The organism is Methylobacterium sp. A49B (genome assembly GCF_053346215.1).
The window spans coordinates 166,775-222,754 of the sequence record NZ_JBKFBO010000100.1 but is presented as its reverse complement, the minus strand read 5'-3'; the positions used below and the strand labels follow the sequence as shown (position 1 = coordinate 222,754).

The following is a 55,980-nucleotide window of genomic DNA, read 5'->3' as shown; positions in this document are numbered from 1 at the left end:
CGGACGGAGGCCGAGAGCGCCGCCGAGGCCGGCCAGTTCGACCGGCGCTTCGTGGCCGACGGATTCGGCCCCTGGGCCCTGGAGCACGAGGGCCGGTTCATCGGCTTCGCCGGCGCGATGCGGATCCTGCGCGCCCTGCCCTTTCCGGGCGGGGACCGGCCCGGGACCACGGTGGAGCTGGCCTGGCGCCTGGCGCGGAACGCCTGGGGTCGGGGCTACGCCACGCGCGCGGTGGGGCTCACCCTCGCCGACCTCGCCGACCGCTGCGGGATCCGCGCCGTCGTGGCCTTCACGGCGGCGGGCAACATCCGCTCCCGGGCCGTGATGGAACGCCTCGGCATGGCGCCCTCCGGAAGCTTTCCGCATCCGGCGGTGCCGGAGGGGCCGCTGCGCGACCACGTGCTCTACCGGCTCGACGGGGCGGACAAAGAGGAAGCGGCATGAGCGCGGAAACCGCGATCAACGTGGTGGGCGGCGGCGCCTGGGGGACGGCGCTGGCCAATGCCGCCGCCGGGGCCGGCCATCCCGTGACGCTGTGGCTGCGCGACGCGCAGGCCGCCGCCGCCCTCCAGGCGGGCCGCGAGAATCCCCGCTACCTGCCGGGCGTGCCGCTCCATCCGGGCATCCGCGCGACGGCGGACGCGGACACACTCGCCGGCGCCCGGGCGACCCTGCTGGTCGTGCCCGCCCAGACCGTGCGCGGCGTGCTGGAGGCCCTGCGCGATCCCCTGGCCACGGCCGGGCCGGTGATCCTCTGCGCCAAAGGCATCGAGCGCGGCAGCGACAGCTTCATGAGCGCCGTGGCGGCGGAGATCCTGCCGCCGAGGACGCCGGTGGCGGTCCTGTCCGGCCCGAGCTTCGCGGCCGACGTCGCCCGCGGCCTGCCCACCGCCGTGACCCTGGCGGCCGCCGATCCCGGCCTCGCCGCGTCCCTGAGCGGGCTGCTGTCGGGGCCGAGCTTCCGGCTCTACCACACCGACGACGTGCGCGGCGTCGAGATCGGCGGCGCCGGCAAGAACGTGCTGGCCATCGCCTGCGGGATTGTGGCGGGGCGCGGCCTCGGCGAGAGCGCCCGGGCGGCGCTGATCGCCCGGGCTTTCGCCGAGCTGATGCGCTTCGCCCGCGCCTTCGGGGGCCGGGCGGAGACGCTGATGGGTCTCTCGGGGCTCGGCGACCTCGTGCTCACCGCCTCCTCGCCGCAATCGCGCAACTTCGCCTTCGGCCAGCGCCTCGGGGCCGGCGCGAGCCCTGAGGCGGCCGCGGGCGGCAAGCTCGCCGAGGGCGCGTTCACGGCCGCGGCGCTGGCCGGGCTGGCAGCGGCGAAGGGCGTCGAGATGCCGGTGGCGGAAGCCGTCGCGGCGATCGTGGCGGGGACGGCCGGCGTGGACGACGTGGTCGCGGGCCTGCTGGCCCGGCCGCTGCGCGGGGAGACCGACTGAGCCCGCGCCCGGGAAGGGCCACGAACCTGCCGGGCCCCGGGGCCGAGGCGGCCGGCCCCGGCGCGATGAGCCTCACGCCACCGAGGCCACCCGCTCCTCTGCGGCACCGTGGGTGTGATCGGCGAACTGCGCGATCGGCGCGGGCCGGCCCAGCAGGTAACCCTGCGCGAGGGTGCAGTGCTCCCGCGCCAGGAACGACAGCTCGTCGGCCGTCTCCACACCCTCCGCCACCACGGCGAGCCCGAGGCCCCGCCCCAGGCCCAGGACGGAGCGCACGATGGCGGCGCCCTGCGGGTTGCTGTGGACCGCCTTGATGAACGAGCCGTCGATCTTGATCCGGTCGAACGGGAAGGAGCGCAGGTTCGACAGCGAGGAGTAGCCGGTGCCGAAATCGTCCATGGCGATCCGCACGCCGAGCGCCTTGAGCTGGCGCAGGGTGAGCAGCGCCCTGGCCGGATCCCGGATCAGGGCCGTCTCGGTGATCTCGATCTCCAGGCGCTCAGCCTTCAGGCCCGTCTCGAACAGGATGCCGTGGACGAACTGCACGAAGTGCGGGTTGTGGAGCTGAACCGCCGAGACGTTGACGGCGATCGCCAGCGGCTGCGGCCATCCGGCGGCCGTCCGGCACGCCTCCCGCAGCACCCAGGCGCCGATCTCGAGGATCGCCCCGGTCTCCTCGGCGATCGGCACGAACAGGGCCGGCGAGACGCTGCCGCGTGCCGGGTGACCCCAGCGCAGCAGCGCCTCGAAGCCCGTCACCGCGCCGGTCTCGATCTGGGACTGCGGCTGGTAGACGAGTTCCAGCTCCCCGCGGGCCACCGCGTGACGCAGGTCGTGCTCCAGCATGCGCCTGTCGCGGATCTGCGCGCCCATGCTGGCGTCGTAGCGGCGGCAGGTGCCGCGGCCCTCGGCCTTGGCCCGGTACAGGGCGGCGTCGGCGTAGCTGAGGAGCGCGCGCTGGTCCTGGGCGTCGTCGGGGTAGACCGCGACGCCGATGCTGGTGGCGATCACCGGGCCGGAGGCCGCCGGCACCGCCGCCAGGGTCGCCAGGATCCGTTCGGCCAGCCGCTCGGCCGACCCGTCCGCGCATCCCGGCCCCTGCGGCGTGAGGATGGCGAACTCGTCGCCGCCCAGCCGCGCCATCAGCTGGTTGCCGTCGAGCAGGCCGCCGACCCGGAGAGCGAGGTCGCGCAGCATCGCGTCTCCGGCCGCGTGGCCGTACAGATCGTTGACCTCCTTGAACCGGTCGAGGTCGAGGCACAGCACCGCGAGCTTCGTGCCCTGGACGTCGGCGGCGCGCGTCTCGCGTTCCAGGCGAGCGTGAAAGCTGGTGCGGTTGGCGAGTCCCGTGAGCGCGTCGTGGTGGGCGAGATAGTGGATCTCGCTCTCGGCCCGGCGCCGCGCGCGCAGGTCGCGCACCGCGACGGCGTGGTGCGGCTGGCGCCCGTACTCGGCCACCGGGCGCATGATCACCTCGACCGGGATGGTGGCGCCCCCCGCCTGGACCAGCTCGGATTCCACCGGCTGATCGGCCGTCCCTGTGCCGGCGGCGAAACCCGGCAGGAACGCGGCAAGGCTCGCCCCGGCCAGGGCATTCGCCTCGGCGCCCGCGAGGCGGGCGAAGGCCTCGTTGGCGCTGACGATCTGGCCGGCGCGGCACACGACGAGCCCTTCCACGGCCGCGTTAGCGAGGCTGAGCAGGCGCTCGCGCTCGATCTCGGCGCGCTTGCGCTCGCGCAGGTCGAGCAGCAGGGCGGCCCCGGCGGTGAGCAGGATCAGGCAGCTCGCCAGCGCCACGGCGGCCGCGAGCCACTCGGTCCGGATCGCGCTCTCCGGGATCGCGACGGCCGGGTCGGGCACGAGGGTCACCGCGCCCATGCCGGTGAAGTGGTGGCCGCAGATCGCCAGGATCAGCAGCGCCGCACCCAGGCATCGGCCCCGTGCGGTGCGCGCCGACAGGCCGACCAGCAGGGATGCGCCTCCAAGCGAGGCGCCGATCACCACCGAGGCGGCCACCAGCGCCGGGTTCCAGATGAGGTGCCCGGGGACCTGGTAAGCCGCCATGCCGGTGTAGTGCATGGCGGCGATGCCGCCGCCCGCCACCGCGCCCCCGAGCGCAGCCCGGACGTTTCCCCCGGTCGTGGCCAGGGCGAAGCCGAGGCCGGTGATCGCGACCGCGTCCGCGTAGGACAGGAGGGTCAGGCCGATTCCGTAACCCGAGGGCAGGTGCGGCTCGAAGGCGAGCATCGCCAGGAAGTGCGTCGCCCAGATGCCGGAGCCACCCGCCGCCGCCGCGACCGCGAGCCAGGTGAAGCGGCTGCGCCCGCCAGCCCGGCCAGCATGGGTCAGCAGCGCCATGGCGGTGGTGCTGGCCAGCGTGCAGACCAGCGCCGCCAGCGCTACCAGCCACAAGTTGTGTTCCCCGACGAAGCAACCGAGAACGGTCAGCATGTGGACGTCGTACTTCTACTCTGAGGTGTAGTTACAAGATTTTCGCAGATAGGATTTAATATTCATACAACGACCCGGTCTTGACCTTGCCGAATAGGGTTGTGGTCGCATCCTGATCGCTGGACGCCCGAGAAAGAGCCTGGGCGACGGGTCTGCGCGGAGCCCGGCGGCGGTGGTCTGTCCGTCGGGGATGAAGCTGCGCTATGGCGGGATGTGCCGCCGGGATCGGGCGGTTCCGGGAATCTCAGCGATGGCGTACTGGCTGTTCAAATCCGAGCCCGCGACTTGGTCGTGGGATCAGCAGGTCGCGGCCGGGGAGACCGGGACCTTCTGGAACGGCGTGCGCAACCACCTCGCCAAGCAGCAGCTGATGGCCATGCAGGTCGGCGAGCGGGGCTTCTTCTACCACTCGAACGAGGGCAAGGCGGTGGTCGGGATCGTCGAGGTGATCCGGCCCTACTATCCCGACCACACCGACGAGACCGGCCGCTTCGGCATGGTCGACGTGCGGGCGGTCCGGGCGCTTCCCCGGCCGGTGACGCTCGACGCGATCAAGGTCGATCCGGCACTGGCCGCCATGGTGCTGGTGAACAACTCCCGCCTGTCGGTGCAGCCTGTGACTGAGGCGGAGTGGGCGCGGGTCTGCGCGCTCGGAGGGGTGGGCTGAAGCGGTCTGCGCCGCGATCGCTCCGACACGCTTCGTCTCTGCTGCGCGGCGCTCGCAGAGACGTCAGATCCCCTGGCTCACGCTGCCCGATTGAGCGAGCCCACGGACGGCAGCATCTCCTCGGCGACGTCGACGGCCGGCAGCGTGTCCATCACCCGGGTCGCTGGCAGCGTCACCACCACCTCGGTGCCCTCCCGGGGCTTCGAGGTCAGCTTGAACCGTCCGCCGTGCAGCTCGATCAGTCCCTTGACGATCGGGAGGCCCAAGCCCGACCCCTGCTCGGCGGTCTTGATCGCCAGGGAGCCGCGGCCGAACGACGACAGGACGGTGCCGAGTTCGTCCTCCGGGATGCCGGGCCCGCTGTCCTTGACCGAGACGTACTGCCCGCCCGAGGCGGTCCAGCCGACCTTCAGCCAGATCTCGCCCCCCGGTGGGGTGAACTTCACGGCGTTCGACAGGAGGTTGAGCACGATCTGGCGCAAAGCCCGCTCGTCCGCCCAGAGGCGCGGGAGGGAATCGTCGACGAGGTCGTGGAAAGTCTGGTTCTTCGCCTTGGCGCGCAGCCCCATCATGTGGCGGCACTCCTCCACCACGTGGGCGAGCTGGACCGCCTCCTCGTTGAGTTCGTAGCGCCCCGCCTCGATGCGCGAGAGGTCGAGAATCTCGTTGATGAGGTTGAGGAGATGCAGCCCGCTGTCGTGGATGTCGTTCGAGTACTCGCGATAGGAGGGCGCCGCGTGGGCGCCGAACACCTCGTTCTTCATCACCTCCGAGAAGCCCAGGATGGCGTTGAGCGGCGTGCGCAGCTCGTGGCTCATGGTCGCGAGGAAGCGGGACTTGGCGAGGTTCGCCTCCTCGGCCCGGCGGCGGGCCTCGTCGGAATTCGCCTTGGCCTGCTCCAGCTCGCCGAACATCGCGTCCTTCTCGGCGCGGGAGCGTAGGGCGCCCACCGTCGAGGCGTAGAGATGGCGGGACAGGCCGAGGAAGAAGAGCTGCGCGCCGCCGGCCATCACGACGAGCATCAGCCCGTTCATCTCCCCCGAGAAGGCGGAGAGCGAGACCGTGGCGAGCGCCAGGGGGACCAGGGCGGCGACGGCCGCCAGCGGCACCGTCGCGGCCAGCATGGTGGTGACCGCGGAGGCGATGACGAGGCCGAACAGCGCGAAGGTCCAGCCCCCGGTGGCGCCGAGGCCGATCATCGCCGACCACGACAGGCTCTGCAGCACCTCGCCGATCAGAAAACGGCGGCGCCAGTGGGCCAGAGGACTCGTCGCCGGGTCGGCGCGCAGGAAACGGCGGCTCAACGTGGTGTTGAGCGAGATCATCAGGACGACACCCAGGGCCCAGGCCGCCGCCACCGCCGGGGCGATCCACACGGTCGCCGCCGCGGCGAGCACGGCCGCGAACAGCACCAGCGGGATGCCCGCCCCGGCCCGGTACTGGGCGTAGTGGCGCAGCAATTCATAGTCGAAGGCCCGTTCCAGGCCGGTCTGAGAGGTCAGCTTCTCGCGGGCCGAGCGGATCTCGCGGGCAACCCCGAGGCGGCGCGCCGCCTCCTCCGTCGAGGGGCCGCGACCGCGCTGAACCATCTCGACGGTGAGATCGGACATCGCGTCTTGAAACTCGAAACTGGTGTCGGCTCGGAATCGCTCCGTGAGGATGCGGCGGATGTGTTAAGAAGGGGCTGCCGGTATCGTTCGGATCTTACGCAACCGGCCTGTCGCGAGGCTGTCTTCAGGTTGCGCGCGGACCAGGTCGACGTGCGGTGCCGCACATCGCGCCGGCCGGGGTGAACGCTACGGTCGTGGCGACCGCGGTGCCCGATCGAGGCCGCGCATCGGGCTCCGGTGGGTCCGGACGCACGCGTCGAGGAAGGGCCGCCGACCATGCCGAAGCTCACCGTCAACGGAGTCGCGCACGAGATCGACGCCGACCCGGACATGCCCCTGCTCTGGGTGCTGCGCGACCGGCTCGACGCCACCGGCACCAAATATGGCTGCGGCATCGCCCAGTGCGGTGCCTGCACGGTCCACCTCGACGGCCAGCCGGTCCGCGCCTGCCAGACGAAGATCGGCGACGTCGGCACCGCGCAGGTGACCACCATCGAGGGCGTGTCGGGCCGGGTGGCTGAGGCGGTCCAGGCGGCGTGGCGCAAGCTCGACGTCGTTCAGTGCGGCTACTGCCAGTCCGGCCAGATCATGTCGGCGATCGGCCTGCTCTCGGGCAACGCCAAGCCGAGCGACGCCGACATCGACGGGGCCATGGACGGCAACATCTGCCGTTGCGGCACCTACCAGCGTATCCGCGCCGCGATTCACGAAGCCGCGCGCAGCCTCGCCTGATCCGTCCCGGCGCCCACCTTTCCCCGCCCGCCCCCGCGGTCCCGACCGGAGCCTCGCCGCCATGCTGAACGCCCGTCGACCGAACCCCCTCCCCGTCCGTCCCAGCCGCCGCGGCCTGCTCGCCGGCGCCGGCGCCCTCGTGGTCGCGTTCCGGTTCGATCCCAAGCCCGCCCGGGCGGCGTCGGGCCCGAACCTCGCCGACGTGAAGGCGCAGCCCAACGCCTTCGTGCGGATCGGTGCCGACGACACCGTCACGGTGGTGATCAAGCACCTCGACATGGGCCAGGGGAACACGACCGGGCTCGCCACGATCCTGGCCGACGAGCTCGGCGCCGACTGGGCTAAGGTCCGCACCGAGTTCGCGCCCGCCGACGCGGCGCTCTACAACAACACCTTGATGGGCCCGATCCAGGGCACCGGCGGCTCCACCGCGGTAGCCAATTCCTGGTTCCAGCTGCGCAAGGCGGGCGCGGCCGCCCGCGAGATGCTGATGGCCGAGGCCGCCTTCCGCTGGAAGGTGCCGGTCTCGGAGATCACCGTCGCGGATGGCGTCGTGCGCCACGCGCCCTCCGGCCGGCAGGCCCGGTTCGGGGAGCTGGCGGCCTCGGCGGCCTCCCTGCCGGTCCCGTCCGAGCCGCGGCTCAAGGACCCGAGCGAGTGGCGGCTGATTGGCCAGAAGATCCCGCGCCTCGACTCGGTCGCCAAGACCAACGGCACGGCGGTCTATTCCCTGGATATCCGCCGCCCGAACCAGGTCACTGCCGTGGTGGCCCGGGCGCCACGCTTCGGCGCCACCGTGACGTCGTTCGACGCCACCGCCGCCCGCAAGGTCGCGGGCGTCCTCGACGTGGTGCAGGTGCCGACCGGCGTGGCGGTGATCGCCCGGGACACCTGGGCGGCCATGAAGGGCCGCGAGGCGCTCACGGTCGCCTGGGACGACAGCACCGCCGAGACCCGCTCGTCCGACGCGATCCTCGCCGAGTACCGCGAGCGGGCCAAGGCTCCCGGCCTCACGGCGTCCGAGCGCGGCGACCCGCAGGCGGCGCTGAAGGGCGCCGCCAAGGTGATCGAGGCCGAGTTCACCTTCCCCTATCTCGCCCACGCGGCGATGGAGCCGCTCAACGCCACGATCGAGAAGGCGGCCGATGGCGGCTACGACGTCTACGCCGGCTTCCAGTTCCAGACCGTCGAGCAGGCCACCATGGCGGCGATCCTCGGGGTGACGCCCGACCGGGTGCGGCTGCACAGCAACTGGGCCGGCGGCTCCTTCGGCCGCCGGGCGACGCCGACCGCCGACTACCTCGCAGAGGCCGCGACCGTCCTGAAGGCGTCGGGCGAGAAGGCCCCCGTGCACCTCGTCTGGACCCGCGAGGACGACATGGCCGGCGGCTACTATCGCCCGACCGTGCTGCACAAGGTCCGCGCCGGGATCGACGGCAGGGGCGCGGTGGTCGGCTGGGACCACGTCATGGTCGGCAAGTCGATCATGATCGGCTCGCCCTTCGAGGCGATGATCGTCAAGAACGGCATCGACGCCACCACCGTGGAGGGCGCCTCCGACACGCCCTACGCGCTCCCGGCCTACCGGTTCGGCGTCCATAACGGCCGCGAGGGCGTGCCGGTCCTGTGGTGGCGCTCGGTGGGCCACACCCACACGGCCCACGTGATGGAGGTGATGATCGACGAGCTGGCCCATGCCGCCAACGTCGATCCGGTGGCCTACCGGCTGTCGCTCCTGACCCAGGCGCCGCGGCTCGCCGGCGTGCTCAAGCTCGCCGCCGAGAAGGCCGGCTGGAGCGCCAAGCCCCAGGATCAGGGGCGCGGCTTCGGGGTGGCGGTCCACGAATCCTTCGGCTCCTACGTCGCCATGGTGGCCGACGTGACCGCTCAGGAGGCGGCGGTCCGGGTGAACCGCATCGTCGCCGCGGTGGATGTCGGCGTGGCGGTCAACCCGGATGTGATCCGCGCGCAGGTCGAGGGCGCGGTGGGCTTCGCCCTGTCGGCGGTGCTCAGGAACCGCATCACCCTGAAGGACGGGCAGGTGCAGGAGCACAATTTCGACGCCTACGAGCCGACCCGGATGAGCGAGATGCCGACGGTCGAGGTGCACATCGTGCCGAGCCAGGTGGCGCCCACCGGGATCGGCGAGCCGGGCGTGCCGGTGCTGGGGCCGTCGATCGCCAACGCGGTCTTCGCCGCCACCGGCCGGCGCCTGCGCTCGCTGCCCCTCGACCTGTCGAGCGTGAAGGGCGCGTGAGGAATCGCACGTTCAAGCGTCCATCGGCGGCGTAAGACGGAGGGGCCTTCCCCCCAAGGCAAGAGACCCGACTGACGACGGCGCGGCGCGACACCGCGCCGTTTCTTTTTGGGGTCGTCCGATCCCATCTCAGGCGGATGCCCGCCTTCGACGACACCGCCGCGCGCTTGCGCGCCTGCCGCCTCTGCCGGGACACACCGCTCTACGGCCAGCCCCTTCCCCAGGAGCCCCGGCCCATCGTGCAGGGATCGGCCACGGCCCGGCTCTGCATCGCCAGCCAAGCCCCCGGCACCCGCGCGCATCGCACGGGGCAGCCCTTCACCGACCCGTCGGGGGTGCGCCTGCGATCCTGGCTCGGGCTCGACGAGGCGCGGTTCTACGACCCCAGCCGGGTCGCTATCGTGCCGATGGGCTCGTGCTTCCCGGGCCTCGACGCCAAGGGCGGCGACCGGCCGCCGCGGCGGGAATGCGCCGAGCGCTGGCGGGCGGAACTCTTCTCCGGCCTGCCGGACCTGGAACTGATCCTGGTGATCGGCCAGTACGCGCAAGGCTGGCATCTCGGACGGATGGAGGGCGGGCTCACCGGCACCGTGCGGCGCTGGCGGGAGATCCTGTCCGAGCCCCGCCGCCCCCGGGTCCTGCCCCTGCCTCACCCGTCCTGGCGCAACAACGGCTGGCTCAAGCGCGAGCCCTGGTTCGAGGCTGAGCTGCTGCCGGTGCTGCGGGACGCGGTGGCGCGGGTGATGGCGGGGTTAGACTTCCCCGGCGGGTCAGGGAGGGCGTCAACAGGATCCTCCCGCATTGACAGGCGTCGCCGGCCCGTGATCCGTGCCGCGACCCCGAAGGACCTCCGATGACCGAGATTCCCGATCCCCGCGACCGCCTGATCGTGGCCCTCGACCTGCCGAGCGTGCCGGCCGCCGAGGCGCTGATCGACCGGATCGGCGACGCCGCGACCTTCTACAAGATCGGCTACCAGCTCGGCTACGCGGGCGGCCTCGCGCTCGCCGAGCGGCTGGCGGCCCGCGGCCTCAAGGTCTTCCTCGACCTGAAGCTCCACGACATCGGCAACACCGTGGAGGCGGGCGTGCGCTCGGCGTCCGGCTCCGGCGCCACCTTCCTCACCGTCCACGCCTACCCGCAGACCATGCGGGCGGCGGTGCGCGGCCGGGGTGCGGGGCTCAAGATCCTCGCCGTGACGGTGCTCACCTCCTACGACGATGCCGACGCCGCGGAAGCCGGCTACGGCCTGCCGGTGGCGGATCTCGTCGCCAAGCGCGCCGCCCAGGCCGCCGAGATCGGCATCGACGGGCTGGTCTGTTCCGCCGCCGAGGCGGGCTCGGTCCGGCGTATCGTCGGCCCGGACCGGCTGATCGTCACCCCGGGAATCCGCCCGGCGGGCGCCGAGGCCGGCGATCAGAAGCGGGTCATGACGCCCGGCGACGCCCGCAGGGCCGGGATCGACCACGTGGTGGTCGGGCGCCCGATCACCGGCGCGGCGGACCCCCGCGCGGTGGCGCAGGCGATCGTGACGGACCTCGCCTGACATCTCGTCCAACGCCCGGCGGGATTGCCTTCGCGCGGATCGGATCCACTTCGCTCCGCAAGGCAGGAGGCGCAGCATGACCAAGGGCTACTGGATCGCGCGGGTCGATGTCCGCGACGCGGAGGCCTACAAGGATTACGTGGCGGCCAACGGCGCGGCCTTCGCGAAGTTCGGCGGGCGCTTCCTCGTGCGCGGGGGCGCCCACGAGGCGGTGATGGGCCCGGCCCGGTCCCGCAACGTGGTCATCGAGTTCCCGAGCTACGCCGACGCCCTCGCCTGCTGGAACTCCGACCTCTACCAGGCCGCCAAGGCCAAGCAGCGCGGCGGCGTCGAGGCCGAGATCCTGGTGATCGAGGGCTATGACGGCCCGCAGCCCGCCGCCTCCCAGCCGGCGCCGGAGGCCGGGCCGGCCTCCGAATAGGCGGCTCCGCCGCGCCCGGAGCAGCCTAGGGGCGTCCGGGGGCCTCAGGCGCGAGGCTGCGCAGCAGGAACGCCGTCATCACCTCCACGGGCGGCACCGGCTGGAGGGTGGAACTGCCCACCAGCAGCGGGTGGGTGTAGCGGGCGATGGCGGTGTGGATGCAGGCTGCCGCCTCGGCCGGATCGGCGGCCTCGAACGCGCCCCGCGCCACGCCCTCACGGATGATCCGCTCGAACCCGGCGGTGATCCGGGCGACGTGGTGGCGGCAGACCTCCCAGCTCTCCACCATCGCCGCCTCGATCATCTCGTGCAGGCGGGGAAACGTCTCGCAGCGGCGGGTGCAGTCGCGATGGAGGGTCTCGATCGCCGCAACGAGACGCTCGGTGGCGTCGAGGCCCGGCCGGTCGGCGATCTCGGAGATGACCGCCTCGCTCTCGCCGATCAGGCGCTCCAGCACCGCTTCGTTGATCGCCTTCTTCGAGTCGAAGAAGCGGTAGACGTTGGCCGGGCTCATCTTCAGGGTCCGGGCGATGTCGGCCACGGTGGTCTTCTGATAGCCGATCTCGCGGAAATACGTGTCCGCCGTCGCGAGGATGCGGCTCCGCGTGTCGGGCGCGCACTCCTCCGCGATCAGGTGGGTCGTATCATCCAGGGACATGCGTCCTCACTAGGCCATGCGGGCGCGGAGCGTCAAAGACGCGAGCCCGGATCCGGTTCCCCCTGCGGCCGCTGCGCGCGCCCGGAACCCGCCCCGGCGGCACTCATTGCCCGCTCGACGGTGCCCGTCCGCGGCGCGCCCTGATGAGCCTTGATGGGATCGACGATGAGCTTCACCGACACCCGTGCCCTCGTCACCGGGGCCGATTCCGGCATCGGACGGGCGACTGCGGAGCTGCTGGCCCGCGAAGGTGCAGACGTGGCGATCACCTACCACACCGACGAGGCGGGCATCCGTGAGACGGCCGCGCGGGTTGAGGCCGCCGGCCGCCGGGCCCTTGTCCTGCAGCTCGATGTCGGCGACCCGGCCGCAGTCGCGGCCGCCTTCGACCGGATCGGCAGCGAGTTCGGCACCCTCGACATCCTCGTGGCCAATGCCGGGCAGGCCATGAGCGGCATGCCGGTCGTCGAGATGGACGACACCGTGCTGGAACGGATCCTGCGGGTGAACCTGATGGGGCCGCTGTTCTGCGCCCGCCCCTTCATCAAGATGCGCCGGGCCCAGGGTGGGAACGGCAAGATCGTGTTCGTCTCCTCCGTGGCCCAGCACCTGCCGACTCCGGAGAGCGCGCCCTACGGCATGTCGAAGGCGGGCCTCGGCTCCCTCTGTCGTTCCCTCTCGCGGGAACTCGCCGAGGACCGGATCAACGTCAACAGCGTCGCCCCGGGCCTGATCGAGACGCCGATGACCTCCGACCGCTTCGAGAAGCCGGAGGTGCTCGAGCAGTCGCTGGAGCGGATCCCGTGGCACCGGGCCGGCCAGCCGGAGGAGATCGCCCGGGCGATCCTCTACCTCGCCTCGGACGCGGCCGATTACGTCACCGGTCACACACTCGTGGTCGATGGCGGGCTGACGATGCAGTGGGGCGGGGCCTGAAACGACGAACGGCGCCGGACTCGCGTCCGGCGCCGCGCGGCGGCTTGGGTCAGGGACGGCGTTACGAGCCGAACTGCGAGCCCAGCCGTTCCAGGTACTCGGCGAGGTCGACGCCGCCGACCCGCTTGCCGTAATCGAAGCGCATGCCCTGGCGGATGTCGACGCTGGCATCGCGGGTCGTCAGGGTGAAGGGCCGGACGCACACCCAGGCCCCGTCACGGCGGTGCTCGAAGTACCCGAGGATCTCGTGCTTGGCCATGATCTGTCCTCCGAAACCGTGTTTGGGGATATAACGGCCGCGCTGGCCCGCGGTTCGCGTGGCGCGACTGTTTTTCGCGACGGGTCCGGGGACGATGGGAGTGTTCGTGGTCCTGAGGGACCGGACAGGTGCGGCCAGGTCTCGCTGCGGGCCGGATCGGATCCGCCTGGACTTGCCTTAAGCTTGGCCGCTGCCGCGTGAATGCTCGGTGCAGCGCACAAACCGGTCAGTGCCAGCGGTCGAGGATCTCGGCGGTCGTCATCGTCTCGACCTGATGGCCGTAGCGCATCCGGTACATCAGGAGCAGCGCGTCGTGCGCCTCGTCGCAGGAGCTGCAGAGCCCGTCCGAGGCCAGCACGATCCGGTAGCCAAGGTCGACGCCGCCGAGCACCGCGGCCAGCACGCAGACATCCGTCTCCGCCCCGGTGACGATCAGGGTGTCGATGCCCCGGGCCTGGAGGCGCGCGTCCAGATCCGTGTCGAGCCACGGCGAGTAGACCAGCTTGTCGAGGATCTCCGCGGGCGGCGCCAGCCGCGCGAGGTCCGGCACGAGGTCGATCAGGCCGGGGTCGAGGCGTTCCCGGGTCATGTCCGCCCACCGCTCCGAGTAGGTCGCCCAGGTGCCGCGCCCCTCCCCGGGCCGGGCAGCCGGGATGAAGCGGGTGAAGATGGTCCGCTCCGGACGTGCCGAGGCAAGCCGGCACACATAAAGAAGAACCCGCATCATCCAAGGTGTCTGCCAGTCGGTGGGCTCCGCGAACATGCGCTGCATGTCCACGCAGAGGTGGACGCAGCCGTCCCCCAGAGGCTTGCTGGACGAGGCGCCCTCCTGGCCCCTGTGGTCCGTCGATCGAGCGCTGCCTGTGTCCATCTCCGCGCAATCAGGCAGGGTGGGTGTTGTTCCTGCGGCAGAATGGGGCGCCGCGCGTCGCCGGAGGGCGCCTTCCGGCGCACCCACGACCCGACGCGAACGGCACCCCGTCCGCCGGGGCTGGCCGGCGCCGCGCCCGGGGGCGGCGCCGAACCCGTGCTCCGATGCTGTTCCTCCCGCCGAGCCGGCTTCCACCTCGGCGGGGCGCCCTACCGGTCCGCCTTCTCGCCGGCCGTGGTGAGCTGGAGGTAGCGCTCCGTGGTCGGGCGGATCAGGTTACGCACCGCCTCCGCCATGGTCTGCTCCTCCTTCAGCGACTGCTGGAAGGCCGTCCGGTGACCCTGCTGGCCGGCCGCGTCGCCGATGGTGAGAAGCGACTCGTAGGCCGCGATCTCGAAGTTCTCGAAGGCGTGGTTGGCGTAGGTGTTCTTCAGGATCTCGTCCTGGGCCGGCGTGTGTCCCAGAGCCATCATGTTGCCGACGAAGCCCAGGAACCCCTCCTTCAGGGCCGAGGGGCTGTCGCCGAGGCTCTGGAGCGCCTCCTCCAGGCGCTGGCGCTGGCCGTGCGTCTCCTCGATATGGCGGCGGAGGGCTTGCTCCATCTCCGGGTAGCGCTCGAGGCGCTCGACCTGCCGCTCCATGATCTGCAGCGCCTGCATCTCCAGGGCGTGGGTGTTCTTCAGGGCCGTGACGTAGATCTCGCGCGCGTCCATTGCCATGGTCGTCACCTCTGCTCCGTTGCGGGCTCGGGCGGCCCAGTCACCCGGGGAACCCAAACGCTGGACGGCCAAGTTCCTGGCGGACCACCGCGGGCTTCGGCGCGGCTCCGCGCCCGATGCGCGGGGCGGGGCGAGACAGGCCGGGTGCCGCCCGGGGGCGGGATGGGATCGCCGGACCCCCTTCCTGCGGCGATCTGCGCCGGCACCGGCTCGCGGTCGTGAGCACCGCGCAGCGGGGCCCGGGCGTGACCGGCGGCTCAAGCCGCATCGACCTGCCTGAGGGCTCAAGCGTACCCGTCATGCGCCTGTCGGCACGGTGCCCGGATCTCCGCCACCCCTGCCGGGTTGACTGAACGGGACGCGACTATAAGCCTGGAGCCCCGCAAGCGCGGCGACGCCGACGGATCAGGACTGCGCGATCTCGAAGGAGTCGTCGAAGGAGCCGCCGATCTCGGACGGCCCGCGCTGACGCCCGCGCGACGAGACCATCGCGCAGACGGCACGCGGCTTGCCGAACGACACGGGCCGTCCGGTCGAGATCGAGAAACACGAGCCCAGCGGGATCGGGAAGAGGATCCGCAAACTTTGAGCCGGCCGAAGCCTGCCGATCCCATTCGGACACGGCGTTGGGGGAGCGGCCGCTGCGTCCAGCGCGCACGGGCCGGCGCTCTGACCTTCGCGCCCGCCTTCGCGCCCGCGGCCGGTCGCGACTGGGCTGAGCCCTACCGGTGCGCCATGCAGGCCTTCATGAATTCCTCGCGCTGCGGCGCGTTCATCTGGTTGAACCGCCCCGGATTCCGGCCGGCCGTCGTGTAAAGGCCCTTCGCCTCCGCTTCCTTCAGGCACGCCTCCCGCTTCGGGTTGGCCTGCGCGCAGGCTTGCGTGAGCGGAAGGAGGACAAGGATTGAGGCGACGAAGACAGTTCTCATGAGGTCCGATCTCCCGCAACTGAGCGCTAACGAGATCGCGAAAACTGTCTTCGAACAAGACATCAATGGGTGGCTCCAGTTATTGTGATCGGGCCGCTGGTCGGTCGTTCGCAATCCGCCTGCCGGAGCGTTCCCCAATGGGAGGCGTCGGGGCTCAGCGGCGGTCCGTACACGCGGCGCATGGAGCGGCGCGGTCCGTCGTCGTGCCGTTCCCGATTCGCCGCGAGCAGGAAGGACGCGATCAGCATCGCGCACGGAGGCCAAGGATCACGATCGATGGAGCGAACATCGGCAAATGAACGACTTTTGATCGTGATCGCTACGTCGCTCGTCATGGCAAACGAGGCGTCAACGGCCGACCGGATCGTGCCGGCCGCCGCGCGCCGGCACCCCCGCCCGGGGGCGACCACCGACATCGTGGCCGTCATCGTTACGGTGGCGCGCAGGTTCGGAGATAGACGGGACCGAAGATATCTCCGGCACTATGCATCGGAATCCGAAGATTACAGAGTATTATAACTATCTGTGTCGGCGGATTTACCAACCATTACCGAATCGCGCGCAAGGTCACGCCCGGTGGGAACAGGCGTGGACATGAGCGGGACACCGCGTGATGGGACGGCGCCCGAGCGCACGGCTCCGGACCTCGTCAAGCTGGTTCGCCGGGATCAGCTCGAGGCCGTGCGCCGCAGCGTCCTCATCGCCATCCCGGTCAACGTGCTCCTCGGTCTGCTGGGAGCTCTCGTCGCCTACTCTGCCGGGCTCGGGCAGGCCGGCGCCGCCTGGTTCGCCATTTCCCTGTGCGTCAACCTCCTGCGCGCCGCCCTGTGCCGCGCGCCCTGCGGAGGCTTGTCGCTCACCCTCGACACGCCGCCGGAAGAGGCGGTTGGCCATGCGCGGGCGGTCGAGCGGCAACTCGGGCTCGCGACCGGCGCGGCCCTCGCCTCCGGCCTCGTCTGGGCCTTCGTGCCGACCCTGTGCGCGGGGCTCACCGCAACCTCGACGACCTTCTACCTGGTCGTCATCTGCGGCATCACCGCCGGCTCCGTCGTGCACGGCATCGCCTTCGCCCGCGTTCCGCTCTGCTTCATCACCCCGCCGCTCCTGTCGGTCGCCGGCTGCCTGCTCTACGCCGGCGGACTGGACGACGTCTGCCTCGCCGGCACCGTGCTCCTGTATCTGGTGGCCCTCGCGCGCAGCGCGGTCGAGAGCGAGAAGGTGTTTCGCGAGGCGAGCCGCCTGAAGCACGCGGCGACGGCGCTCGCGCGCGCGGCCGCCGCGGCCCATGCCGGCGAGGCGGCCCTGGCGGAGGAGATGCGTCGCCGCGCGACGCACGACGATCTCACCGGGCTGCTGAACCGCGCCGGCTTCGCGCAGCAGGCCGAGACGTGGGCCCAGCGGCCCGAGGCGGCGCGCTGCCTGCTGCTGCTCGACCTCGACGGCTTCAAGACCGTCAACGACATCTACGGGCATCAGATGGGCGACCGGGTCCTGGCCGAGGTCGGCCGTCGCCTGAGCATCATCCTGCCGCCAGGGGCCGTGGTCGCCCGGCTCGGCGGCGACGAGTTCGCCCTGCTGTACGATCCGCTGCAATCGGGCTTGGCGCCGAACGCCCTCGCCAAGCGCGTGATCGAGGCCGTCGCGGCGCCCTTCGGCGCCTTCGAGGCAGGTCGGCTGGGGGTCAGCATCGGCATCCAGTTCGCGGCCATGTCCAGCATCACACAGATGCTGAGCTGCGCCGACGAGGCGCTGTACGCGGCCAAGAGCGCCGGACGGAACAGCTACCGCGTCTTCGACGCCACCCTGCGGGCCCAGCGCGAGATGCGGCGCGACTGCGGTCGGGACCTCTCGAGCGCCCTGGCCGAGGACAGGCTCGCCGTCTGGTTCCAGCCCATCTTCGGCCAGGACGGCACGACCCTCGCGGGCCTCGAAGGGCTCGTGCGGTGGCAGCATCCGCGGCACGGCTGGATCCCGCCGGGCGACATCGTCACCGCGGCCGCCACCGCGGGCCTGACCGAGTCGCTGCTGCGCTTCGTCCTCGAACAGGCCTGCGGGATGATGGGCCTTCTGCGCGCTCTGGACCTGCCGCAGGTGCGCGTGGCGATGAACGTCTCGCCGCGGGAGATGGCGCAACTTCCCGTCGACGCGATCGTCCTGAGGCGGCTCGCGGATCTGGCTCTGCCGCCCGCGGGGCTGGAGATCGAGATCACGGAGGAGACGGCCCTCGGGATCAACGTGATCCAGGACAAGCTGCAGACCCTGGCGCGGGCGGGGGTGTGCGTGGCCCTCGACGATTTCGGGGTCGGCTACGCGTCCCTCGCCTCGCTGCGCCAGCTCCGGGCCGGACGGATCAAGATCGACCGCAGCCTCGTGACCGGCCTGTCCGAGAGCAAGGACAAGCGTGTCATGGTCCAGGCGGTGCTGAACCTCGGAGCCTCTCTCGGTCTCGAAGTCGTCGCCGAGGGGATCGAGACCGCCGACGATCTGGGCACGCTCCGGGATCTCGGCTGCCCGTTCCTGCAGGGCTACCATCTCGGCGAGCCGATGCCGCAGGGTGCGCTCGTCCCGATGCTGTCGGCCGCCCGGGCGGCCGCCTGACCCGCCGGCGAGCGGCCTGCGCTCGGGTTGGATGGAGCGGGGCGCGTCGAGAAGGGGCGGCCGGGGCACCCGCGCCGCTGGAGCCGGCGCGCCCGGTCAGGCCGCGCGCAGGGCCTCGATCTCGGCGATCGTCTCCGTCGCCCTCGCCCGGAGCGGGCCCAGCATCGGGCCGACATCGTCCCCCGCTCGGCAGGCCGCCTCGACCGTCCGGCAGGCCTCGGCGAGCGCCGCGAAGCCCACCATGCTGGCCGCCGACACCATCGCGTGCGCGTCCAGCATGAGCCGCTCGCGGTCCACCGCCGGCGACGCATCGGCTCCGAAGCGCTGGACGAGTTCGCGGGCGAGCATCGCCAGGAGGTCGCGCATGCGCCCCCGGCCGACGATCTCGGTCATCTCGTCCAGGACGGCCCGGTCGATCGACGTGCCGGGGCAGGCCGGCGCCGCGGGCCGTGCCGCCCAGTGGTCGACCGCCGCCAGCAGCGCCTCCGTCCGGAACGGCTTTCCCACATGGTCGTCGAGCCCGGCCGCGCGCAACGCGGCCAGCTGCTGTGGCAGCACGTTCGCCGTCATCGCGACGATCGGCAGGCCCCCCGTCGATCCTCCGAGGGCGCGAATCCGACGGGTCGCCGTCAGGCCGTCCATCACGGGCATCTGCACGTCCATCAGGACGAGGTCGTAGGGTCTGGCTCGAACCGCCGCCAGAGCGGCGGCCCCGTCCTCCACCACGTCCACCGCATGCCCGGCCCGCTCGAGGATCGTCCGGGCGAGTTCCTGGTTGAGCCGCACGTCCTCGGCCAGGAGGATGCGCCGGCCCGGGCTGCGGGCGGTCGCGGCGGGCTGTGCCGCGACCGGGCGTTCCGGCACCGCCTCGGGCAGGGCGACTGTGAACCAGAAGGTCGCGCCCTGTCCGAAGGCGCTCTCGACGCCGATCGCGCCGTCCATCAGCGCCACGAGGGATTTCGAGATGGCGAGGCCAAGGCCGGTGCCGCCGTACTCGCGGCTGATGGAGCCGTCGACCTGCGAGAACCGCCGGAACAGGCGGTCGCATTTGTCGGCGGGGATGCCGATGCCGGTATCGCGGATCGCGAAGCGCAGGAGCCGTGCCCCGGCCCGATCGGCGGGATCGGCCTCGACCGTCAGGTCGATGCGGCCCGCGGGTGTGAACTTCACGGCGTTGTTGAGGAGGTTCAGCAGGATCTGCCGGAGCCGGTCCTCGTCACCCGCGATCCAGTCCGGCAGGCCCGGCCCGCGGGCGATGCTCAGCGCGAGCCCCTTGCGCTCGGCCGACGGTCGCACGATCGAGACGGCGTTGTCGATGAGCGATTCCAGCGCGAACGGCCGGGGCACGATCTCGATCTGCCCGGCCTCGACCTTCGAGAAGTCGAGGACGTCGTTCACCACCGTCAGGAGCGCGGCCCCCGCGCTGCGGATGCGGTCGGCGTGCCGACGCGCCACAGGCCCGAGATCGCTCTCGTCGAGCAGCAGATCGGCATAGCCGATCACACCGTTGAGCGGCGTGCGGATCTCGTGGCTCATGGTGGCCAGGAACTCGCTCTTGGCCGCGCTCGCCCGCTCGGCCTCCAGGCGTGCGGCATCTGCCGCGGCCTTCGCGGCGATGAGCGCCGCCTCGGCGGCCTTGCGGGCGGTCACGTCGATGTTGAGGCCGAGCATCCGCCGCGTCCGGCCGTCGGGTCCGGGGACCCCGCGCCCGACGCCGTTGATCCAGCGCACGCCGCCCTCCGGCGTCGGGACCCGGAACTCGATGGAGAAGGTCTCCCCGGCTTCCGCGGCCGCCGAGGCGATCCGCAGGGCGCGCTCGCCGTCTTCGCGGTCGATCAGCGAGAGCCAGGTCTGCGCATCGAGGTTGTAATCCCGGTCGGTCTCGATCCCGTGCAGGCGCGCGCTCCCCGGGGACCATGCGATCCGGGCGCTGTCGAGGTCGAGGTGCCACGTGCCCGCCTCGGCCGCGGTCTGGGCGAGGAGCAGCAGGCTGCTCGCCTCCTCGACCTCGCGCCGCGCGGTCACGATCTCGTCGATGTCGAGGGCGGTGCCGAGCATGCCGATCATGGTTTCGCCCTGCCAGATCGGCAGGAGGACGAGCTTGTGCCAGCGATAGGCGCCGTCGTGCCGCCGCAGCCGCCCCTCGACCTCGTAGGCGCTCCGGCTGGCACGCGCCTCGGACCACATACGCTCCATCCGCTCCGCGTCGTCGGGATGGTTGCGGGCAATCCGGGCGGCGCGCGAGGGCCCGATCGGGCCGTAGTAATCCTCGAAGCGCCGGTTGACGTAGGTCGCCTCGCCGGTTCCGGTACTGGCGATCCAGACGAGCTGGGGCAGGGCGTCGGCGAGCGCCCGGTAGCGGGCCTCGCTCAGGCGCAGCGCGTCCTCGGCGGCTCTGCGGGCGCTCACGTCGCGCAGCGTGGCGACGTAGCCGTCCGGCGCCCCCGTCACCCGGTCGTGGGTCAGGCTGAAGGAGATCTCCAGCCAGATCCAGCGGCCGTCCGCGTGGCGGTATCGCTGGCAGGTCAGGGCCCGCGCGGTGCGGCCGCTGGTCAGGCCGTCCAGGACTTCGCGGTAGACCGGAACGTCGTCGGGATGGACGAAGTCCAGGGGCTGGGTGCCGACGAGGGCCTCGGGCGCGTAGCCCAGGACGGCGCGCACGGCCGGCGAGACGTAGCGGCGGCAGGTGGTGAGGTCGGACCAGATGATGATGTCGGTGGCGTTCTCGGCCAGGAGCCGGTAACGGCGCTCGCTCGCCTCCAGCGCCTGCTCGGCGATCCGCGCCTGCGTGACGTCCCCGAAGGTGAGGACCGCGCCGCCGTCTGCCAGAGGCGAGCGCCGGACCTCCAGGACGGTCCCGCTGGGCAGGCGCCAGTCGAAGATCGGCGGGAGCGCCCGCGGGTCGCGGCCGACAGACCCCAGACGCAGATCGGATTCCGCCGCGGCGAAATCGCCCCGGGCGCGCTGGTAGGCGTAAATGTCGGGGAAGGCGACGCCTGCCCGCAGGACGTCGCCCGGCAGGGCGAGGAGGTCCGCGGCGCTGCGGTTGAACACCCGCACCCGCTGCGCGGCGTCGAGGATCACGAGTCCCTGGTCCATGCTGTCCAGAGTGCCGCGCAGGAGCGTGTCGGTCTCGTGCGCGCGCTGCTCGGACCGCACCAGATCGGTCACGTCGAGGAGGAGGCCGTGCAGCGCCACCAGGGCGCCGTCGGGGCCCAGTTCGGGCAGCCCCTGGATGATCGCGTCGCGGCCGGTGCCGTCTGGGCGCAGGATACGGGCGCGCGCCTGATACGGGTGCGGGGGCGTGCGGCCGGCCAGGAGATCCTCGACCCGCGCGACCACGGCGGCGCGGTCGTCCGGGTGATAGCAGGTGAAATGCTCGTCCAGGGAGAGGCAGCTTTCTCCGGGTGGATCGCCCAGGACGCGCGAGAGGCTCGCCGACCGGGTCACGCGCCGGGTGTGCGGGTCGAGGCGCCACTGCCCGAACCCGAAGACGCCCGCCCAAGGCCCCCGATCGCTTCCGGCCGGGACCGGGGCAGGCACGTCTGGGGGCATGGGCGCGTCCGGATCCGTTCGACCGGCGCAAACCGCGCCCCGGACGCCCGCGGCGCCCGTCCGGATGTCAACTGCTCAGCCGATGGTTGCTGATTTCTTGCCGGGTTCGCGCGGCGGCCGGGGATCCCACGCAGAACCTGGGGCCGTGTCACTGCCGCGCCGTGCACCGCGTCTTGCCGAGTCCCGCCACCGTTCGCGCCGCGAAGGTGAAGATCGACCGCTCCTCGATGGCCGCGGAGCCGGTCGACTTCATGAAACCCGCGTAGCCTGGGCAGTTCTTCGGTGTCGGCGTGTCGGCGACCTGGCGCCAGAACGTGAGGCCCTTGCCGTCGAGGCTGAACTCCTCGCTCCGGCAGCCGGAGGCCGGGTTGCAGCGTCCCTGCACCGAGTAACCGGCCTCGAGCAGCTTGCGGGCAGTCGGGACCTCGTAGATCACCAGAGTTCGGTCCGGCCCGGTTCCGTCATCGACGATCAGGAATGTCCTGACGAGTTCGACATAGACGTGGGCCGTCTCGTCGCGCGGGCCATCGTCGCCCAGGACGCGGTCGCCGGGCCGCTGCCCCACGGCGCAGTCGGTCTTCGGGTCGGTAGTCGAGGCGCGCACCAGAAATCGGGTGCCGGCAGAGTCCATCTTATCGGTCGCCAGGACCGTGGCCACGGCGTTGCGGTAGCAGTGCCATGCGATCGTGGCCCCGGGATCCGGTTGCGCCCGGCCGGCGGCCGGGGCGAGGCTCACGGTAAGGCCGAGAACGACGCTGCCCGCGAGGCTCGGCGAGAGGCGTGACGTGGATCGCGACGCCGGACGGGTGCCGTGGAGGCGGGACGGTTTCCGGAGGGGCATCGCCGCATCCTTGAGGTCGGCATGGAATCTATCGGGCGCGACGGCCGGTTCGTCGGGATCGAGGCCGTCTCGCAGAGGCGGCCGCCGGATCTGTGGCAGAAACCGGCGGCCGTTCGAGACCTGGGCCGAGCGTCGAAACAGATGATGCGCTGGTGTGAGCGCATCCCCGCGCCGGGCGGGCCCCGCAGGATGCGCGCCCGGTCCGGCGTCAGTCCTTGCGGACCAGGGCCGCCGGGGTGGCCGGTGCGCCGAGTCCGAAATCGGCGAGCTTGTAGGACAGCTGCAAGAAGCCGCCGTAGCGATCGGTCTCGAACTTGGTCGGGCTGCGCGGATAGAACGGGAACTTCGTCTGGCCCGAATCCGTCTGCATCCGCCAGTAACGGCCGCCGACGCCGACGCTCACGCTGGAGGTCAGGTCGTACGAGACGAGGCCCTCCGCGAAGTAGCCGTCACCGCGGCCCCGCTGCGGCAGCGGATTGATGTCCGGTCGGAACCAGTGACGGTCGACCCCGTCCATCGTCACCACGGGCAGATAGGCGCCTTCCAGGCTCAGCCGGAGCCGGTCGAACCGAACCTCGCCGATCACGCCGATGCGCAGCGCATTCCAGCGTAGGTTCTCACCGAGGCCCTTGATCTGGTTGGAGATGGCACTCGAGCCTGCGCAGATGCCGCCCCGCGCCACCTGCTCGCAGCCGTAACCGTCGAGGAGTTCGGCCTCGTACTGGTAGCCGGCGAAGGCGCCGAGCCTGAACACGTCGCCGCGCAGGACATTGTAGCCGAGATCGACCACCCCGTACTTGATGTCGCCATCCTTGATGGGCGAGAGCGTCTTCGAGTAGCGGCTCAAGACTGGCGGGAAGTCCTCGTCGGAGAGGCGGCCGGAGGTGACTCCGCCTGCTCCCAGGAATCCCTTGGCGAACAGGCCCGTCGGCGCGTGGTCGAGCCGCGCAAAGCTCTCGCCGGCATGAGCGTCCGATCCCGCGTAGATCAGGCGGGAATTCACCTGGCGCGGGGTGTAGGGATCACCGAGGGTGTAGCGCGGGCCGCCCGAGCTGTAGAAGTAGCGCAGCCCACCCTCGAAGGCCCAGGTGGCCGGGGCGGCCAAGCCGGCCGGCGCGAAGTCGGGCAGTCCGGCTCCGAAACGGTAATTGAGGCCGGCCCGGGTCAGGAAGCCGTCCGTCGCGATGCGGGTGCCGGCGTGATAGCTGGGAAGGTCGACGCGGCTCCAGTCCGAGAGGACCGTGCGGCTGCCGAGGTCGTAATACAGGCCCTCGACCTTGATTGAGAGGTGCGGGCTGAGCGCCTGCTCGATGCCGGCACCGGCCACGTAGCCCAGGCGCAGGTCGCCCTGACGGCCATCGAAGACTGTGGTGGGGTCGTACGGGCTGAAAACGCTCAGGTTGTTGTCGGTCCGGACGCTTCCAAAGGCGAGACCGCCCGTAGCGTAGACGAACGTCCGGTCGAAGGCGAAGCCGAGCTTGCCGCGGACCGTCGTCAGATTGTCCAGTCGCTGTCCGGAATGCGCGCTGGTGTCGAAAAGATAGCCGCGGCCCTGAGTCCGGACATCGCCTTCCCAGTGATCGTAGCCCCAGAGCCGGGTGTACTGGTGATCCACGGCGCCACCGACGACCAGCCCCGAGCCCAGCTGCCAATTGTAGCCGACCTCGGCGCCCGCGATGAAGCCATCGTCGGTGGCTTTCCGCGACGGAAGGACAGGACAGATGCGCCCGCCGGGCTGTCCGCCCGGGCCCGTGCAGACGAACTGCGTGGTCCGGTCGAGGGTGCCGTACCCGGTGAACAAGCCTGCATAGGCTCCCGTCCAGGTGAAGACCGGTGGCGGGGCGGGCGGGACCGGCCGGGACGTCCGCGGCAGATCCGCGGCCATCGCGGTCTGTGAGAGAAGGAGAAGAACAAGTCCGGAACCCAAGTTTCGATGCATCATAGGGACCTTAGATTCGCGCGCTCTTGCGTTGAGTAGAGATTTTCTTCGCGCCCGAGATTGCCTCGATGTTTATTTGATGCCGATGAGTCTCGGCACCCGTTAGCATAGACGCCACGCCTGGTTTTATATGATCGACGCAGATGGTTGGACAAATCTTTGCGGTTCTGCGCATCTCCTTGAAGGGGAATAATCATTAGGCGCAATGTTTATGTTGTCATTGGATGTGATCAATATTGCGTATTATTTAAAGATACAGACACGGTAGTCCGCAATCCAAGGCTTATTATATCTGCATCTTGTTTGCCGTGGAGCGAGAAACATTTTGTTTGAGGTGATGCGTTGGTGCATCACCTTCGCTCTTGGCGGTCATTGCTTCGTGCGCGACGGGCCGCCTTGGTTCAGGAGGCTGCATGTCGGGAGCCTTGGAAGGCCGCCTTCTGTGCCATCGCTCTGGCCCGACTCGACCCGGCCAGGCCCCGCTCGGCGCAGCGCGGGGATGCCCGGGCGGCCTCCTCCGTGACATCCAGGCGAGGCAGAGGCGCAGGTCCCGCGTTCCGATCGTCTGCGTCGCGGGTCGCCCGTTCCGCCGCCCCAATTCTGGGAACCATCCGGGTGCGCCGCGGCTTCCTGCGCGGGGTCACGGAAGGATCTGCTCCGTCCGCGGCCTCGTGGAGACCGGCCGTCCCTCCCGGGGCGGCGAGAGAGGATTTATCGCGTGCGCACTTCGCTCATCACCGCCGCCCTGCTTGCAGCCCTCGGAGGCGCCGTGGCGTTGCCGGCTTCCGCCGCCCCGCTCGCGCCCGGTGCCGTCGCCGCGCCGGACGGCATGATCTCGACGGTCCAGATGGATCGGATGGAGCGCCACATGATGCGGCGACGCATGGAGCGCCGGATGATGCGTCACCGGATGGAGCGTCACATGATGCACCGCGAGATGCGTCACCGGATGATGCGTCGGGAGATGATGCACCGCATGTGATCGCAACCGGTCCGGCCGGCGACGCGACCGTCAGGATTCCCGCGGCAGCCAGCGCCAGCGCGCCGGCCGCCGCGGGGGAGTGTCCGGGATCGAACTATCCGGCGCGCGGAGCGTTTCAAGCCACCCATCAGGCACTGCGCGCCTCCCGTCCACCTGCAACGGGCGGACGGGAGCGACCCGGTCAAGCGGGCTCGCGCCGTGTTTCAAGGAGAACTGAACGATGAAGGCGTATCTGGCAGCTGCCGCATTGAGTCTCGGTGTGCTGAGCGCGGTCGGTCCGGTTTCGGCGCAGCCCCGCCCCGACTACGACGACTACGGATATCGGGACCGGGGATACCGGGATCGCGGTGACTACGACGATCGCCGCTATCGGGATCGGGACGATTATCGCGGTCGCGCCACGTACGGTTTCGATGAGCGCGAGTACCTGCGCTGCAACCCGGATGTCCGCCGTGCCGTGGCGGCCGGTCAGATGGAATCCGGCGCTGCACATTACCGCGTCTTCGGGCGCCGCGAAGGTCGTCGGCTGAGCTGCTGAGGCGGGGCGGCAGGCGCCGTTTCGACGGCGCCACCGCACGCGCGCGGTCGTTTCGGCACGGGGCGACGCTCCGGGTCGGGCCGGGGCGGTCGACCCGCCTCTGCGCCTGCGGCCTCAGCATCCAACAAGGACGGCGCGGGCGGATCCTCACCGGCGTTCCGGCAGCACCCGATCCCGGGCATAGCGGCACCGGCCGCCGACCGTTCGACAGCGGTGTCGCGCGCACACGCTGCACGCGTCCCGGTCTGTCGCCCGCGGAGCGGCGCTCGATCGCGATTGCGGGGGTAACTCCCACCGCCGGGACGTGACACATCGGCAGGTTCTATGATGTCCCCTCCCGGCGCGCAGGGGGCGTCTCCATGTTCGACTTCAGTCAGCTCCGATGCTTCGCCGCGGTGGCGGAAGAGCTGCATTTCGGCCGCGCCGCCGCGCGTCTGAACATGACGCAGCCGCCCCTGTCGCGGCAGGTCCAGGTGCTGGAGCGCATCCTCGACGTGCAGCTGCTCGAGCGGACCAGCCGCTCGGTCCGCCTCACCGCGGCCGGACGGAGCTTTTTGCCGGAGGCCCAGCGCATCCTGCGGCTGGCCGAGTCCGCCACGCACACGACCCGGCAGGTGGCGGCCGGACGCGCGGGCGTCCTCAAGCTCGGCTTCACGGCGGCCTCGGCCTACGATTTCCTGCCCCGCCTCGTGGCGGCCTTCCGGCAGGCGCTGCCCGACGTCACGCTCGCCCTGCGCGAGATGGTGACCAAGGATCAGGTCGAGGAGCTGCTCGCCGGGCGGATCGACGCCGCGCTGGTGCGCCCGCCCGTGACGCATCCGGATCTCACGGCCATCCGGGCGATGGCCGAGCCGCTCGTGGTGGCCCTGCCGGCCGGCAACGCCCTCGCGGCGCGCGGGACGCTCGTGCCCCGCGACCTCGCCGGCGAGGACCTCATCGCCTACGCGCCGAACGAGGCGCATTACTTCCACGATCTCGTCCAGGAACTGCTCGCCGAGGCCGAACTCCGGCCGCGCGTCGTGCAGCAGCTCACCCAGATTCACTCGATCCTGGCTCTGGTGCGCAGCGGTCTCGGAATCGCCCTCGTCCCCGCGGCGGCCGAGCACCTGCGCCTCGAAGGCGTGGTGTTCCGGGCGCTGGCGCTGCCCGATCCGCGCCCGGCCGAGCTGATCCTGGCGTGGCGGCGGAACGCGGATGCGCCGCTCCTCGCGCAGCTGGTCTCGATCCTCGAAGCACTGCCGTCGGCCTGATCGATGCCGGTATGGCATCAATCGATCCACCCTTTGGCTTTGACCCGGGGGCGGAAGACTGCACCTATGGGATCAAACAAACATCCCCGGGAGGATCGCGATGGACAGCCTCACCAATCGCTTCAAGGCGGCGCTCGCAGAGGGCCGCCAGCAGATCGGCCTGTGGTGCAGCCTCGCGAGCCCCATCTCCACCGAGATCGTCGCGGGGGCCGGATTCGACTGGCTGCTCCTCGACATGGAGCACTCGGCCAACGACCTCCGGGACATCTACGCCCAGCTGCAGGCGATGATGGAGGGCGGCACCCACCCGATGGTCCGGGTGCCGAGCGACGATCCCATCACCATCAAGCGCATCCTCGACGCCGGCGCCCAATCGCTGATGATCCCCAACATCGACGACGCCGAGCAGGCCCGTCGGGTCGTTGCGGCGACCCGCTACGCGCCGCGCGGCATCCGCGGCTTCTCGCAGGCGCCGCGGGCCGCCCGGTTCGGCCGGATCCCGGATTACCACACTCGCTGCGAGGCCGAGATCTTCGTGGCGGTGCAGGTCGAGTCCCGACGCGCCCTCGATAATCTGGACGCGATCGCCGCCGTGGAGGGCGTGGACGGCGTGTTCATCGGACCCGGCGACCTCTCCACCAGCCTCGGCTATCTCGGCCAGCAGGGCCACCCGGAGGTGGTGCGGACCATCGAGGAGGCCGTCGGCCGTGTCGGCAAGGCCGGCAAACATGCCGGCATCCTGACGCCGAGCGAGGAACTGGCCCGCCGCTACATCGCCGCCGGCACCCGCTTCACCGCCTTGGGCTCCGATATGGGCCTGCTCGCCCGCAACGCCGAAGCGCTGGCCGGGCGCTTCCGGACCGCACAGTGAGGGCCCGCCCATGCACGCCGAGATCGAAGCCCCGACCCGTGGGCGCCCTGCCGGCGACGTGCCGCGCACGATCCGCCTGAGCGACAGCGACAACGTCGCGATCGTGGTCAATGCCTTCGGGCTGCCCGCCGGCACCGTGTTTCCGGACGGCCTGGAACTCGTCGAGTTCGTGCCGCAGGGCCACAAGGTGGCCCTCTGCGATATCCCGGAGGGCGGCGAGGTCCGCCGCTACGGCGAGGTGGTCGGCATCGCGGCCCAAGAGATCCCGCGCGGATCCTGGGTGGAGGAGTCTCGGGTCACGACGCCGGTCGCTCCCGCCCTCGACGCCCTCGATCACGCCACCCGCGTGCCGGCGCCCCTGCCCCCGCTGGAGGGCTTCACGTTCGAGGGCTACCGCAACCCCGACGGGTCGGTGGGCACCAAGAACATCTTGGCGATCTCCATCAGCGTGCAATGCGTCGCCGGCACCCTCGACGTGGCGATCCGCCGGATCAAGCAGGAGTTGCTGCCGCGCTACCCCAACGTCGACGACGTGGTCGGCCTGACCCACGCCTATGGCTGCGGCGTCGCCATCAACGCCCCCGAGGCGGTGGTGCCGATCCGGACGCTCCAGAGCCTCGCCCAGAACCCGAATTTCGGCGGCGAGGTCATGGTGGTGGGGCTCGGCTGCGAGAAGCTCGTCTCGGAGCGCCTCCTGCCCGACAACGGTGCGGCCGGCGACGGGGTGGTGCGTCTCCAGGACGAGCGTCATCGCGGCTTTTCCGCCATGATCGACAGCATCCTGGCGATGGCGGAAGCCCGCCTGGAGGTGCTGAACCGCCGGACGCGCGAGACCTGTCCCGCCTCCGAGCTGGTGGTCGGCCTGCAATGCGGCGGCAGCGACGCCTTCTCGGGCGTGACCGCCAACCCGGCGCTGGGCTTCGCGGCGGATCTGCTCGTGCGCTGCGGCGCGACGGTCATGTTCTCGGAGGTGACGGAGGTGCGCGACGCGATCCACCTCCTCACTCCCCGGGCGAAGACCCCGGAGGTCGCCGAGGCGCTGATCCGCGAGATGGCGTGGTACGATGCCTATCTCGCCAAGGGCGAGGCCGACCGCCGGGCCAACCCGTCCCCCGGCAACAAGAAGGGCGGCCTCAACAACATCGTCGAGAAGGCCCTGGGCTCGGTGGCGAAGTCCGGCACCAGCGCCATCTCCGGGGTGCTGGCGCCGGGCGAGCGGCTGCGCGGGAAGGGTCTGATCTTCGCCGCGACCCCGGCGAGCGACTTCGTCTGCGGCACGCTGCAGCTCGCCTCCGGCATCACCCTGCAGGTCTTCTCCACCGGGCGCGGCACGCCCTACGGGCTCGCCCAGGCGCCGGTGATCAAGGTCGCCACCCGGACGGAACTCGCCGAGCGCTGGTCCGACCTGATCGACCTCGATGCCGGCCGCATCGCCACCGGCGAGGCCACGATCGAGGAGGTCGGCTGGGAGCTGTTCCACTTGATCCTCGACGTCGCGAGCGGGCGCAAGCGTCCCTGGTCGGACCAGTGGGGCCTGTTCAACGACCTGACCCTGTTCAACCCGGCGCCGATCACCTGACGGCTGCGCCGGCCGCCCGCGGGGCATGCGCCGTCGGGGGATCGCGGCGCGCGCCAAGCTTTGGTAGGCAGCCGGCGATTGCCATGACGCTGCCGATTCCCGCCCTCCGGACCGTGCTCTTCCGCCTGCACTGGGCGCTGGGCCTCACAGCCGGCCTCGTCCTCGCGCTGATGGGCCTGACCGGGGCGCTGATAAGCTACGAGGAGGCGATCACCGCCGTCGCCAACCGCGACCGGCTCGTGGTGGCCGCCGCCGACCGCCCGGCGCTTCAACCCGCAGCCCTGGCGGCACGGATCACGGCGCAGGCCGGTCATCCGGTGAACGCCCTCACCCTCAGCTCCGACCCGGCGGCGAGCGTCCATGTCCGCTTCGCCCGTGATCCGGAGACCCGTGCGCGGCCGTCCTCGGTCTACGCCGACCCGTATGACGGCACGGTGCTCGGCCCGGTGCGGCTGGAGGCGGCGTTCGCGACCGTGCGGGACCTGCACCGCTGGCTTCTGATTCCCGGCGGCTCCAAGGGATGGGGCCGCACTATCACGGGGGCCTGCGTTCTGGCGCTCCTGGCCTTCCTAGCCACCGGCCTGTACCTGCGCTGGCCCAAGGTCCATCGCTGGCGGATCTGGCTGAAGCCCAGCCTGACCCGCCCGGGCCGGGCGCGGTGGTGGTCGCTCCACGCCGTGGCGGGCACGTGGCTCGCGCCGGTCTACCTCGTCATGGCGCTCACGGGGCTGACGTGGTCCTACCCGGCGTTCAAGGACGGCGCCCAAAGGCTGCTCGTGGGCGAGGCGCGGCCCGCGCGCGCCGAGGGCCGCCGGGCGTCCCGTGCCGTGCCGGCCGGCGACGAGGCTGCGGCCGCCGCGCCGACGGTCCTCGACCGGGCCTGGGTCGCGTTCCGGACCGGAGACGGGCGCGAGGCGGGTTCGGCGATCCTGACCCTGCCGGAGCCCGGCGCGCGGGCGATCCGGATCCGATGGCTGCCGCGGGGCGTCGATGCGCCGAGCGCCCGCAACGAGGTCCGCTACGATGCCGAGACCGGCGCGCCGCTCGCGGCCGAGCGCGCCGCCGCCATGCCGCTGGGCAAGCGCCTCATGGAGAACATCCTCGAGGTCCACCGCGGACGCTTCTTCGGCGACGTGTTCGCCCTGGTGTTCTGCCTCGCGGCATTGGCCATGCCGGGCTTCGCGGCGACCGGGCTGACCCTCTACGTCCTGCGCCGCCGCGCGGCGGCCCGGCGCAGGGGCGCAGTGCCCGCGGCCCCGGCAGGAGCCGTGCGTCCGGCGAGTTCCTGAGACGGTCCCCGAGTGTAGCCTGGCTTGCCCGCAGTTCTCTCGTCATCACGCGCGCAGCGATGCGACTCAGGGATGCGCGAGGCCGGTCGGCATGGCGCTGCCAGTATCGCTTCGCTCCGCTCGCGCAGGTGGCGACGCCGTTGCCGGAAATCGGGACGGTGTCGCGCCGGTCGCCTTTCGCGCGGAGAGCGCCCGCCGGGCTCACATCCGCGCGGTGATCGTCGCCAGGACCGTGAAGGGCGCGCCAGGGGTATTGTTGAACTGATTGAACGGTTGCTCGATGTAGCGCGCGTTCGTCAGATTCCGGATGTTGACCGCGAAGCGATAGTGCGCGTCGAAGTCGTAGTACACGGCCGCATCGACGCGATTGTACGCCCCGACCTTGTAGCTGTTGTTGAGGTCGCCGAAGCGCTGGCCGACATGGGTGATGCCGATGCCGAGCCCGAGGCCGCGCAGGGAACCGGCCTGGACGTCGTAGGTGGTCCACACGCTGCCGCTGAAGGCCGGCGCCCCCACGAGGCGGTTTCCGACCGCGAAGACCCTGTCCTTCGTGATCCGGGCGTCGAGATAGCCGACACCGCCGATGATCCTCCAGCCCGGAAGGATCTCGCCGGCCAGATCCGCCTCGACGCCCTCCGAGCGCTGCTGCCCGGTGATCACCGAGAAGCCGGTATTGACGGGGTCATTGCCGGCGACGTTGTCCCGGGTGATCCGGAAGGCGGCCGCGCTCAGGGTCAGGTCGGGGTTGATGTCGATACGGGTTCCGAACTCGATCTGTTCGCCGGTCTCGGGCGCCGGATTGACGACGTTGAGCACGTTCGCTGTCTGCGGCGCGAAGGAGGTGGCGTAGCTGGCATAGAACGTCAGCGGCTCGAACGGCCGATAGATCAGGCCGATGCGCGGCGAGGCGCCGAACAGGTCCTGCTCCGGGGGCTGGGTCTTCGAGCCGGGCGTGCGGGCGAAATAATATTGGCTGCCGAGATCGAACCGAGCACCGAGCACGAGCTGCAATTCGGGCGTGAGGGCGATCTGATCCTGCAGGTAGAACCCGAACAGTTCGAGCTTCTGCTTCAGGTCTTGCTGGAGCGAGAGCGCTCCGGGCGTGCCGCCGAAGACCGGGTTCAGGAAGCTGACCGGGGTGTAGGACCCCTGCTGGGAATACGGGTGGCGGAAGCCGTTGGTGTACTCGAAGCCCACGAGGGCGGTGTGGGCGAAGCCGAGCGTGTCGAACTTCATGATCGCTTCGGTCTGCGTATCCACCGCGGCGAAACGCGAATCGACCGAGGTGTCGCGCCGCGTGACCTGCGTGCCGGCAGTGTTGACGCCCGTGGCCCGGGCTGAGAACAGGTTGAACGCGCCCCATTGCCCGTTGATGACCTGCCGCAGCGTCACGTTTTCGTTGACGTCGTGCTCGGCCCGCATCGTGATCCCGTTGAACTCGCCGTAGTAACGCGAGGACGGCTCACCGTAGTAGCGGCGGATGTTGTCCAGTGGCACACGCCCGCGAAACGCGATGAGCCCTTCGTCGTACTGGGTGCGCTGGCTGGTGGCTTCCGCGTTGATGTAGACCCGGGTGTCGGCGCTCGGCGTCCAGCTCAAGGCCGGCGCGATGAAGACGCGCCGGTTCGTGTTGTCGCCGATATTGCGGAACGTCGGATCTTCCTGCGCGGCGAAGGTGAGGCGCGCGGCGAGCCCGTCGATGGCTGGGATCGCGCTCGAAACCGAGCCCTGAAACCGCCGGAAGCCGAAGCTGCCGCCCTGGACGCTCGCATCCGCGGTCGGCGCCAGGGTCGGTCTGCGGGTCACGATGTTGACGACACCGCCCGGATCGCCCCGGCCGAACAGCACGGAGGCCGGCCCCTTGATCACTTCGATCCGTTCGGCGTTCGCGAGGTCGCGTTCCACCGGATAGAAGTTGATCGCCGGATTGGTCAGGATGCCGTCGACGGCGAAGAGCTGCGTGGCGAAGCCGCGGATGACGTAGTTCTGCGAGCGGCCCTGCACGGTGCTGCCGGGCGTGACGTTGCTGACATTGGTGACGGCATCGGTCAGGCGCAGATCCTGCTGATCTGTGATCACCGCCCGCGGCACGATGTTGATCGATTGCGGCGAGTCGCGCACCGGTGTGTCGGTCTTGGTCGCCGTGGCCGAGCGCGTGGCCCGGTAGCCGATCACCGGGCCGTCCGCCCGCTCGACCGCAGGGCCGGTCCCGGTGACGCTCAGTTCCGAGAGGGCGACTTCGCCCGATACGACCTCAATCTCGGCTCGAACTGAAGTCGTCGACAACACAATCAGCGATACCGTCAGTCCAAAATGGGTTGAATTCCGGATCCTGCGCGATGCCGAAGTGCGTCGAGTGGCGTGTCCGCAAGACCAGGGCATAGTTTATAACTACTCTCAACAAGACGTGCGCCGGTCGGGCGCACGTCTTGTTGAGAGGAGCGGCGATCACTTTTCAACGATCCTGCGCGATTGGATGCGCGGACTTCGCCGGAACTTGCCGGACGTGGCTGTTGAGCCACAGAATGTACTTTGAATAACTTAAAAGCTGTGGAATTTTCCAACCGGAATCTGTGTGGCCACGGAGGCGGTACATCCAGAAATTGCTGGATCGTCGAGAACCTTCGCCTCTGCCGCGGGCGCGGCACCGGAAACGTCCGGCGCCGCGCGGGGACGACTCGGCGTTACACAGCCGGCTTGAGGGCTCCGGTCCGGTCGTGGAAGTCGGGGCCGTTGGTGGTCCGGGCCACGTGGCCGGCCCGGATCAGGTAGTCGCCGAAATGCTCGCCGGGCTGCCGGCCCTTCGCGTAATCGGCGAAGAGCGGGTCGAGGGTGTCGCGGATCTCGGAGGCCGCCACGTCCTCCCGGTAGAGCTTGCTCAGGCGCGAGCCGTCGAAGGCGGCGCCGAGATAGAGGTGGTAGCGCTCGGGGCCGCGGCCGACGAGGCCGATCTCGGCGATGAACGGCCGCGCGCAGCCGTTCGGGCAGCCGGTGGAGCGGATCGTGATCTCCTCCTCGGCGAGTCCGTGGGCAGCCAGGCTCTCCTCCAGCTCGGTCATCAGGTCCGGCAGGTAACGCTCGCTCTCGGCCAGCGCGAGGCCGCAGGTCGGCAGCGCCACGCAGGCGAGCGAGCTGCGCCGCAGTGCGCCCGCGCCCCGGGTCAGGCCGTACTCGTCGACGAGCGCGTCGATCTCGGCGCGCTTCTCCGCCGGGACGTTGGCGATGATGACGTTCTGGTTGCCGGTGAGTCGGAAATCGCCCTCGTGCACCTCGGCGATCCGGCGCAGCCCCGAGAGGAACTGCGCGCCGCCGTCGATGTCCTTGATCCGGCCCGAGGGCACGTAGAGGGTCAGGTGGTGGCGGCCGTCCTCGCCCTCGACCCAGCCGTAGCGGTCGCCGTTGCCCGTGAAGGTGTAGGGCTTGGGCGCGCCGAGCTTCTTGCCGACGCGCTTCTCCACCTCGGCCCGGAAGGCGTCGAGGCCGTAGCGCTCGATCGTGTACTTGAGCCGGGCGTTCTTGCGGTTCTTGCGGTTGCCCCAGTCGCGCTGGACGGTCATCACCGCCTCGGCGACCTTCAGGGCGTCCTCGGGCTTCACGAAGCCCATCACGTCGGCGGTGCGCGGGAAGGTGTCGGGCTCGCCGTGGGTCATGCCCATGCCGCCGCCGACCGTCACGTTCCAGCCGGTGACCTGGTTCTTCTTGTCGAGGATCGCGATGAAGCCGAGGTCGTGGGCGAAGATGTCGACCTCGTTGGAGGGCGGCACCGCCACGACGGTCTTGAACTTCCGCGGCAGGTAGGTCCGGCCGTAGACCGGCTCGACCTCGGCCTCCTCCTCGCCGCCGACCACGCGCTCGCCGTCGAGCCAGATCTCGCGCCACGCGCTGGTCTTCGGCAGCAGGCTGTCCGAAATGTCCTTGGCGAGCTGGTAGGCGGCCTTGTGGGCGCCGGTCTGGGCCGGGTTCGTCGCCGCCATGACGTTGCGGTTGACGTCGCCGCAGGCCGCGATCGTGTCGAGCAGCGCGCCGTCGATGGCCGCCATCGTGCGCTTCAGGTTCGACTTGATCACGCCGTGGTACTGGAAGGTCTGGCGCGTGGTCGCGCGCAGCGCCCCGCCCGCGTAGGTCCGGGCGATGTCGTCGAGGATCAGCCACTGCTTCGGCGTGATCACGCCGCCGGCGATGCGCAGGCGGATCATGAAGCTGTAGGCCTTGTCGAGCTTCTTCTTGGTCCGCTCGGGGCGCAGGTCGCGGTCGTCCTGCAGGTACATCCCGTGGAACTTCACGAGCTGCCCGTCATCCTCCGAGATCGCCCCGGTGGCGTGCTTCAGGAGGCCGTCCGCCAGCGTGCCGCGGAGGTAGCCGCTGGCGATCTTGATGTGCTCGTTGGCGGCGAGCTTCTCCGCGCGCGCGGCCTCGGCGTCCGTGATCGGGCGCGCGGTCGGCGGGGTCTCGTAGACGCGCTTGGCCGGGGCGGTGGTCGGGCCGGGGGCCGGGGTCTCGGCGGCGTCGCGGGGGCTGTGGTCGTCCATGGGGTGAATCCAGATGTCTGAACGCGTCTCCCTCCCCCGCAGAGGGGGGAGGGCTCGTGTTTCCCGTGAGCTAGTACACGTCCTGCTGGTAGCGGTGGCTGCGCTCCAGAGCCGCGACCTGCGCCTCGGCGTCGGTGGCGCTGAGGCCCTTCGTGGTCTGGTAGGCTCCCACCACGGCGGCGCGCACGTCCTTGGCCATGGCCTTGGCGTCGCCGCAGACATAGAGATGGGCGCCCCCGTCCAGCCAGGAGACCAACTCCTGCGCGTGCTGGGTGATCCGGTCCTGGACGTAGACCTTCTCCGGCTGGTCCCGCGAGAAGGCCACGTCGATCTTGGTGAGCGACCCGTCCTCCAGGGCATCCTGCCACTCGAGCTGGTACAGGAAGTCGTGGGTGAAGTGCCGGTCGCCGAAGAACAGCCACGACCGCCCGGGCGCCTCGACGGCCCGGCGCTCCTGCACGAAGGCGCGGAACGGCGCGACGCCGGTGCCCGGCCCGACCATGATGATGTCGGTGGCCGGATCCTGCGGCAGGCGGAAATGCCGGTTCGGCTTGAGCCGCACCCGCAGCTTGGCGCCGTCGCGGATCCGGTCGGCCACGTGGACCGAGGCGACCCCTGAGCGCGCCCGGCCGTGGGTCTCGTAGCGCACCGCCGCGATGGCGAGGTGGACCTCGTCGCCCACCTCCCTGCGCGAGGAGGCGATCGAGTAGGCCCGCGGCGGCAGCGGCCGGGTGATGGTGCCGATGTGCTCGGCCGTGAGCTTCGCCGGGTAGGTCTCCAGCAGGTCGATCAGGTGCCGGCCCTCGATCCAGGCCTTGGCCTCGCCGCTGTCGATGAGCGTCTGCGCGTCCGCGTGGCCGGTGGCCTTCACGAAGCGCTCGATCGTCGCGGCCGAGAGCGTGGTGATATCCCGCTCGGCGAGCAGCGCCTTGCGGAGGGCCTCGTCGCCCGAGAGCCCGGCGGCGTTGAGGATCTCGTCCACCAGTTGCGGGTCGTTCTCGGGGAAGATCTCCAGCGAATCGCCCGGCTCGTAGGCCGGCGCACCGTCCTCGAAGGCCAGCGCGAGGTGGATCGTCTCCTTGTCGGAGCGCGAGGAGTTGAGGTTCACGTGCTCCACGACCTCGACCACCACGGGCTCGCGGCTCGGCTCCGCGTCGTCGTCCTCACCGGTGCCGGCGCGGGCGAAATCCACCGCCACGACGTTGTCGGACTGCTCCGCCGGGGCGAGCGCCTTCAGCGCGCCCTTGATCCAGTCGGCGGCGGGCTTCTCGAAGTCGAGGTCGAGGTCGGCCCGCTCGGCGGCGCGCTTGGCCCCCAGCGCCTCGAAGCGCGCGTCGAGCGCCTTCCCGATGGCGCAGAATTCCGCGTAGGAGGTGTCGCCGAGCGACAGGACCGCGAACTCGACGCCGTCCAGGCGCGGGGCGCCCTCCCCCATCAACTCGCCGTAGGCCCGCACCGCCCGGGCCGGCGGCTCGCCCTCGCCCCAGGTGGCCGCGATGGCGATCAGCTTGCCGGCCTTCGGCAGGGTCGCGATGTCGAGGTCGGCGAAGTCGACGACCTTCGGCTTGAAGCCCTGCTTGCGCGCGAGTTTCGCGACGTTGCCGGCAAGCGCCTCAGAATTCCCCGACTCGCTCGCGTAGATCACGGTCAGCGGCGCCGCGGCCTTGGGCGGGGCGGCAGGCACCGCGGCGGGCTGGCCGCCCGCGGCGTCGAGGCCCGCCAGGAAGCCGGCAAGCCAGGCGCGCTGCGTGGGGCTCGCGGCGCCGAGCACCGCGTCGAGGCTGGCGCGCTCGCCGTCCCCGAACGGGGCGGTGCGCGGGAGGAGATTCTGGCGGGACATCACGGGACCATGTCGGGGCCGGCGCGGCCGGTGTCAATCAGGAAACGTTCGTTTTGCAGAACGGGCGGAGTTTAGGACATCACATTCGCTGCGCTGCGGAAAAAGAGAACATCATTCTCCAACCACGGCGAGGACGGGGGCCGTCCCCGGCAGGTGCCGCCCGTTCTTCGGGGGCGCCGGCAGCGGCAGGGCCGTGGTGGATTTCACCTTCTCCATCGCGAAGCGGGAGGTGACGTTCTTGAGCGGCAGCACCGCGATGAGGTGCTTGTAGAAGCTGTCATAGGCCTGCATGTCGGCGACGACGACCCGCAGCATGTAGTCCACGTCGCCGGCCATCCGGTAGAACTCGAGCACCTCCGGCATCGCCGAGACGGTTGCGGCGAAGCGCTGCAGCCACTCCTGGGAATGGTCGGCCGTCTCGATGGAGACGAACACGGTCAGCCCGAGGCCGAGCTTAACCGGATCAAGCACCGCCACCCGGCGGTCGATGACCCCGTCGGCCTCCAGCTTCTGGATGCGCTTCCAGCACGGGGTCTGCGACAGGCCCACGCGCTCGCCGATCGCCGCGATGGAGAGCGTGGCGTCCGTCTGCAGCAGGGCGAGAATCTTCAGATCGATCGCGTCCAAAGCTGTCTCCGTGGGCTTGCGCCGCCCGCGAGGCGCGAGCGCATATACGTGTCTACCGGCACCGGTGAGAAGAATCTTTTACCTCAGGCCTAGGCTGCCCGCGCCGGAAGCTGTGCGCAACCGCACGCCGAACCGCCGGTCCGACCCGGTCAAGGGCGCCGGGGCGCCTTGACTTCGTTCGGTATAGCGAACATTTCGACCGTTCGACAACAGGCGCGGCGCTGGCCGTGGCCTTTCCACCACGCGAACCCCGGGACATGGCGCGATGACCCGTCCGGACCGACAGGCGGCCGACTCCCTCGCGGAGCGGCTGTCCGGGCTCAACCTTCCAGGCCGCCTCCACCTGATCGCTGCCGAGATCCCCGGCCGCCTCGTCTTCACGACGAGCCTCGGGGTCGAGGACCAGGCGCTCACCCACGCCCTGGCCATGGCCAAGCTCGCCAAGGGGCTCGCCGACGGGCGCGTCGAGATCGTCACCCTCGATACCGGCCGCCTCTTCGCCGAGACCTACGACACCTGGACCGAGACCGAATCGGCCTACGGCATCCGAATCGCCGCCTACGCGCCCGAGCGCGGGGCCGCGGAGGATTTCGTCCGGACCGAGGGCATCAACGGCTTCCGGCGGTCGGTCGCCGCGCGCCAGGCCTGCTGCGGCTTCCGCAAGGTCGAGCCGCTGGGCCGCGCGCTCGCCGGCGCGAGCGGCTGGCTCACCGGCCTGCGGGCCGGCCAGTCGGCCAACCGCGCCGCGACGCCGCTCGCAGCCTTCGACGCGGAGCGCGGCCTGATCAAGCTGAACCCGCTGGCCGACTGGTCGCGCGAGCAGGTCGACCGCTTCGTGCGCGACAATTTCGTGCCCTACAACGTCCTGCACGATCGCGGCTTCCCGTCGATCGGCTGCGCCCCCTGCACCCGGGCCGTGAAGCTCGGCGAGCCCGAGCGGGCCGGCCGCTGGTGGTGGGAGCAGGAAGACAAGAAGGAATGCGGCCTGCACGTCGGACGCCCCGGGGCTTCCGTGCAGCCGGGCCAGGAGCCCGCCGTCCTCGAGGCCGCCGCCTTCGAGCCTCCTTTCGAGACTACCCCGAATCAGACAGCCCGCCAGCCGGAGTTCGCCCGATGAGCGCCGCCCTCGCCGCCGCCGTGCCGCCGAGCGCCCCCACGTCCGCACAGACCGCCGACCGCCTCAGCCATCTCAAGCGGCTGGAGGCCGAGGCCATCCACATCTTCCGGGAGACGGTCGCAGAGACCGAGAACCCGGTGATGCTCTACTCGATCGGCAAGGATTCCTCGGTGCTGCTGCACCTCGCCCTCAAGGCCTTCGCGCCCGGGCGGCTGCCGTTCCCGCTGCTCCACGTCGACACCACGTGGAAGTTCCGCGAGATGATCGCCTTCCGCGACGCCCGCGCCAAGGAACTCGGCCTCGACCTGCTGATCCACACCAATCCGGACGGGCTCGCCCGCGGGATCGGGCCGGTGAGCCACGGCTCCGAGGTGCACACCGACGTGATGAAGACGCAGGCCCTGCGGCAGGCGCTCGACAAGCACAAGTTCGACGCGGCCTTCGGCGGCGCCCGCCGCGACGAGGAGGCGAGCCGCGCCAAGGAGCGGATCATCTCGCTCCGGACCGCGCAACACCGCTGGGACCCGAAGCGCCAGCGTGCCGAGCCCTGGCACCTGTACAATCTCAAGAAGAAGCGCGGCGAGTCCCTGCGGGTCTTCCCCCTGTCGAACTGGACCGAGCTCGACATCTGGCTCTACATCGAGCAGGAAAACATTCCGATCGTACCGCTCTACTTCGCCAAGGAGCGGCCGGTGGTGGAGCGCGAGGGCCAGCTCATCATGGTCGACGACGAGCGGCTGCCGCTCGCCCCCGGCGAGACCCCGCAGCAGCGCCTCGTCCGCTTCCGGACGCTCGGCTGCTACCCGCTCACCGGCGCGGTGGAGAGCGACGCGGCCAGCCTTCCCGAGATCATCGGCGAGACTCTGGCGGCGCGCACCTCGGAGCGCCAGGGCCGGGTGATCGACAAGGACGGGGCCGGCGCCATGGAGCGCAAGAAGCAGGAGGGCTATTTCTGATGACGCTCCACCAGGCTCCCACGGCCTTCACCGACCGGGCCTCCGGCTACGCGGCGTTCCTGACCGCCCACCGCAACAAGGCGGTGCTGCGCTTCATCGCCTGCGGCTCGGTGGATGACGGCAAGTCGACCCTGATCGGGCGGCTCCTGCACGACACCAAGCAGATCTTCGACGACCAGATCTCGGCGCTCCAGCGCGACTCGCGCAAGCACGGCACGCAGGGGCAGGAGGTGGATCTGGCGCTGCTGGTGGACGGCCTCCAGGCCGAGCGCGAGCAGGGCATCACCATCGACGTCGCCTACCGGTTCTTCTCCACCGACAAGCGCTCCTTCATCGTGGCCGACACCCCCGGCCACGAGCAGTACACCCGCAACATGGCCACCGGCGCCTCGACGGCGGACGTGGCGGTGATCCTGGTCGATGCGCGCCAGGGCCTGACCCGCCAGACGCGGCGCCACGCGCTGCTCGTGTCGAATCTCGGGATCCGCCGGGTCGTGCTGGCGGTGAACAAGATGGACCTCGCCGGCTGGTCGCAGGGCACCTTCGACGGCATCGTGGCGGGGTTCTCGGACTTTGCCCGCGGGCTGAATTTCTCCGAGGTCAAGGCGATTCCGCTCTCGGCCAAGAACGGCGACAACGTCGTGGAGCCGGGCATCGCGGCGCCCTGGTACACGGGCGGCCCCCTGCTCGGCTACCTCGAGACCGTGCCGGTCCGCGCGGAGGCGCTCAACGCGCCGTTCCGCATGGCGGTGCAGTGGGTCAACCGGCCCAATTCCGAGTTCCGCGGCTACAGCGGCCGGATCGCCAGCGGCCGGGTGCGGCCGGGCGACTCGGTGACGGTCCAGCCCTCCGGCCGGACCTCCACGGTGGCGCGGATCTACACCGCCGACGGCGACCTGCCCGAGGCCGGCGAGGACGAGTCGGTGACCCTCGTGCTCGCCGACCAGATCGACGCCTCCCGCGGTCAGGTGATCGTGTCGACCGACGCGCCGATGCGGGTCACCGAGACCCTCGACGCGCGCCTGTTCTGGGCGGCCGAGACCGATCTGAGCCCGGGGGCCAGCCTGCTCGCCAAGATCGGCACCGCCACGGTCACCGCGACCGTGGAGCGGATCGTCTCGCGGATCGATCCGGAGACCGGCCGGCCCGGCCCGGCCGAGCGCCTGTCGGCGAACGACATCGCCGACGTGAGCCTGCGCCTCGACCGGGCGGTGGCGGTGGATTCCTACGCGGAGAACCGCGAGACCGGCAGCCTGATCCTGATCGACCGCGAGACCACCGACACGGCGGCCCTCGGGCTGGTCCTGGCGCCGGAGGCGGAGCGCGTGAAGGCGCAATCCGCCGCGAAGCCTGCTGAAGGGTCCGGGTTCCTCGCCCGCCTCGGTCGCCTGTTCGGGCGCTGAGGACGGTCGGGCGCACGACGCGCGCCCTCCTTCTCCCATCTGGGTTACGACATTCACACATCGCTAGCTGAGGCGCGCTCTCCTCCCCCTTGTGGGGAGGAGTTGGAGGTGGGGGTGACGGAGAAGGCACCTTTGCGCTCGATCCTGAACCACCCCCACCCCTGGCCCCTCCCCACAAGGGGGAGGAGAAAAGCGCTCCTATTTTCAGAGCTTTGGTGTCAGTCCCAGACGTGTGAGTCCCCTAGCCCACACGGGAGAGGGGCCGGTCGCGCCCCATCATCAGCTTCAGCGTTCAGCAGCGATGGGTGAACATTGGGGCCGGCACAGGAGCGGAAACGATCGCGCGCCGCGCCCGTGATTGCGCAGCGGACCGCGCCGTCACGCAACCCGATCAGACCAGCCTGAAGCGCAGCTCACCCAGCCCTTCCAGCTCGGACACGACCTCGTCGCCGGGCTTCAGCCACGCCCGGTCCTTGCGCGGGATCTTCTCGCCGAAGATCACCCCCTGCGGCGTGCCCGTGTAGAAGATGTCCCCCGGCCGGATCGTCATCACCTTCGAGGCGAAGCTGATGAGCTGGCGGCAGTTGAAGATCATGTCGTTGGTGCTCCAGTCCTGGCGCACCTGGCCGTTGACCAGCGTCTTGAGCTTGAGGTTGTTCGGGTCCTTCACCCGGTCAGCGGTAACGAGGTAGGGCCCCAGCGGCGCGAACCCGTCCGAGGTCTTCCCGATCATGAACTGCGAGGTCAGCGTCTGGAGGTCCCGGGCGCTGAAATCGTTGCCCGTGCAGTAGCCGGCGAGATAGTCGAGGGCGTCCGCCTCGGACACGTTCCGGCATTCCCGGCCGAACACCAGCACCAGCTCGGTCTCGTAGTCGAATTCCCGCGCCGCCTGGGTCGGCAGCGTGATCGTGCCGCCGTGATGGTTCAGGGCGTTGTTGTACTTGTTGAACAGCGGCGGGTCCTTGGGGATCGGCGTGCCGGTCTCCTCCGCGTGGTGGCGGTAGTTGAAGCCCATCATGATGATCTTCTCGGGCCGCGTGACCACCGGGCCGTAGGCGATGCCGGATTCCTCCAGCATGAAGCGCCCGTCGGGGGCGGCCTCGACCGCGTCGATCAGCGCCCGCAGCGCCGGGCCGCGGCCGTTCTGCAGCAGGTCGTCCATGTCGGCGGGGACCGGTATCCCGAGGGCCCGGCCGGCGGCGGCGACGTCGAGCACGCCGTCCTTCGTCTTCACGCCCAGGCTGTAGGCGTCGCCGCTGCGCATGTTGAGGAGCACCATGTCCCGCGGCATGCCGAACGGCGGGGGAGCCCCGGCCGGCGCGGTCTTGGGCGCGGTCTCGGGCGCCGCCGTCCGCTCCTCGGCGGCCCGGGCCGGTGCCGCCGCGGCGGCGAGCCCCGCGGCCGTGGCGGTCAGGAATTCGCGTCGGTTGCCCATGCTGCCTCTCCTCCGGTCGGCCCGTCTGGTCACGGGCGTGATCCGGGCGGGAGCCTGCACGGCCGGCGGCGCCGCCGCCAGGACCCGCGGCGGGTGCCGGGTGACGGCTCAGGCCGCCTGTGAAGCGGCGCCGAGCCCCCAGACCTGCGCCAGGAGTCCGTAGGACTCGTGCCGCGCCGCCTGGTCGGGGATGGCCGAGACGATCATCAGCTCGTCGGCCTGCGTGCGCGCCACCATGTCTGCGAGCCGGGCCCGCAGGGTTTCCGGCCCGCCCACGTGCAGGCGGTCGCGGCCGCGCGCGATCTGCATCCGCTCAGCCTCGGAATACGGGTAGGCCAGCGCCTCGGCGAGGCTCGGCAGCGGCCGGTACTCGCCCCGCTCCCGCCGCAGCGTCGCCAGGCGTGCGCTCGCGGCCAGCCGCTCGGCCTCCGCATCCGTGGCGGCGCAGATCGCCGCCACCGCCAGGATCGCGTGGGGCTTCGCGCCGAGCCGCGTCGGCCGGAACCGGTGCCGGTAGTCCAGCATCGGCGCATCGGCCGGCATGCCGGAGAAATGCTGCGCGAACCCGAAGCCGCAGCCGATCTCGGCGGCGAGCCCGGCGCTGTAGTCGGAGGAGCCGAGCAGGAAGATCGGCGGCAGCGGCACCCCCGCGGGGCTTGCCTCGATCCGCGCGAAGGGGTGTCCCTCCGGGAAGCCGCCGTCCCAGAACAGCAGCTCCTGCAGGCGGTCGAGGAAGTCATCGCCCTGGCCGCCCTCCCCCGGTGCCTCCCGGCGGCGCAGCGCCCGCGCGGTGAGGCCGTCCGTGCCGGGGGCGCGCCCGAGGCCCAGGTCGATCCGGCCCGGGAACAGGGCCTCCAGCACCCGGAAGCGCTCGGCCACCATCAGCGGTGGGTGGTTCGGCAGCATGATCCCGCCGGAACCGACCCGGAGGGTCCGGGTCGCGGCGGCGATCTGGCCGATCATGATCTCGGGCGCCGGGCTCGCCACGTTGGGCAGGGCGTGGTGCTCGGCGAGCCAGTAGCGCCGGTAGCCGAGGCCGTCGACGTGGCGGGCGAGCGCCAGGGTGTCGTGCAGCGCCTGCGCCGGCGTCGAGTCGGCGCTGACGAAGGAGAGGTCGAGGACGGAGAGCGGAGTCATCGTCGGGATCTGGTATCGCCGGTCCCGCAAAGCGAGGGCGGCCGCGCAGGAGAGACCTGCGCGGCGCGCCGGGCGCGAACTTCTGTGGCGCGCCGCACACCGCCTTGCCGGCTCCGCATCCCGGGCCTAGGGTCCGCCGCGCCGCAAAACGAGCGGCGCCCGACCTCGACAATCCGGAGCACCGCACGCCATGGCTCTCCTCGCCGACGTCCTCTCGCGGGTGAAGCCGTCCGCGACCATCGTGATGACCCAGAAGGCCCGGGACCTGAAGGCCTCCGGCGTCGACGTCATCAGCCTGTCGGTCGGCGAGCCGGATTTCGACACGCCCGAGCACATCAAGCAGGCCGCGATCGAGGCGATCCACCGCAACGAGACCCGCTACCCGCCGGTCTCCGGCATCGTGCCGCTGCGCGAGGCGATCGTGCGCAAGTTCAAGCGCGAGAACGGGCTCGACTACAAGGTTTCGCAGACCATCGTGGGCACCGGCGGCAAGCAGGTCCTGTACAACGCGTTCCTGGCCACCCTGAATCCCGGCGACGAGGTGGTCATCCCGCGCCCCTACTGGGTGTCCTACCCGGAGATGGTCGGACTGTGCGGCGGCACCCCGGTCTTCGCCGACACCGACATGGACCACGGCTTCAAGCTCCAGGCCGAGGAACTCGACCGGGTGCTGACCCCGAAGACCAAGTGGATCGTCCTCAACTCGCCCTCGAACCCGTCGGGCGCCGCCTATTCCCGCGCCGAGATGAAGGCGCTCACCGACGTGCTGCTCCGCTATCCGGACGTGCACATCCTCACCGACGACATCTACGAGCACCTGACCTACGGCGACTTCGAATTCGTCACCCCGGCCCAGGTCGAGCCGCAACTCCTGGAGCGGACGCTGACCATGAACGGCGTCTCGAAGGGCTACGCCATGACCGGCTGGCGCATCGGCTACGCGGCCGGGCCGGAGAAGCTCATCAAGGCGATGGACTTCGTCCAGGGCCAGCAGACTTCCGGGGCGAGCACGATCGCGCAATGGGCGGCGGTCGCCGCCCTCGACGGCCCGCAGGACCACCTCGCCACGTTCCGCGCGGCCTTCCAGGAGCGGCGCGACCTCGTCGTGTCGATGCTCAACCAGACCAACGGCCTGACCTGCCCGACGCCGGAGGGCGCGTTCTACGTCTACCCGTCCTGCGCGGCGCTGATCGGCAAGAAGACGGAAGGCGGCAAGACGATCGAGACCGACGAGGACTTCGTCATGGAGCTGCTCCAGGCCGAGGGCGTGGCGGCGGTCCACGGCTCGGCCTTCGGGCTCGGCCCGAACCTGCGCATCTCCTACGCGACGTCCAACGCGGTTCTGGAAGAGGCCTGCCGGCGGATCCAGCGGTTCTGCGGCTCGCTGCGGTAAGACTGAGAGCCTGCTTCGGTCATCCCGCGGAGCGTCTCCACGCCTGCGGGATCAAGCGTGCGGAACCAGATCGCCCCGTCAGTCGGCGAGGCCGAGCACGATGGCGAGCATCCGGTTCAAGGCTGTGAGGGTATCGCGTTCAAGCCGGCCGATGCGGGTGCCGCATTTCGCCCGCGGCAGGGCAATGATCTTGTCGACCATGATCTGCGAGGTGCTTCGCAACCCGTTAGCTGGAGTCGGCTCGACGGTAAGCCTGAAAAGCGGTGCCTCGCGCAATGTGCTCGTGACGAGGCAGACGAGGGTGCTGTCGGTCCCAGCCAACCAGTCGGATTGAACGACGATTGCGGGACGCGGCTTGCCGTAGGCTCCCGGCGGCGAGACGGTGACGATGTCACCACGCGTCACTGTTCGGGCCAGTCGAACGCTGATTCGATGAAGTTCAGAGCTTCGGCTTCCTCGGCAGCTCCCTTCAGAAGGGCGGCTTGCCGGGCGGCCTCCTCCTTGAACCCGGACCGCGATGGATCTGGAACCCAGAGGCGCAGCAGCTTCATGCCGTCGCGTCGCGGCGCCCGATGATAGCGGGGGGCATTCGAGGAGCCTGCTCTTGGCCTAATCTGAGTCATCGCGAGGATCCGATCGTGGCGCACTCTAGGCTCCGCCAAGACCGCTGACTACCATGCCCGGATCGCAGTCCGGGTGAGCATCGTCATGTCCACAATCGCCGTGATCGCGCCCGGCGCCATGGGCAGCGCCCTCGGGGCCCGGCTCGCCGAGCACGGCGCCCGGGTGCTGACCTCCCTCGACGGGCGCGGGGCGGCGAGCCGGGCCCGGGCCGAGGCCGCCGGGATGGTCCATGCCCCGGAGGCCGATCTCGCGGGCGCCGACCTCCTGCTGTCGATCGTGCCGCCCGCCGACGCGGAGGCGTTGGCCCATCGGCTGGCGCCCGCCCTGTCGGCGGCCGCGAGCAAGCCGGTCTACATCGACGCCAACGCCGTCAGTCCGGAGACCGTGAGGCGCATCGGCGGCATCGTCGCGGCCACCGGCACGCCGTTCCTCGACGGCGCGATCCTCGGCCTGCCGCCGAAGCCCGGCACGACGGGACCCCGCGTCTACGTCTCGGGCCCCGATACCGCCCCGGCGATGGTGCTGCGCGACCTCGGCCTCGACCTGCGCGTCTGCCCCGGCGGCACGGGGGCGGCGTCCAGCCTCAAGATGAGCTACGCCGGCCTCAACAAGGGCCTGACGGCGCTGGCCGCCATCATGATCGGCGCGGCGGAGCGCGCCGGCGCCGGCGACGCGCTGCTGGCCGAACTCGCCGAGAACGAGCCGGCGCTCCTCGCCCGGTTGGCCAAGGCCCTGCCCGACATGGCGCCGAAGGCCTATCGCTGGGCCCCCGAGATGGAGGAGATCGCCGCGTTCCTGGGGCCGGACGCGGCGGGGCGGCAGGTCTTCGCCAGCTATGCGGTGCTTTACCGTCGTCTCGCCGCGGAGGCCGGCGAGGCGGACATCGCCGCGCTGATACGCTTCGCCGCGGTCGCCGCGGGGCGCTGATCGCCGCGGGGTGCGGGGAAACGGCTCCGCCTTGGTTGCCGGCTCGGCTGTCACCCTCTACACGGGCTGTCCCCAGCGGCCGATGCGCCTGAAGGTTTCGCGAGCCCGCTCGGGCCTGCATGGTAGCGGGGTCGGCAGTGACGGGGTGGTCCGGACCAGTTCTCTGGGCCGTTCCTGTGAGGCTCAGTGGGCCGAGTTGCTGCAGGAGTGTCGGGCGCGCGGGGAACAGGAACCGCGGATCCGGCGCATGGCCCACATCGATCTCCTTCCGAGATGGATCGATCCGCCGGACCGTGCCTCGACGGGTCGGATGCCCCGTTCCGGGACAGGGCCGGCGGCGGCGGTTGCGGCTTCGTTCACGCTCCCGCGGGATGATGCGGGAAGACCGGGGATCCGGTCCTGCGTAACCGCGTTTTCTCGGGCCTGACGATCATGCGAGCCCTGCTCACCAGCGGCATCAAGGCGATCCTGGCGGTCGCCGCCCTCTCCACCGCGGCGCACTGGGCGCTGCGCGTCCAGCGCGAGGCGGCGCCGGCCGCATCGGTCGCCAGCATCCCCGACCCGGTCGCCACGGGCTCCATCGAGCCGCGCGCGACCGAGCGACCCCTCGCGGCCATCGGCGCGCCTGCATCCGCGATCTCATCCGCGATGCCGTCCGCGATGCCGTCCGCGACATCGTCCCCGCCGCGCGCGGTCGCGGCACCCGGATCGGGGCTCGACCAGTCGCATCTCGCCGCGCTGATCGCGGGGGCGACGCCATCGAAGGCGAAGGTCGCGAAGGCGGCGACGAAGACCGCGTCCGCCGAGAAGATTCCCTCCGCCGAGAAGGCCGTGGCCAGGCGCTGAGCCGCGGGCGCGTGACGCAGCCGGCCGGGAGGCCGTGTCGGCTGCATGGTTCCCCTGCGCGGCGACGGATACCGCCCCGGGAGCGAGCGTGGCAGGACTCTCGGCCTCCACCAGGGTTCGGCAGGCATGACTCCGCAGGTCGCGACGTCCGTCACCGATGACATCGCCCCCGCCCGCGCCGCCGCCGAGGCGGATGCCGCCGGACGCCGGCGGCTCGTCGGCATCGCGCTGATGTGCGGGGCGGTCGCGTTCTTCGCGGGCCTCGATGCCAGCGCCAAGACGCTGGCGCGGGCCGGGGTCGACCCGCTGGTCACCACCTTCATGCGCTACGCCGCGAGCGTCGCGATGATCTCGCTGTTCATCAACCCGGTGCGCACGCCGGGCGTGGTGAAGAGCCGGCGGCTGACGCTCCAGATCGTCCGCTCGCTGCTGCTCTTCGCCTCCACGGCCCTGAACTTCCTGGCCCTGCGCTACCTGCAGATGGCCGAGACGATCTCGATCCAGTTCGCCGCCCCGCTCACGGTGGCGCTGCTGGCGGGACCGCTGCTCGGCGAGTGGTCGTCGCGGGCGCGGCTGGCGGCGATCGGCGTCGGCTTCCTCGGCGTGCTGGTCATCGTGCGCCCGGGCCTGGGCGGGATGCACCCGGCCGCCCTGCTCTGCGTCGCCAACGTCGTGGTCTATGCCTTCTACGCGATCATCACGCGCAAGCTCGCGGCCTACGACTCGACCGCCACGACCATGTTCTACACGGGGCTCGCCGGCCTCGCGCTGATGGCGCCGCTCCTGCCCTGGATCTGGGCCGCTCCGGCGAACCTGACCCACTGGGCCCTGCTCCTCGGCGTCGCGCTGTTCGGGACGCTGGGCCACTGGCTTCTGGTGATGGCCCATGCCCGCGCGCCGGCGAACGTGCTGGCGCCTTTCATCTACACGCAGCTGCTCTGGTCCGTGACCTTCGGCTTCCTGCTGTTCGGCGACCTGCCGAGCCGCTGGACCGTGGCGGGCGCCATGATCGTGGTCGGCTCCGGCCTGTACCTCCTGGCGCAGGAGACCATCCGCCGAGAGGCGCGGCCGGCCGCCTGAGGCGACCGGCCCTGTGATTTAGCGGCTCATCCGCTCCCGGCGCTCCATCCGCTCTTCGCGGCGATCCTCGCGGGCCCGGCGGGCCGGATCGGGATCGGTGCCGAGCACGCCGCCGACCGTGCCGGTGGCCGCGCCCACCGCGCCGCCGACGACGCCGCCCACCGGGCCGGCCGCGGCCGTGCCGTCCTCGGCGCCGCGCTGGGCGCCGCGGACCGTGCCCTGGGCCTGCGCGGCCCCCGCGAAGGCGATCGGCGCGAGGGCGAGGGTCGCGATCAGAAGCTTCTTCATGGGTCTACTCCCGGATGTTGATCTGGGTCGGCTCCGCGCCGCCACCGCGTGCGGAGAGTGTGGGTCAACGGTTCAGACGCCGATTGGTCCCATCCGGATTCACAGGCGCGTGATCCGACAGGGCTGGGACCTCGGGTTGACGGACTGCAACGCGTCCGCGTGCCGGGTGATGCGTAGCGACCACGCCGTCGTTCCAAGGGCGCCGCAGGCGAGCCCGGACCCGAAGGGGCATGCCGGAGGCGGGCAATCCAGAACCGCCGACGGTGCCATGCCATCCGCCCATTGCGGAACTGGATCCCGGGGCCCCGCTTCGCAGGCCCGGATTGACGGGGTTGCTGCTCCTGGGCGGAGCCTCGTCGCGTCGACCCGCGTTCTCAGCCCTGCGTGATCCGCACGGCCGCTGGCCTCGCGCCGGAGCGGCTGGTAGAGAACCGGGCATGCCCGCTTCGCGCGCCCTGCGCGGCTTCGGCCGCCCCATTCGAATTACCGGCCCGGCCTCCGCCTGAGGGCCCGCTTCGGCGCGGCCGCGCGGAGGTCCGGGATCCTCCTGCCGCCTGACCCGATTCCGCCGGCCTTTCCGGCCCGACCGCCGATGCGAGATCCGATGACCGCCCCCGAGACCGCGCCCGCCCGCGACTATTCCAAGACCCTGTTCCTGCCGCAGACCGAGTTCCCGATGCGCGCCGGCCTGCCGGTGCGCGAGCCGCTCTTCATCGAGCGCTGGAAGCAGATGGACCTCTACGGGACGCTGCGCGCCCGCGGCCGGGACCGGCCGAAATTCGTGCTCCACGACGGGCCGCCCTACGCCAACGGCAACATCCACATCGGCACGGCGCTCAACAAGATCCTCAAGGACGTGGTGGTCCGCTCGCAGACCGCCCTCGGCTTCGACGCCAACTACGTCCCGGGCTGGGACTGCCACGGCCTGCCGATCGAGTGGAAGATCGAGGAGCAGTACCGCGCCAAGGGCCGCAACAAGGACGACGTGCCGGTGATCGAGTTCCGGCAGGAATGCCGGACCTTCGCGGCCCAGTGGCTCGACGTGCAGCGCGAGGAGTTCAAGCGGCTCGGCGTCACCGGCGACTGGGACCATCCCTACGCCACCATGGCGTTCCCCGCCGAGGCCGTGATCGCCGACGAGCTGATGAAGTTCTCGATGAGCGGCCAGCTCTACCGCGGCTCGAAGCCCGTCATGTGGTCGGTGGTCGAGAAGACCGCGCTGGCCGAGGCGGAGGTCGAGTACGAGGAGCACGTCAGCGACACGGTGTTCGTCGCCTTCCCGATCCGCTCCGGCGCCGAGGGCGACCTCGCGGCGGCCCGGGTGGTGATCTGGACGACCACGCCCTGGACGATCCCCGGCAACCGCGCCGTCGCGTTCTCCAAGAAGATCGCCTACGGCCTGTACCGGGTGGCGGAGGCGCCGGCCGACAACTGGGCGACCCCCGGCCAGACCTACCTGCTCGCCGACAGCCTCGCCGCCACGGTGTTCAAGGCCGCCCGGGTCGAGGCGTTCGAGCGCGTGGGCGACGTGAGCCCGTCGACGCTCGCCGGCCTGACCCTGGACCATCCGCTGGCCAAGCTCGGCTATGCCTTCGCGGTGCCGATGCTCGACGGCGACCACGTCACGGACGAGTCCGGAACCGGCTTCGTCCACACGGCGCCGAGCCACGGCCGCGAGGATTTCGAGCTCTGGATGGCCAACGGGCGGCTGCTGCGCGAGCGCGGCATCGACGCGACCATCCCCTACACGGTCGACGCCGACAGCGTGCTCACCGAAGCGGCCCCGGGCTTCACCGGCACCCGCGTGCTCACCGCCAAGGGCGAGAAGGGCGACGCCAACAAGGCGGTCATCGCCGCGCTGACGGAGGCCGGGGCGCTGATCGCCCGCGGGGTGCTGCGCCACCAGTACCCGCATTCCTGGCGGTCCAAGAAGCCGGTGATCTTCCGCAACACGCCGCAATGGTTCATCGCCATGGACCGGCCGGTGGATTCGCTCGGCAACCGGACGCTCCGCGAGGTGGCGCTCCAGGGCATCGACGACACCCAGTGGGTGCCGACCCAGGGCAAGAACCGCATCACCGGCATGGTCGCCAACCGGCCGGACTGGGTGGTCTCGCGCCAGCGCGCCTGGGGCGTGCCGATCACCGTGTTCGTCCACCGGGAGACCGCCGAGATTCTGAAGGACGATGCCGTCAACGCCCGCATCCGCGACGCCTTCGCCAGTGAGGGCGCCGACGCGTGGTTCCGGGACGACGCCGCTGAGCGCTTCCTGGCGCCGGACCATGACCCGGCCGCCTACGAGAAGGTCACCGACGTCCTCGACGTCTGGTTCGATTCCGGCTCGACCCACGCCTTCGTGCTGGACGATCCGGAAGCCTTCCCGGGGCTCGCGGGCGTCACGCGCGTCCGCGACGGCGGGAAGGACCGGGTCATGTACCTGGAGGGCTCGGACCAGCACCGCGGCTGGTTCCAGTCCTCGCTGCTCGAATCCGCCGGCACCCGCGGCCGGGCGCCCTACGACATCGTCCTGACCCACGGCTTCGTGCTCGACGGCAAGGGCCTGAAGATGTCGAAGTCGAAGGGCAACGTCGTCGCGCCGCAGAGCGTCATCAAGGATTCGGGTGCCGACATCCTGCGCCTCTGGGTGGCCGCCTCCGACTACACCGACGACCTGCGCATCGGCCCGGAGATCATCAAGACGTTTGCCGAGACCTACCGCAAGCTCAGGAATTCGCTGCGCTGGATGCTGGGCTCCCTGGCGCATCGGGTCGCGGGCGACGACATCGCGTTCAAAGAAATGCCGGAGCTGGAGCGGCTGATCCTGCACCGGCTCGCCGAGCTCGACGGCGAGATCCGCGAGGCCTATGCGGCCTTCGACACCAAGCGGGTGGTGGCGCTGCTCAACGGCTTCATGACCGGCGACCTGTCGTCCTTCTATTTCGACGTGCGCAAGGACGCCCTGTACTGCGATCCGATCTCCTCGGTGCGCCGCCGGGCGGCGCTGCAGGTGATCGACGTGTCCTTCCGGCGCGTCGCGATCTGGCTTGCCCCGGTCCTGGCCTTCACGGCCGAGGAGGCGTGGCTCGACCGCTACCCGTCCGAGGACGGCTCGGTGCATCTCCAGACCCTGCCGGAGACCCCGGCCGCGTGGCTCGACGCCGCCCTCGCGGAGCGCTGGCAGAAGATCCGGCGGGTGCGGCGGGTGGTCACCGGCGCCCTGGAGATCGAGCGCGCGGCCAAGCGGATCGGCGCGAGCCTGGAGGCGGCGCCGACGGTCTACGTGGCCGATCCGGAGCTGCTCGCCGCGCTCGAGGGCTGCGACTTCGCCGATACCTGCATCACCTCGGACATCACGGTGGCGGCGGGCGAGGGCCCGGCCGACGCCTTCCGCCTCGACGAGGTCCGCGGCGTCGCCGTGGTGCCGAGCCCGGCCCAGGGCCGCAAATGCGCCCGCTCCTGGCGGGTCAGCCCGAGCGTGGGCAGCGATCCGGACTTTCCGGACGTGACCCCCCGCGACGCCCAGGCGCTCCGTGAGTGGGACGCGGCGCACCCGGAGGCGAGCGCGGCGTGATCATACCCGCGACAGCGCCCTCCCCCCTCTGCGGGGGAGGGTGGCCCCCGAAGGCGGTCGGGTCGGGCCGAAGTCCCGCAAGGGGGGAGCGCGGCTTCCGGATGCGGCGTGACCGTCATGAAGGCCGCTGCCTTCTTCTGCACCGCTGCTCCTCTCTCCCCCCCTGCTTCGCAGGGTACCCTCCCCCGCAGAGGGGGGAGGGAGAGGCGCGCGCGCGACAGCGCTTCTTCGGTCAGCGCTCATGACCCCCTTCCGTGCCGGCCTCCTGGCCCTCCTCCTCACCCTGATCCTCGATCAGGCCTCGAAGCTCGGCCTGTATCTCGGCACCGACCTCGTGCTGACGCAGCCCTGGCGGCTGGCGCCCTTCGCCGACCTCGTGGTGGTCTGGAACAGGGGCGTGTCCTACGGCCTGTTCCAGCAGGAGGGCGGTTTCGGGCGCTGGTTCCTCGTGATCCTGTCGCTCGCCGCCGCCCTCGGCCTCGGGATCTGGATGCGCCGGGCGGGCTCGCGGCTTCTCGCGGTGGCGCTGGGCCTCATCGTCGGCGGTGCGCTCGGCAACGCCATCGACCGGGCCGCCTACGGCGCGGTGTTCGACTTCGTCCACCTGCATGCCGGCCGCTGGTCCTGGTACGTGTTCAACGTGGCCGACGCGGCGATCGTGGCGGGCGTGATCGGCCTGATCCTCGACAGCCTGTCCCCGGCCGGACGGCGGCCGCAGAAGGAGCCCGCCGCGGGCGACCCCGCGCCGCGCCGGTGATCCGCGCAACACACAGGTCCATCTGCACCACCGCCCTGGCGCAACGTGGTCAAGGCGCCATACGATCGCCGGAAACCGGCCTCAGGCCGGGACCCGTCGGATCAGGCCGCGCCGCGGCCGTCCCCGAGCCGGACCTCCCGGCCGGAACCCGTGAGGCAGCATGACCGGGCATCGCAGGCTTCGTCCCCTCCTTTCCGCCGCGGTCGTCCTGGCGTCCGTCGGCGCAGGCGGTGCCCGGGCGCAGGAGCGCGGCGAGTTCATGCGCGATGCGCTCTCGGGCATCGGCCTCCTGGAGAAGCGCCAGGATCCGATCGATTATCACGAGCGCCCGCCGCTGGTGATGCCGCCCAAGCTCGACGGCAAGGTCCTGCCCCAGCCCCGGGCCCGCTCCACCAGCACGGCCTGGCCGAAGGACCCGGAGATCGTCGAGCGCGAGCGCGCCGCCGCCGAGCGCCGCCGCCCGTTGGGCAATCAGGCCCGCGGCCGCTACGACGACAACAACGCCACCCTCTCGGTGGACGAGATCCGGGGCGGCCGTCGCGCCGGGGCGAGCCTGACCACCGAGGCCGAGCGCAAGCCCGGCGACAACACCCGCGACGACAGCCTGCTCAGCGCCTTCGACCTGCTCAAGGGCAAGAGCGCCAATGCCGAGCCCTCCGACGTCGAGCCGAACCGCGACGTCCTGACGGATCCGCCCACCGGATACCGCCAGTCGCCGAAGAAGCTGGCCCGCCCGTCGTCGAGCGATCCGATCAACAACGCCAGCCGCGAGCGCGAGGAAGCCGATCCCGGAGCCTATCTCCGGCAGCGCGCCCAGTAGTGGCGAGGTCGCCGTGTCGCCGTTGCAACGGCGACACGGCGTGGCAACATGTGACGTTCGACCCGGTACGGCTCTTGCCGCCCGGAGATCAGGACGGTCCCGATTCGCGCGTGCGTCCCGACGTGAGACGCCGGGTCCGGGACCGGCAGAAGGAAAGCGGAATGCACCTGTTCAGGAAGGCGACGCCCCACCTCTTCCCGCTGCGTCCGGGCTCGTCCTTCGGCGGCAGCGCCGGCCGGGGCGAGGCCGCGCCGTTCGGGCGTTCCGAGGCGGGCGGCCCGGAAGTGACGGCCTTCACCCTCGACAACGGCCTCGACGTGGTGGTCGTCCCCGACCACCGGGCGCCCGTCGCCACCCACATGATCTGGTACCGCAACGGCTCGGCGGATGATCCGCTCGGACAGTCGGGCATCGCCCACTTCCTCGAGCACCTGATGTTCAAGGGGACCGAGACGCACCCGGTCGGCGCTTTCTCGAAGGCGGTGTCGGGCCTGGGCGGCCAGGAGAACGCCTTCACCAGCTACGACTACACCGCCTATTTCCAGCGGGTCGCCCGGGACCACCTCGGCACGATGATGGAATTCGAGGCCGACCGCATGAGCGGCCTCGTCCTGGACGACGCCGTCGTTGCGCCGGAGCGCGACGTGGTGCTGGAGGAGCGCCGCATGCGGGTCGAGACCGACCCCTCCGCCCAGCTCTCCGAGGCGATGGCCGCCGCCCTGTTCGTGCATCATCCCTACGGGATCCCGATCATCGGCTGGATGCACGAGATCGAGGGCCTGAACCGCGAGCACGCGCTGGCCTACTACAAGCGCTTCTACACGCCGGAGAACGCCATCCTGGTGGTGGCCGGCGACGTGACCCCCGACGAGGTCCGGCGCCTCGCTGAGACCACTTACGGCCGCGTCGCGCCGCAGGGTGCCCGGCCGGAGCGCCTGCGGGCGCGGGAGCCGGAGCCGAAGGCCCTGCGCCGCGTCGCCGTCGCCGACCCGAAGGTCGAGCAGCCGACCCTGCAGCGGCTCTACCTCACCCCCTCCTGCATCACCGCCCGGAACGGCGGCTGCCATGACCTGGAACTCCTCGCCGAGGTGCTGGGCGGCGGCTCGACCTCCTACCTCTACCGGAAGCTGGTCATGGAGACCGGCCTCGCGGTGAATGCCGGCGCCTGGTACATGGGCTCGGCGATCGACGACACCCGCTTCTCCGTCTACGCGGTCCCCGCCGAGGGCGTACCCCTGGAGAAGCTGGAGGAGGCCGTCGACAAGGTGCTGCGCCGCGCCCCCGCGGAGGCCCTCGACGCGGAGGCGATCGAGCGCGCCAAGACCCGCTTGGTGGCCGAGACCGTCTACTCCTCCGACAGCCAGTCGTCGCTCGCCCGCATCTACGGCTCGGCGCTGGCGATCGGCGAGACCATCGAGGAGGTCCGCCGCTGGCCGACCGACATCGAGACGGTCACGCAGGACCGCCTCAAGAGCGCCGCCGAGCACTGGCTGACGCCGGCCCGCTCGGTCACCGGCTACCTGACGAAGGCGCAGGATCCCGACGCCCCGGTCGCGATGGCCGCCGAGTAGCGACGGCCGCGTCCCGGCGGCCCTGCCCTGGGCCGCCCGCGGGACGCGTCGAAGCGAGCCCTGTCCGGCTCCGCCGCCGCCCGAGAGAAGAGATGAGGTTCCCATGAGCTTGACCGAGACTC

General features: G+C 70.9%; 48 protein-coding genes (2 of these 48 only partly in view). 28 read left to right on the top strand and 20 right to left on the bottom strand.

Annotation, left to right across the window (positions count from 1 at the left end):
- Both ACLBX9_RS17810 and ACLBX9_RS17805 read left to right on the top strand, forming a co-directional pair.
- Positions 1-444: the 3' portion of a GNAT family N-acetyltransferase gene (locus tag ACLBX9_RS17810; RefSeq protein ID WP_447719884.1), read on the top strand. 414 nt of this gene lie to the left of the window's left edge; 444 of the gene's 858 nt are visible here — the last part of the coding sequence; the start codon falls outside the window, past its left edge; the stop codon is at positions 442-444.
- Positions 441-1,439 (top strand): NAD(P)H-dependent glycerol-3-phosphate dehydrogenase, encoded by a 999-nt coding sequence (locus ACLBX9_RS17805; RefSeq protein WP_010686193.1) that lies wholly within the window; start codon positions 441-443, stop codon positions 1,437-1,439. The genes ACLBX9_RS17810 and ACLBX9_RS17805 overlap by 4 nt, the downstream gene beginning before the upstream one ends.
- Positions 1,440-1,511: 72 nt before the next feature.
- On the opposite strand, the gene ACLBX9_RS17800 is transcribed toward ACLBX9_RS17805, so the two are convergent.
- Positions 1,512-3,890: an EAL domain-containing protein gene (locus ACLBX9_RS17800; RefSeq protein ID WP_447719883.1), complete on the bottom strand. Its 2,379-nt coding sequence runs from the start codon at positions 3,888-3,890 to the stop codon at positions 1,512-1,514.
- A 250-nt stretch (positions 3,891-4,140) separates the two neighbouring features.
- Here ACLBX9_RS17800 and ACLBX9_RS17795 point away from each other — a divergent pair, with 250 nt between their 5' ends.
- Positions 4,141-4,557, top strand: coding sequence for an EVE domain-containing protein (locus ACLBX9_RS17795; RefSeq protein WP_447719882.1), 417 nt, complete (start codon positions 4,141-4,143; stop codon positions 4,555-4,557).
- 77 nt (positions 4,558-4,634) lie between these two features.
- Here ACLBX9_RS17795 and ACLBX9_RS17790 read toward each other — a convergent pair whose 3' ends face one another.
- Positions 4,635-6,167: a sensor histidine kinase gene (locus ACLBX9_RS17790; RefSeq protein WP_447719881.1), complete on the bottom strand. Its 1,533-nt coding sequence runs from the start codon at positions 6,165-6,167 to the stop codon at positions 4,635-4,637.
- Positions 6,168-6,443: 276 nt separating this feature from the next.
- On the opposite strand from ACLBX9_RS17790, the gene ACLBX9_RS17785 reads away from it, so the two are divergent.
- The 5 genes from ACLBX9_RS17785 to ACLBX9_RS17765 all read left to right on the top strand — a co-directional run bounded on the left by ACLBX9_RS17785 (position 6,444) and on the right by ACLBX9_RS17765 (position 11,123).
- Positions 6,444-6,899: a (2Fe-2S)-binding protein gene (locus tag ACLBX9_RS17785; RefSeq protein ID WP_010686197.1), complete on the top strand. Its 456-nt coding sequence runs from the start codon at positions 6,444-6,446 to the stop codon at positions 6,897-6,899.
- A gap of 61 nt (positions 6,900-6,960) precedes the next feature.
- Positions 6,961-9,156 carry a molybdopterin cofactor-binding domain-containing protein gene (locus tag ACLBX9_RS17780; protein WP_447719880.1) on the top strand — a complete coding sequence of 732 codons (2,196 nt, stop codon included), beginning with the start codon at positions 6,961-6,963 and terminating at the stop codon, positions 9,154-9,156.
- Between the two features lie 137 nt (positions 9,157-9,293).
- The gene (locus tag ACLBX9_RS17775; RefSeq protein ID WP_447719879.1) at positions 9,294-10,013 is read left to right on the top strand and encodes a uracil-DNA glycosylase family protein; all 720 of its coding nucleotides are present in this window, start codon (positions 9,294-9,296) and stop codon (positions 10,011-10,013) included.
- A complete protein-coding gene (pyrF, locus tag ACLBX9_RS17770; RefSeq protein ID WP_447719878.1) occupies positions 10,010-10,702 on the top strand; it encodes an orotidine-5'-phosphate decarboxylase in 693 nt (230 codons plus the stop codon). Before ACLBX9_RS17775 ends, pyrF begins: the two co-directional genes overlap by 4 nt.
- A 76-nt stretch (positions 10,703-10,778) precedes the next feature.
- On the top strand, positions 10,779-11,123 hold the full coding sequence (locus ACLBX9_RS17765; protein ID WP_447719877.1) for a DUF1330 domain-containing protein: 345 nt from the start codon (positions 10,779-10,781) through the stop codon (positions 11,121-11,123).
- 25 nt (positions 11,124-11,148) lie between these two features.
- Here the strand turns inward: ACLBX9_RS17765 and ACLBX9_RS17760 are convergent, their stop codons facing one another.
- Positions 11,149-11,781 (bottom strand): TetR/AcrR family transcriptional regulator, encoded by a 633-nt coding sequence (locus ACLBX9_RS17760; RefSeq protein ID WP_447719876.1) that lies wholly within the window; start codon positions 11,779-11,781, stop codon positions 11,149-11,151.
- 165 nt (positions 11,782-11,946) lie between these two features.
- Here ACLBX9_RS17760 and ACLBX9_RS17755 point away from each other — a divergent pair, with 165 nt between their 5' ends.
- A complete protein-coding gene (locus ACLBX9_RS17755) occupies positions 11,947-12,717 on the top strand; it encodes an SDR family NAD(P)-dependent oxidoreductase (RefSeq protein ID WP_010686205.1) in 771 nt (256 codons plus the stop codon).
- A 61-nt stretch (positions 12,718-12,778) separates the two neighbouring features.
- Here the strand turns inward: ACLBX9_RS17755 and ACLBX9_RS17750 are convergent, their stop codons facing one another.
- The 5 genes from ACLBX9_RS17750 to ACLBX9_RS17730 all read right to left on the bottom strand — a co-directional run bounded on the left by ACLBX9_RS17750 (position 12,779) and on the right by ACLBX9_RS17730 (position 15,911).
- Entirely contained in the window at positions 12,779-12,976 is a 198-nt protein-coding gene (locus ACLBX9_RS17750) for a hypothetical protein (RefSeq protein WP_012318739.1), read from the bottom strand.
- A gap of 226 nt (positions 12,977-13,202) precedes the next feature.
- Positions 13,203-13,847 carry a cysteine hydrolase family protein gene (locus ACLBX9_RS17745; protein ID WP_447719875.1) on the bottom strand — a complete coding sequence of 215 codons (645 nt, stop codon included), beginning with the start codon at positions 13,845-13,847 and terminating at the stop codon, positions 13,203-13,205.
- Positions 13,848-14,056: 209 nt separating this feature from the next.
- Entirely contained in the window at positions 14,057-14,566 is a 510-nt protein-coding gene (locus ACLBX9_RS17740) for a ferritin-like domain-containing protein (RefSeq protein ID WP_010686209.1), read from the bottom strand.
- A gap of 722 nt (positions 14,567-15,288) precedes the next feature.
- Positions 15,289-15,495 (bottom strand): hypothetical protein, encoded by a 207-nt coding sequence (locus tag ACLBX9_RS17735; protein WP_010686210.1) that lies wholly within the window; start codon positions 15,493-15,495, stop codon positions 15,289-15,291.
- 62 nt (positions 15,496-15,557) lie between these two features.
- Positions 15,558-15,911 (bottom strand): hypothetical protein, encoded by a 354-nt coding sequence (locus ACLBX9_RS17730; protein ID WP_447719874.1) that lies wholly within the window; start codon positions 15,909-15,911, stop codon positions 15,558-15,560.
- A gap of 178 nt (positions 15,912-16,089) precedes the next feature.
- Here ACLBX9_RS17730 and ACLBX9_RS17725 point away from each other — a divergent pair, with 178 nt between their 5' ends.
- Positions 16,090-18,093, top strand: coding sequence for a putative bifunctional diguanylate cyclase/phosphodiesterase (locus ACLBX9_RS17725; protein ID WP_447719873.1), 2,004 nt, complete (start codon positions 16,090-16,092; stop codon positions 18,091-18,093).
- A 96-nt stretch (positions 18,094-18,189) separates the two neighbouring features.
- Here the strand turns inward: ACLBX9_RS17725 and ACLBX9_RS17720 are convergent, their stop codons facing one another.
- The 3 genes from ACLBX9_RS17720 to ACLBX9_RS17710 form a co-directional block, all read right to left on the bottom strand.
- Positions 18,190-21,648, bottom strand: coding sequence for a PAS domain S-box protein (locus tag ACLBX9_RS17720; RefSeq protein ID WP_447719872.1), 3,459 nt, complete (start codon positions 21,646-21,648; stop codon positions 18,190-18,192).
- A gap of 148 nt (positions 21,649-21,796) precedes the next feature.
- Positions 21,797-22,489 carry a hypothetical protein gene (locus ACLBX9_RS17715; RefSeq protein WP_447719871.1) on the bottom strand — a complete coding sequence of 231 codons (693 nt, stop codon included), beginning with the start codon at positions 22,487-22,489 and terminating at the stop codon, positions 21,797-21,799.
- A 208-nt stretch (positions 22,490-22,697) separates the two neighbouring features.
- Positions 22,698-24,374, bottom strand: a complete 1,677-nt coding sequence (locus ACLBX9_RS17710; RefSeq protein ID WP_447719870.1) for an outer membrane beta-barrel protein — start codon at positions 24,372-24,374, stop codon at positions 22,698-22,700.
- Positions 24,375-25,146: 772 nt separating this feature from the next.
- Between ACLBX9_RS17710 and ACLBX9_RS17705 the strand changes: the two genes are divergently transcribed.
- The 6 genes from ACLBX9_RS17705 to ACLBX9_RS17680 all read left to right on the top strand — a co-directional run bounded on the left by ACLBX9_RS17705 (position 25,147) and on the right by ACLBX9_RS17680 (position 30,937).
- Positions 25,147-25,410, top strand: coding sequence for a hypothetical protein (locus ACLBX9_RS17705; RefSeq protein ID WP_010686215.1), 264 nt, complete (start codon positions 25,147-25,149; stop codon positions 25,408-25,410).
- A gap of 220 nt (positions 25,411-25,630) precedes the next feature.
- On the top strand, positions 25,631-25,948 hold the full coding sequence (locus tag ACLBX9_RS17700) for a hypothetical protein (protein WP_010686216.1): 318 nt from the start codon (positions 25,631-25,633) through the stop codon (positions 25,946-25,948).
- A gap of 359 nt (positions 25,949-26,307) precedes the next feature.
- Positions 26,308-27,198, top strand: coding sequence for a LysR family transcriptional regulator (locus ACLBX9_RS17695; RefSeq protein ID WP_447719869.1), 891 nt, complete (start codon positions 26,308-26,310; stop codon positions 27,196-27,198).
- A 100-nt stretch (positions 27,199-27,298) separates the two neighbouring features.
- Positions 27,299-28,069 (top strand): HpcH/HpaI aldolase family protein, encoded by a 771-nt coding sequence (locus ACLBX9_RS17690; protein WP_447719868.1) that lies wholly within the window; start codon positions 27,299-27,301, stop codon positions 28,067-28,069.
- Positions 28,070-28,079: 10 nt separating this feature from the next.
- Positions 28,080-29,648, top strand: a complete 1,569-nt coding sequence (garD, locus tag ACLBX9_RS17685) for a galactarate dehydratase (RefSeq protein WP_447719867.1) — start codon at positions 28,080-28,082, stop codon at positions 29,646-29,648.
- A gap of 83 nt (positions 29,649-29,731) precedes the next feature.
- Complete coding sequence (locus ACLBX9_RS17680) at positions 29,732-30,937, top strand: PepSY-associated TM helix domain-containing protein (RefSeq protein ID WP_447719866.1); 1,206 nt, start codon at positions 29,732-29,734, stop codon at positions 30,935-30,937.
- A 201-nt stretch (positions 30,938-31,138) separates the two neighbouring features.
- Here ACLBX9_RS17680 and ACLBX9_RS17675 read toward each other — a convergent pair whose 3' ends face one another.
- The 4 genes from ACLBX9_RS17675 to ACLBX9_RS17660 form a co-directional block, all read right to left on the bottom strand.
- A complete protein-coding gene (locus tag ACLBX9_RS17675; protein ID WP_447719865.1) occupies positions 31,139-33,319 on the bottom strand; it encodes a TonB-dependent siderophore receptor in 2,181 nt (726 codons plus the stop codon).
- Positions 33,320-33,621: 302 nt separating this feature from the next.
- Positions 33,622-35,466, bottom strand: coding sequence for an NADPH-dependent assimilatory sulfite reductase hemoprotein subunit (locus ACLBX9_RS17670; RefSeq protein ID WP_010686222.1), 1,845 nt, complete (start codon positions 35,464-35,466; stop codon positions 33,622-33,624).
- Between the two features lie 70 nt (positions 35,467-35,536).
- Entirely contained in the window at positions 35,537-37,306 is a 1,770-nt protein-coding gene (locus ACLBX9_RS17665; RefSeq protein WP_447719864.1) for a diflavin oxidoreductase, read from the bottom strand.
- Between the two features lie 111 nt (positions 37,307-37,417).
- Positions 37,418-37,933, bottom strand: coding sequence for an Lrp/AsnC family transcriptional regulator (locus tag ACLBX9_RS17660; RefSeq protein WP_010686224.1), 516 nt, complete (start codon positions 37,931-37,933; stop codon positions 37,418-37,420).
- A gap of 265 nt (positions 37,934-38,198) precedes the next feature.
- Between ACLBX9_RS17660 and ACLBX9_RS17655 the strand changes: the two genes are divergently transcribed.
- The 3 genes from ACLBX9_RS17655 to cysN are packed head-to-tail and all read left to right on the top strand — an operon-like array spanning position 38,199 to position 41,409.
- Positions 38,199-39,050, top strand: coding sequence for a phosphoadenylyl-sulfate reductase (locus tag ACLBX9_RS17655; RefSeq protein WP_447719863.1), 852 nt, complete (start codon positions 38,199-38,201; stop codon positions 39,048-39,050).
- Positions 39,047-40,006, top strand: coding sequence for a sulfate adenylyltransferase subunit CysD (gene cysD / locus ACLBX9_RS17650; RefSeq protein WP_447719862.1), 960 nt, complete (start codon positions 39,047-39,049; stop codon positions 40,004-40,006). The genes ACLBX9_RS17655 and cysD overlap by 4 nt, the downstream gene beginning before the upstream one ends.
- Positions 40,006-41,409 carry a sulfate adenylyltransferase subunit CysN gene (gene cysN, locus ACLBX9_RS17645; protein ID WP_447719861.1) on the top strand — a complete coding sequence of 468 codons (1,404 nt, stop codon included), beginning with the start codon at positions 40,006-40,008 and terminating at the stop codon, positions 41,407-41,409. Before cysD ends, cysN begins: the two co-directional genes overlap by 1 nt.
- Before the next feature lie 391 nt (positions 41,410-41,800).
- Here the strand turns inward: cysN and ACLBX9_RS17640 are convergent, their stop codons facing one another.
- Together ACLBX9_RS17640 and ACLBX9_RS17635 are read right to left on the bottom strand one after the other, a co-directional pair.
- Positions 41,801-42,844: a fumarylacetoacetate hydrolase family protein gene (locus tag ACLBX9_RS17640; protein WP_447719860.1), complete on the bottom strand. Its 1,044-nt coding sequence runs from the start codon at positions 42,842-42,844 to the stop codon at positions 41,801-41,803.
- Positions 42,845-42,952: 108 nt separating this feature from the next.
- Positions 42,953-43,981, bottom strand: coding sequence for an LLM class flavin-dependent oxidoreductase (locus ACLBX9_RS17635; protein WP_447719859.1), 1,029 nt, complete (start codon positions 43,979-43,981; stop codon positions 42,953-42,955).
- Positions 43,982-44,171: 190 nt separating this feature from the next.
- Here ACLBX9_RS17635 and ACLBX9_RS17630 point away from each other — a divergent pair, with 190 nt between their 5' ends.
- Positions 44,172-45,374 (top strand): pyridoxal phosphate-dependent aminotransferase, encoded by a 1,203-nt coding sequence (locus tag ACLBX9_RS17630; protein WP_447719858.1) that lies wholly within the window; start codon positions 44,172-44,174, stop codon positions 45,372-45,374.
- A 78-nt stretch (positions 45,375-45,452) separates the two neighbouring features.
- Here ACLBX9_RS17630 and ACLBX9_RS17625 read toward each other — a convergent pair whose 3' ends face one another.
- Positions 45,453-45,779: a type II toxin-antitoxin system PemK/MazF family toxin gene (locus tag ACLBX9_RS17625; RefSeq protein WP_447719857.1), complete on the bottom strand. Its 327-nt coding sequence runs from the start codon at positions 45,777-45,779 to the stop codon at positions 45,453-45,455.
- Entirely contained in the window at positions 45,776-45,997 is a 222-nt protein-coding gene (locus ACLBX9_RS17620) for an antitoxin MazE-like protein (protein WP_010686232.1), read from the bottom strand. The genes ACLBX9_RS17625 and ACLBX9_RS17620 overlap by 4 nt, the downstream gene beginning before the upstream one ends.
- A gap of 85 nt (positions 45,998-46,082) precedes the next feature.
- Between ACLBX9_RS17620 and ACLBX9_RS17615 the strand changes: the two genes are divergently transcribed.
- The 3 genes from ACLBX9_RS17615 to ACLBX9_RS17605 all read left to right on the top strand — a co-directional run bounded on the left by ACLBX9_RS17615 (position 46,083) and on the right by ACLBX9_RS17605 (position 48,851).
- Complete coding sequence (locus ACLBX9_RS17615) at positions 46,083-46,925, top strand: DUF1932 domain-containing protein (RefSeq protein ID WP_447719856.1); 843 nt, start codon at positions 46,083-46,085, stop codon at positions 46,923-46,925.
- A gap of 432 nt (positions 46,926-47,357) precedes the next feature.
- Positions 47,358-47,771, top strand: a complete 414-nt coding sequence (locus ACLBX9_RS17610; protein WP_447719855.1) for a hypothetical protein — start codon at positions 47,358-47,360, stop codon at positions 47,769-47,771.
- A 126-nt stretch (positions 47,772-47,897) separates the two neighbouring features.
- On the top strand, positions 47,898-48,851 hold the full coding sequence (locus tag ACLBX9_RS17605) for a DMT family transporter (protein WP_447719854.1): 954 nt from the start codon (positions 47,898-47,900) through the stop codon (positions 48,849-48,851).
- An 18-nt stretch (positions 48,852-48,869) separates the two neighbouring features.
- Here the strand turns inward: ACLBX9_RS17605 and ACLBX9_RS17600 are convergent, their stop codons facing one another.
- Positions 48,870-49,139, bottom strand: coding sequence for a hypothetical protein (locus ACLBX9_RS17600; protein ID WP_010686236.1), 270 nt, complete (start codon positions 49,137-49,139; stop codon positions 48,870-48,872).
- Positions 49,140-49,743: 604 nt separating this feature from the next.
- On the opposite strand from ACLBX9_RS17600, the gene ileS reads away from it, so the two are divergent.
- From ileS to ACLBX9_RS17575, 5 genes are all read left to right on the top strand, one after another.
- Positions 49,744-52,710 (top strand): isoleucine--tRNA ligase, encoded by a 2,967-nt coding sequence (gene ileS, locus ACLBX9_RS17595; protein ID WP_447719853.1) that lies wholly within the window; start codon positions 49,744-49,746, stop codon positions 52,708-52,710.
- A 241-nt stretch (positions 52,711-52,951) separates the two neighbouring features.
- Complete coding sequence (gene lspA, locus ACLBX9_RS17590; protein ID WP_010686238.1) at positions 52,952-53,467, top strand: signal peptidase II; 516 nt, start codon at positions 52,952-52,954, stop codon at positions 53,465-53,467.
- A gap of 160 nt (positions 53,468-53,627) precedes the next feature.
- A complete protein-coding gene (locus tag ACLBX9_RS17585; protein WP_447719852.1) occupies positions 53,628-54,287 on the top strand; it encodes a hypothetical protein in 660 nt (219 codons plus the stop codon).
- Between the two features lie 161 nt (positions 54,288-54,448).
- A complete protein-coding gene (locus ACLBX9_RS17580) occupies positions 54,449-55,858 on the top strand; it encodes a M16 family metallopeptidase (RefSeq protein ID WP_010686240.1) in 1,410 nt (469 codons plus the stop codon).
- Positions 55,859-55,961: 103 nt separating this feature from the next.
- Positions 55,962-55,980 carry the 5' portion of a M16 family metallopeptidase gene (locus tag ACLBX9_RS17575; RefSeq protein WP_447719851.1) on the top strand. Its footprint extends 1,277 nt past the window's final position, so only the first 19 of its 1,296 coding nucleotides appear in the window; it begins with the start codon at positions 55,962-55,964; its stop codon lies off the right edge, out of view.

Excerpts from the sequence above, each read along its gene's own strand:
- ACLBX9_RS17750 (WP_012318739.1), bottom strand. The coding sequence starts at position 12,976 with ATGGCCAAGCACGAGATCCTCGGGTACTTCGAGCACCGCCGTGACGGG.
- ACLBX9_RS17640 (WP_447719860.1), bottom strand. The coding sequence starts at position 42,844 with ATGGGCAACCGACGCGAATTCCTGACCGCCACGGCCGCGGGGCTCGCC.
- ACLBX9_RS17675 (WP_447719865.1), bottom strand. The coding sequence starts at position 33,319 with ATGCCCTGGTCTTGCGGACACGCCACTCGACGCACTTCGGCATCGCGC.
- ACLBX9_RS17775 (WP_447719879.1), top strand. The coding sequence starts at position 9,294 with ATGCCCGCCTTCGACGACACCGCCGCGCGCTTGCGCGCCTGCCGCCTC.
- ACLBX9_RS17610 (WP_447719855.1), top strand. The coding sequence starts at position 47,358 with ATGCGAGCCCTGCTCACCAGCGGCATCAAGGCGATCCTGGCGGTCGCC.
- ACLBX9_RS17765 (WP_447719877.1), top strand. The coding sequence starts at position 10,779 with ATGACCAAGGGCTACTGGATCGCGCGGGTCGATGTCCGCGACGCGGAG.
- ACLBX9_RS17670 (WP_010686222.1), bottom strand. The coding sequence starts at position 35,466 with ATGGACGACCACAGCCCCCGCGACGCCGCCGAGACCCCGGCCCCCGGC.
- ACLBX9_RS17740 (WP_010686209.1), bottom strand. The coding sequence starts at position 14,566 with ATGGCAATGGACGCGCGCGAGATCTACGTCACGGCCCTGAAGAACACC.
- ACLBX9_RS17795 (WP_447719882.1), top strand. The coding sequence starts at position 4,141 with ATGGCGTACTGGCTGTTCAAATCCGAGCCCGCGACTTGGTCGTGGGAT.
- ACLBX9_RS17630 (WP_447719858.1), top strand. The coding sequence starts at position 44,172 with ATGGCTCTCCTCGCCGACGTCCTCTCGCGGGTGAAGCCGTCCGCGACC.
- ACLBX9_RS17720 (WP_447719872.1), bottom strand. The coding sequence starts at position 21,648 with ATGCCCCCAGACGTGCCTGCCCCGGTCCCGGCCGGAAGCGATCGGGGG.
- ACLBX9_RS17725 (WP_447719873.1), top strand. The coding sequence starts at position 16,090 with ATGAGCGGGACACCGCGTGATGGGACGGCGCCCGAGCGCACGGCTCCG.
- ACLBX9_RS17805 (WP_010686193.1), top strand. The coding sequence starts at position 441 with ATGAGCGCGGAAACCGCGATCAACGTGGTGGGCGGCGGCGCCTGGGGG.
- ACLBX9_RS17635 (WP_447719859.1), bottom strand. The coding sequence starts at position 43,981 with ATGACTCCGCTCTCCGTCCTCGACCTCTCCTTCGTCAGCGCCGACTCG.
- ACLBX9_RS17800 (WP_447719883.1), bottom strand. The coding sequence starts at position 3,890 with ATGCTGACCGTTCTCGGTTGCTTCGTCGGGGAACACAACTTGTGGCTG.
- ACLBX9_RS17735 (WP_010686210.1), bottom strand. The coding sequence starts at position 15,495 with ATGAGAACTGTCTTCGTCGCCTCAATCCTTGTCCTCCTTCCGCTCACG.
- cysN (WP_447719861.1), top strand. The coding sequence starts at position 40,006 with ATGACGCTCCACCAGGCTCCCACGGCCTTCACCGACCGGGCCTCCGGC.
- ACLBX9_RS17585 (WP_447719852.1), top strand. The coding sequence starts at position 53,628 with ATGACCGGGCATCGCAGGCTTCGTCCCCTCCTTTCCGCCGCGGTCGTC.
- ACLBX9_RS17580 (WP_010686240.1), top strand. The coding sequence starts at position 54,449 with ATGCACCTGTTCAGGAAGGCGACGCCCCACCTCTTCCCGCTGCGTCCG.
- ACLBX9_RS17665 (WP_447719864.1), bottom strand. The coding sequence starts at position 37,306 with ATGTCCCGCCAGAATCTCCTCCCGCGCACCGCCCCGTTCGGGGACGGC.
- ACLBX9_RS17785 (WP_010686197.1), top strand. The coding sequence starts at position 6,444 with ATGCCGAAGCTCACCGTCAACGGAGTCGCGCACGAGATCGACGCCGAC.
- cysD (WP_447719862.1), top strand. The coding sequence starts at position 39,047 with ATGAGCGCCGCCCTCGCCGCCGCCGTGCCGCCGAGCGCCCCCACGTCC.
- ileS (WP_447719853.1), top strand. The coding sequence starts at position 49,744 with ATGACCGCCCCCGAGACCGCGCCCGCCCGCGACTATTCCAAGACCCTG.
- ACLBX9_RS17695 (WP_447719869.1), top strand. The coding sequence starts at position 26,308 with ATGTTCGACTTCAGTCAGCTCCGATGCTTCGCCGCGGTGGCGGAAGAG.
- ACLBX9_RS17680 (WP_447719866.1), top strand. The coding sequence starts at position 29,732 with ATGACGCTGCCGATTCCCGCCCTCCGGACCGTGCTCTTCCGCCTGCAC.
- ACLBX9_RS17655 (WP_447719863.1), top strand. The coding sequence starts at position 38,199 with ATGACCCGTCCGGACCGACAGGCGGCCGACTCCCTCGCGGAGCGGCTG.
- ACLBX9_RS17715 (WP_447719871.1), bottom strand. The coding sequence starts at position 22,489 with ATGCCCCTCCGGAAACCGTCCCGCCTCCACGGCACCCGTCCGGCGTCG.
- ACLBX9_RS17700 (WP_010686216.1), top strand. The coding sequence starts at position 25,631 with ATGAAGGCGTATCTGGCAGCTGCCGCATTGAGTCTCGGTGTGCTGAGC.
- garD (WP_447719867.1), top strand. The coding sequence starts at position 28,080 with ATGCACGCCGAGATCGAAGCCCCGACCCGTGGGCGCCCTGCCGGCGAC.
- ACLBX9_RS17690 (WP_447719868.1), top strand. The coding sequence starts at position 27,299 with ATGGACAGCCTCACCAATCGCTTCAAGGCGGCGCTCGCAGAGGGCCGC.
- ACLBX9_RS17605 (WP_447719854.1), top strand. The coding sequence starts at position 47,898 with ATGACTCCGCAGGTCGCGACGTCCGTCACCGATGACATCGCCCCCGCC.
- ACLBX9_RS17730 (WP_447719874.1), bottom strand. The coding sequence starts at position 15,911 with ATGTCGGTGGTCGCCCCCGGGCGGGGGTGCCGGCGCGCGGCGGCCGGC.
- ACLBX9_RS17710 (WP_447719870.1), bottom strand. The coding sequence starts at position 24,374 with ATGGCCGCGGATCTGCCGCGGACGTCCCGGCCGGTCCCGCCCGCCCCG.
- ACLBX9_RS17615 (WP_447719856.1), top strand. The coding sequence starts at position 46,083 with ATGTCCACAATCGCCGTGATCGCGCCCGGCGCCATGGGCAGCGCCCTC.
- pyrF (WP_447719878.1), top strand. The coding sequence starts at position 10,010 with ATGACCGAGATTCCCGATCCCCGCGACCGCCTGATCGTGGCCCTCGAC.
- ACLBX9_RS17790 (WP_447719881.1), bottom strand. The coding sequence starts at position 6,167 with ATGTCCGATCTCACCGTCGAGATGGTTCAGCGCGGTCGCGGCCCCTCG.
- ACLBX9_RS17745 (WP_447719875.1), bottom strand. The coding sequence starts at position 13,847 with ATGGACACAGGCAGCGCTCGATCGACGGACCACAGGGGCCAGGAGGGC.
- ACLBX9_RS17620 (WP_010686232.1), bottom strand. The coding sequence starts at position 45,997 with ATGACTCAGATTAGGCCAAGAGCAGGCTCCTCGAATGCCCCCCGCTAT.
- ACLBX9_RS17755 (WP_010686205.1), top strand. The coding sequence starts at position 11,947 with ATGAGCTTCACCGACACCCGTGCCCTCGTCACCGGGGCCGATTCCGGC.
- lspA (WP_010686238.1), top strand. The coding sequence starts at position 52,952 with ATGACCCCCTTCCGTGCCGGCCTCCTGGCCCTCCTCCTCACCCTGATC.
- ACLBX9_RS17760 (WP_447719876.1), bottom strand. The coding sequence starts at position 11,781 with ATGTCCCTGGATGATACGACCCACCTGATCGCGGAGGAGTGCGCGCCC.
- ACLBX9_RS17600 (WP_010686236.1), bottom strand. The coding sequence starts at position 49,139 with ATGAAGAAGCTTCTGATCGCGACCCTCGCCCTCGCGCCGATCGCCTTC.
- ACLBX9_RS17780 (WP_447719880.1), top strand. The coding sequence starts at position 6,961 with ATGCTGAACGCCCGTCGACCGAACCCCCTCCCCGTCCGTCCCAGCCGC.